The sequence below is a fragment of the Arthrobacter sp. ISL-5 genome, assembly GCF_018613835.1.
Taxonomy (GTDB): domain Bacteria; phylum Actinomycetota; class Actinomycetes; order Actinomycetales; family Micrococcaceae; genus Arthrobacter.
Window position 1 is genome coordinate 1 of the sequence record NZ_JAGGPM010000030.1, and the last position, 55,623, is coordinate 55,623.

General features: G+C 66.6%; 57 protein-coding genes and 1 pseudogene (1 of these 58 only partly in view). 33 read left to right on the forward strand and 25 right to left on the reverse strand.

All coding sequences use genetic code 11. The annotated features are described in order from the left end of the window. Positions 1-193: Na+/H+ antiporter NhaA (locus tag J7I89_RS16870; RefSeq protein ID WP_214972747.1), on the reverse strand; the 193-nt coding region annotated here is incomplete at its 3' end. Positions 194-433: 240 nt separating this feature from the next. Between J7I89_RS16870 and J7I89_RS16875 the strand changes: the two genes are divergently transcribed. The 3 genes from J7I89_RS16875 (at position 434) to J7I89_RS16885 (ending at position 2,480) form a co-directional block, all read left to right on the forward strand. Then, positions 434-1,036 (forward strand): wax ester/triacylglycerol synthase family O-acyltransferase, encoded by a 603-nt coding sequence (locus J7I89_RS16875; protein ID WP_214972748.1) that lies wholly within the window; start codon positions 434-436, stop codon positions 1,034-1,036. Positions 1,037-1,255: 219 nt separating this feature from the next. After that, a complete protein-coding gene (locus J7I89_RS16880; protein ID WP_214972749.1) occupies positions 1,256-1,525 on the forward strand; it encodes a WS/DGAT domain-containing protein in 270 nt (89 codons plus the stop codon). A gap of 76 nt (positions 1,526-1,601) precedes the next feature. Further along, positions 1,602-2,480 carry a universal stress protein gene (locus tag J7I89_RS16885; protein WP_214972750.1) on the forward strand — a complete coding sequence of 293 codons (879 nt, stop codon included), beginning with the start codon at positions 1,602-1,604 and terminating at the stop codon, positions 2,478-2,480. Positions 2,481-2,532: 52 nt separating this feature from the next. On the opposite strand, the gene J7I89_RS16890 is transcribed toward J7I89_RS16885, so the two are convergent. Both J7I89_RS16890 and J7I89_RS16895 read right to left on the reverse strand, forming a co-directional pair. Then, positions 2,533-3,357 carry a cation diffusion facilitator family transporter gene (locus J7I89_RS16890; RefSeq protein WP_214972763.1) on the reverse strand — a complete coding sequence of 275 codons (825 nt, stop codon included), beginning with the start codon at positions 3,355-3,357 and terminating at the stop codon, positions 2,533-2,535. Next, the gene (locus J7I89_RS16895) at positions 3,354-3,680 is read right to left on the reverse strand and encodes a helix-turn-helix transcriptional regulator (protein WP_214972765.1); all 327 of its coding nucleotides are present in this window, start codon (positions 3,678-3,680) and stop codon (positions 3,354-3,356) included. The genes J7I89_RS16890 and J7I89_RS16895 overlap by 4 nt, the downstream gene beginning before the upstream one ends. Positions 3,681-3,817: 137 nt before the next feature. Here J7I89_RS16895 and J7I89_RS16900 point away from each other — a divergent pair, with 137 nt between their 5' ends. After that, positions 3,818-4,915 (forward strand): LCP family protein, encoded by a 1,098-nt coding sequence (locus J7I89_RS16900; RefSeq protein WP_214972767.1) that lies wholly within the window; start codon positions 3,818-3,820, stop codon positions 4,913-4,915. Positions 4,916-4,927: 12 nt separating this feature from the next. Here J7I89_RS16900 and J7I89_RS16905 read toward each other — a convergent pair whose 3' ends face one another. The 5 genes from J7I89_RS16905 to J7I89_RS16925 form a co-directional block, all read right to left on the reverse strand. Next, a complete protein-coding gene (locus tag J7I89_RS16905; protein ID WP_214972769.1) occupies positions 4,928-5,362 on the reverse strand; it encodes a low molecular weight phosphatase family protein in 435 nt (144 codons plus the stop codon). Further along, positions 5,359-6,018 carry an arsenate reductase ArsC gene (locus J7I89_RS16910; RefSeq protein WP_214972771.1) on the reverse strand — a complete coding sequence of 220 codons (660 nt, stop codon included), beginning with the start codon at positions 6,016-6,018 and terminating at the stop codon, positions 5,359-5,361. Before J7I89_RS16910 ends, J7I89_RS16905 begins: the two co-directional genes overlap by 4 nt. Positions 6,019-6,051: 33 nt before the next feature. Beyond that, positions 6,052-7,461, reverse strand: coding sequence for an FAD-dependent oxidoreductase (locus J7I89_RS16915; protein WP_214972772.1), 1,410 nt, complete (start codon positions 7,459-7,461; stop codon positions 6,052-6,054). A gap of 216 nt (positions 7,462-7,677) precedes the next feature. Beyond that, complete coding sequence (locus J7I89_RS16920; RefSeq protein ID WP_214972773.1) at positions 7,678-8,100, reverse strand: arsenate reductase ArsC; 423 nt, start codon at positions 8,098-8,100, stop codon at positions 7,678-7,680. 201 nt (positions 8,101-8,301) lie between these two features. Continuing rightward, entirely contained in the window at positions 8,302-8,976 is a 675-nt protein-coding gene (locus J7I89_RS16925) for a helix-turn-helix domain-containing protein (RefSeq protein WP_214972774.1), read from the reverse strand. Between the two features lie 46 nt (positions 8,977-9,022). Between J7I89_RS16925 and J7I89_RS16930 the strand changes: the two genes are divergently transcribed. The 6 genes and pseudogenes from J7I89_RS16930 to J7I89_RS16950 all read left to right on the forward strand — a co-directional run bounded on the left by J7I89_RS16930 (position 9,023) and on the right by J7I89_RS16950 (position 15,193). Continuing rightward, entirely contained in the window at positions 9,023-9,763 is a 741-nt protein-coding gene (locus J7I89_RS16930) for an MIP/aquaporin family protein (RefSeq protein WP_214972775.1), read from the forward strand. Between the two features lie 79 nt (positions 9,764-9,842). Next, positions 9,843-10,193 carry a helix-turn-helix transcriptional regulator gene (locus J7I89_RS16935; protein ID WP_214972776.1) on the forward strand — a complete coding sequence of 117 codons (351 nt, stop codon included), beginning with the start codon at positions 9,843-9,845 and terminating at the stop codon, positions 10,191-10,193. Between the two features lie 204 nt (positions 10,194-10,397). Beyond that, the gene (gene trxB, locus J7I89_RS16940; protein WP_214972777.1) at positions 10,398-11,375 is read left to right on the forward strand and encodes a thioredoxin-disulfide reductase; all 978 of its coding nucleotides are present in this window, start codon (positions 10,398-10,400) and stop codon (positions 11,373-11,375) included. A 133-nt stretch (positions 11,376-11,508) separates the two neighbouring features. Next, positions 11,509-11,741: pseudogene (locus tag J7I89_RS25325) on the forward strand (low molecular weight phosphatase family protein); the annotation flags it as partial. Positions 11,742-12,069: 328 nt separating this feature from the next. Beyond that, positions 12,070-13,461, forward strand: coding sequence for a hypothetical protein (locus J7I89_RS25330; RefSeq protein ID WP_251045469.1), 1,392 nt, complete (start codon positions 12,070-12,072; stop codon positions 13,459-13,461). A 205-nt stretch (positions 13,462-13,666) separates the two neighbouring features. Further along, positions 13,667-15,193 (forward strand): FAD-dependent monooxygenase, encoded by a 1,527-nt coding sequence (locus J7I89_RS16950; protein WP_214972778.1) that lies wholly within the window; start codon positions 13,667-13,669, stop codon positions 15,191-15,193. 16 nt (positions 15,194-15,209) lie between these two features. Here the strand turns inward: J7I89_RS16950 and J7I89_RS16955 are convergent, their stop codons facing one another. Next, a complete protein-coding gene (locus J7I89_RS16955; protein WP_214972780.1) occupies positions 15,210-15,689 on the reverse strand; it encodes a hypothetical protein in 480 nt (159 codons plus the stop codon). Between the two features lie 197 nt (positions 15,690-15,886). On the opposite strand from J7I89_RS16955, the gene J7I89_RS16960 reads away from it, so the two are divergent. Both J7I89_RS16960 and J7I89_RS16965 read left to right on the forward strand, forming a co-directional pair. Then, positions 15,887-16,678 carry a histidine phosphatase family protein gene (locus tag J7I89_RS16960; RefSeq protein WP_214972919.1) on the forward strand — a complete coding sequence of 264 codons (792 nt, stop codon included), beginning with the start codon at positions 15,887-15,889 and terminating at the stop codon, positions 16,676-16,678. Beyond that, positions 16,656-17,684 (forward strand): ADP/ATP-dependent (S)-NAD(P)H-hydrate dehydratase, encoded by a 1,029-nt coding sequence (locus tag J7I89_RS16965; protein WP_251045470.1) that lies wholly within the window; start codon positions 16,656-16,658, stop codon positions 17,682-17,684. The genes J7I89_RS16960 and J7I89_RS16965 overlap by 23 nt, the downstream gene beginning before the upstream one ends. A 17-nt stretch (positions 17,685-17,701) precedes the next feature. On the opposite strand, the gene J7I89_RS16970 is transcribed toward J7I89_RS16965, so the two are convergent. Next, positions 17,702-18,964 carry an extracellular solute-binding protein gene (locus J7I89_RS16970; RefSeq protein WP_251045471.1) on the reverse strand — a complete coding sequence of 421 codons (1,263 nt, stop codon included), beginning with the start codon at positions 18,962-18,964 and terminating at the stop codon, positions 17,702-17,704. Between the two features lie 489 nt (positions 18,965-19,453). Between J7I89_RS16970 and J7I89_RS16975 the strand changes: the two genes are divergently transcribed. The 3 genes from J7I89_RS16975 (at position 19,454) to ctaD (ending at position 22,252) form a co-directional block, all read left to right on the forward strand. Next, positions 19,454-19,876 (forward strand): hypothetical protein, encoded by a 423-nt coding sequence (locus J7I89_RS16975; protein WP_214972783.1) that lies wholly within the window; start codon positions 19,454-19,456, stop codon positions 19,874-19,876. Positions 19,877-19,903: 27 nt separating this feature from the next. Beyond that, complete coding sequence (locus J7I89_RS16980) at positions 19,904-20,368, forward strand: DUF4383 domain-containing protein (protein ID WP_214972785.1); 465 nt, start codon at positions 19,904-19,906, stop codon at positions 20,366-20,368. 132 nt (positions 20,369-20,500) lie between these two features. Next, positions 20,501-22,252 (forward strand): cytochrome c oxidase subunit I, encoded by a 1,752-nt coding sequence (ctaD, locus tag J7I89_RS16985; protein WP_214972787.1) that lies wholly within the window; start codon positions 20,501-20,503, stop codon positions 22,250-22,252. A gap of 49 nt (positions 22,253-22,301) precedes the next feature. On the opposite strand, the gene J7I89_RS16990 is transcribed toward ctaD, so the two are convergent. Beyond that, a complete protein-coding gene (locus tag J7I89_RS16990; RefSeq protein WP_214972789.1) occupies positions 22,302-22,748 on the reverse strand; it encodes a MarR family winged helix-turn-helix transcriptional regulator in 447 nt (148 codons plus the stop codon). A 61-nt stretch (positions 22,749-22,809) separates the two neighbouring features. On the opposite strand from J7I89_RS16990, the gene J7I89_RS16995 reads away from it, so the two are divergent. After that, positions 22,810-23,178: a VOC family protein gene (locus tag J7I89_RS16995; protein WP_214972791.1), complete on the forward strand. Its 369-nt coding sequence runs from the start codon at positions 22,810-22,812 to the stop codon at positions 23,176-23,178. Then, a complete protein-coding gene (locus J7I89_RS17000) occupies positions 23,165-23,638 on the forward strand; it encodes an EVE domain-containing protein (RefSeq protein ID WP_251045472.1) in 474 nt (157 codons plus the stop codon). Before J7I89_RS16995 ends, J7I89_RS17000 begins: the two co-directional genes overlap by 14 nt. A 216-nt stretch (positions 23,639-23,854) precedes the next feature. On the opposite strand, the gene J7I89_RS17005 is transcribed toward J7I89_RS17000, so the two are convergent. Further along, positions 23,855-24,193: a hypothetical protein gene (locus tag J7I89_RS17005; protein WP_214972793.1), complete on the reverse strand. Its 339-nt coding sequence runs from the start codon at positions 24,191-24,193 to the stop codon at positions 23,855-23,857. Positions 24,194-24,793: 600 nt separating this feature from the next. Here J7I89_RS17005 and J7I89_RS17010 point away from each other — a divergent pair. Together J7I89_RS17010 and J7I89_RS17015 are read left to right on the forward strand one after the other, a co-directional pair. Then, positions 24,794-27,019 carry a S9 family peptidase gene (locus J7I89_RS17010; RefSeq protein WP_214972796.1) on the forward strand — a complete coding sequence of 742 codons (2,226 nt, stop codon included), beginning with the start codon at positions 24,794-24,796 and terminating at the stop codon, positions 27,017-27,019. 198 nt (positions 27,020-27,217) lie between these two features. Then, entirely contained in the window at positions 27,218-28,024 is an 807-nt protein-coding gene (locus J7I89_RS17015; RefSeq protein WP_214972797.1) for a class I SAM-dependent methyltransferase, read from the forward strand. Positions 28,025-28,166: 142 nt separating this feature from the next. Here the strand turns inward: J7I89_RS17015 and J7I89_RS17020 are convergent, their stop codons facing one another. After that, positions 28,167-28,538 carry an STAS/SEC14 domain-containing protein gene (locus tag J7I89_RS17020; protein WP_214972799.1) on the reverse strand — a complete coding sequence of 124 codons (372 nt, stop codon included), beginning with the start codon at positions 28,536-28,538 and terminating at the stop codon, positions 28,167-28,169. Positions 28,539-28,680: 142 nt separating this feature from the next. On the opposite strand from J7I89_RS17020, the gene J7I89_RS17025 reads away from it, so the two are divergent. Further along, a complete protein-coding gene (locus J7I89_RS17025; RefSeq protein ID WP_214972801.1) occupies positions 28,681-30,327 on the forward strand; it encodes an ATP-binding protein in 1,647 nt (548 codons plus the stop codon). Positions 30,328-30,480: 153 nt separating this feature from the next. On the opposite strand, the gene J7I89_RS17030 is transcribed toward J7I89_RS17025, so the two are convergent. Then, entirely contained in the window at positions 30,481-30,636 is a 156-nt protein-coding gene (locus J7I89_RS17030) for a hypothetical protein (RefSeq protein WP_214972809.1), read from the reverse strand. A 200-nt stretch (positions 30,637-30,836) separates the two neighbouring features. Here J7I89_RS17030 and J7I89_RS17035 point away from each other — a divergent pair, with 200 nt between their 5' ends. Genes J7I89_RS17035 through J7I89_RS17045 form a run of 3 tightly spaced genes read left to right on the forward strand, consistent with a single transcriptional unit; the run spans position 30,837 to position 33,852 of the window. Beyond that, the gene (locus J7I89_RS17035; RefSeq protein WP_214972811.1) at positions 30,837-31,892 is read left to right on the forward strand and encodes a tol-pal system YbgF family protein; all 1,056 of its coding nucleotides are present in this window, start codon (positions 30,837-30,839) and stop codon (positions 31,890-31,892) included. Beyond that, positions 31,893-32,327 (forward strand): hypothetical protein, encoded by a 435-nt coding sequence (locus J7I89_RS17040; RefSeq protein ID WP_214972813.1) that lies wholly within the window; start codon positions 31,893-31,895, stop codon positions 32,325-32,327. Further along, positions 32,317-33,852 (forward strand): bifunctional diguanylate cyclase/phosphodiesterase, encoded by a 1,536-nt coding sequence (locus J7I89_RS17045; protein ID WP_214972815.1) that lies wholly within the window; start codon positions 32,317-32,319, stop codon positions 33,850-33,852. Before J7I89_RS17040 ends, J7I89_RS17045 begins: the two co-directional genes overlap by 11 nt. Here J7I89_RS17045 and J7I89_RS17050 read toward each other — a convergent pair. The 3 genes from J7I89_RS17050 to pta all read right to left on the reverse strand — a co-directional run bounded on the left by J7I89_RS17050 (position 33,812) and on the right by pta (position 37,859). Beyond that, complete coding sequence (locus J7I89_RS17050) at positions 33,812-34,396, reverse strand: GNAT family N-acetyltransferase (RefSeq protein ID WP_214972816.1); 585 nt, start codon at positions 34,394-34,396, stop codon at positions 33,812-33,814. The genes J7I89_RS17045 and J7I89_RS17050 overlap by 41 nt on opposite strands. 152 nt (positions 34,397-34,548) lie before the next feature. After that, positions 34,549-35,703 carry an acetate kinase gene (locus J7I89_RS17055; protein WP_214972818.1) on the reverse strand — a complete coding sequence of 385 codons (1,155 nt, stop codon included), beginning with the start codon at positions 35,701-35,703 and terminating at the stop codon, positions 34,549-34,551. Positions 35,704-35,711: 8 nt separating this feature from the next. Further along, the gene (gene pta / locus J7I89_RS17060; RefSeq protein WP_214972820.1) at positions 35,712-37,859 is read right to left on the reverse strand and encodes a phosphate acetyltransferase; all 2,148 of its coding nucleotides are present in this window, start codon (positions 37,857-37,859) and stop codon (positions 35,712-35,714) included. A 310-nt stretch (positions 37,860-38,169) separates the two neighbouring features. Between pta and J7I89_RS25660 the strand changes: the two genes are divergently transcribed. The 5 genes from J7I89_RS25660 (at position 38,170) to J7I89_RS17085 (ending at position 42,650) form a co-directional block, all read left to right on the forward strand. After that, positions 38,170-39,177, forward strand: a complete 1,008-nt coding sequence (locus tag J7I89_RS25660) for a CPBP family intramembrane glutamic endopeptidase (protein ID WP_214972822.1) — start codon at positions 38,170-38,172, stop codon at positions 39,175-39,177. Between the two features lie 36 nt (positions 39,178-39,213). Then, entirely contained in the window at positions 39,214-39,675 is a 462-nt protein-coding gene (locus J7I89_RS17070) for a hotdog fold thioesterase (protein WP_214972824.1), read from the forward strand. Positions 39,676-39,684: 9 nt separating this feature from the next. Next, complete coding sequence (paaK, locus tag J7I89_RS17075) at positions 39,685-41,052, forward strand: phenylacetate--CoA ligase PaaK (RefSeq protein WP_214972826.1); 1,368 nt, start codon at positions 39,685-39,687, stop codon at positions 41,050-41,052. A gap of 92 nt (positions 41,053-41,144) precedes the next feature. Continuing rightward, positions 41,145-41,750: a TetR/AcrR family transcriptional regulator gene (locus tag J7I89_RS17080; protein ID WP_214972828.1), complete on the forward strand. Its 606-nt coding sequence runs from the start codon at positions 41,145-41,147 to the stop codon at positions 41,748-41,750. Between the two features lie 57 nt (positions 41,751-41,807). Continuing rightward, entirely contained in the window at positions 41,808-42,650 is an 843-nt protein-coding gene (locus tag J7I89_RS17085; protein WP_214972830.1) for a DUF427 domain-containing protein, read from the forward strand. A gap of 122 nt (positions 42,651-42,772) precedes the next feature. Here the strand turns inward: J7I89_RS17085 and J7I89_RS17090 are convergent, their stop codons facing one another. Then, entirely contained in the window at positions 42,773-43,180 is a 408-nt protein-coding gene (locus J7I89_RS17090) for a VOC family protein (RefSeq protein WP_214972836.1), read from the reverse strand. A gap of 254 nt (positions 43,181-43,434) precedes the next feature. Further along, on the reverse strand, positions 43,435-45,546 hold the full coding sequence (gene paaZ, locus J7I89_RS17095) for a phenylacetic acid degradation bifunctional protein PaaZ (protein WP_214972838.1): 2,112 nt from the start codon (positions 45,544-45,546) through the stop codon (positions 43,435-43,437). Positions 45,547-45,730: 184 nt separating this feature from the next. Here paaZ and J7I89_RS17100 point away from each other — a divergent pair, with 184 nt between their 5' ends. The 4 genes from J7I89_RS17100 to J7I89_RS17115 all read left to right on the forward strand — a co-directional run bounded on the left by J7I89_RS17100 (position 45,731) and on the right by J7I89_RS17115 (position 48,980). After that, positions 45,731-46,168, forward strand: a complete 438-nt coding sequence (locus J7I89_RS17100) for a PaaI family thioesterase (RefSeq protein ID WP_214972840.1) — start codon at positions 45,731-45,733, stop codon at positions 46,166-46,168. A 57-nt stretch (positions 46,169-46,225) separates the two neighbouring features. Further along, the gene (locus tag J7I89_RS17105) at positions 46,226-46,975 is read left to right on the forward strand and encodes an ABC transporter permease (RefSeq protein WP_214972842.1); all 750 of its coding nucleotides are present in this window, start codon (positions 46,226-46,228) and stop codon (positions 46,973-46,975) included. A gap of 245 nt (positions 46,976-47,220) precedes the next feature. After that, positions 47,221-48,564 carry a hypothetical protein gene (locus J7I89_RS17110; protein ID WP_214972844.1) on the forward strand — a complete coding sequence of 448 codons (1,344 nt, stop codon included), beginning with the start codon at positions 47,221-47,223 and terminating at the stop codon, positions 48,562-48,564. Between the two features lie 119 nt (positions 48,565-48,683). Next, positions 48,684-48,980 (forward strand): antibiotic biosynthesis monooxygenase family protein, encoded by a 297-nt coding sequence (locus tag J7I89_RS17115; protein WP_214972845.1) that lies wholly within the window; start codon positions 48,684-48,686, stop codon positions 48,978-48,980. Positions 48,981-48,997: 17 nt separating this feature from the next. Here the strand turns inward: J7I89_RS17115 and J7I89_RS17120 are convergent, their stop codons facing one another. After that, positions 48,998-51,298: a trypsin-like serine protease gene (locus J7I89_RS17120; RefSeq protein ID WP_308159949.1), complete on the reverse strand. Its 2,301-nt coding sequence runs from the start codon at positions 51,296-51,298 to the stop codon at positions 48,998-49,000. After that, positions 51,295-52,008: a tyrosine-protein phosphatase gene (locus J7I89_RS17125; protein WP_308159950.1), complete on the reverse strand. Its 714-nt coding sequence runs from the start codon at positions 52,006-52,008 to the stop codon at positions 51,295-51,297. Before J7I89_RS17125 ends, J7I89_RS17120 begins: the two co-directional genes overlap by 4 nt. A 267-nt stretch (positions 52,009-52,275) precedes the next feature. Here J7I89_RS17125 and J7I89_RS17130 point away from each other — a divergent pair, with 267 nt between their 5' ends. Continuing rightward, positions 52,276-53,130 (forward strand): GDSL-type esterase/lipase family protein, encoded by an 855-nt coding sequence (locus tag J7I89_RS17130; protein ID WP_214972848.1) that lies wholly within the window; start codon positions 52,276-52,278, stop codon positions 53,128-53,130. A gap of 143 nt (positions 53,131-53,273) precedes the next feature. Here the strand turns inward: J7I89_RS17130 and J7I89_RS17135 are convergent, their stop codons facing one another. The 4 genes from J7I89_RS17135 to J7I89_RS17150 form a co-directional block, all read right to left on the reverse strand. After that, complete coding sequence (locus J7I89_RS17135; RefSeq protein ID WP_214972849.1) at positions 53,274-53,882, reverse strand: GNAT family N-acetyltransferase; 609 nt, start codon at positions 53,880-53,882, stop codon at positions 53,274-53,276. A gap of 84 nt (positions 53,883-53,966) precedes the next feature. After that, entirely contained in the window at positions 53,967-54,419 is a 453-nt protein-coding gene (locus J7I89_RS17140; RefSeq protein ID WP_214972851.1) for a hypothetical protein, read from the reverse strand. 40 nt (positions 54,420-54,459) lie between these two features. Beyond that, positions 54,460-55,314, reverse strand: a complete 855-nt coding sequence (locus tag J7I89_RS17145; RefSeq protein WP_214972852.1) for a 3-hydroxyacyl-CoA dehydrogenase family protein — start codon at positions 55,312-55,314, stop codon at positions 54,460-54,462. Further along, a protein-coding gene (locus J7I89_RS17150) for an enoyl-CoA hydratase/isomerase family protein (RefSeq protein WP_214972853.1) crosses the window boundary here: on the reverse strand, positions 55,311-55,623 show its 3' portion. 524 nt of this gene lie beyond the right edge of the window; only the last 313 of its 837 coding nucleotides appear in the window; its start codon lies beyond the right edge, outside the window — the gene reads right to left on this strand; its stop codon occupies positions 55,311-55,313. Before J7I89_RS17150 ends, J7I89_RS17145 begins: the two co-directional genes overlap by 4 nt.

Below are 55,623 nucleotides of genomic sequence, written 5' to 3' on the forward strand. Positions count from 1 at the left end.
GGAAGTCGCGCAACGCGAAATACATGTCAGAAACCGGGGAATTTGCCCAGATCAGGGCAATAACCGCTGCGGCGACAAGCAGGATGCCGCCGACCGTTTCCTTCCGCAGGATCTCGCCGATGCGCAGCACTTCGCCGTAGCTTCCCCGTCCCAAAACGGAAGAACGCGGAGGAACAGACGGGTTTTCACTCATGAAGGTGTCCTAAACATGGGGTCAACAAAAAACATGCCGACCAGACTTCCCGGCTCACCTCCAGCCAGTCTACCCACACCCACACCGCCCCACGACCGGCAGACGGGACCCGGGCCGCACAGCCCTAAGTGGAGCCGAGTATGACCGTCACGCCGGGGCCAAAAACGCTCGACATACTCACCGTTCCCCCGCTCGCCAACGACCACTTCATGGTCATTAAATTGGATTAGGGAGCTGAACATGAAGGGCTTGCAGCTCCTCGATTCTTCCGGGCAGGTGCGCCTACAAGACATCCGTACACACGTCGAGCGCCGGACGCACCGGAGCCGGCGGCTTCGCCAGCTACTGGCGCGGCCCCGGCTGGGGCTGGGTCCTCAGTTCAACCGCGTCGCTCTCCTGATCCGCCTCCATCACGCAGCGGCCGACGGCCTGGCCGCACAGAGTCTGCTGACCGCCCTGTTTGACCCCGACGGCCAGACCTCCGTCGCGGAGGCAGTATCTATGGAAATCCAGCCCAGGCCAAGTGACTGGGAGCTCTTCACGGGCAACGCCCGCGATCACGGACGAGCCCTGGCCAGGGTCCTCACAACCCTGGCCCACCCTGCTCACCTGGCAGCATTCCTCGCAACGGGCGCGCAGCAAATGTCCCTGGCCCGGGCCGGCCGCGCTCCGGCGGTGTCGCTGAACGAACCAGTGGGTCCACGCCGTCGCCTCATCCTCGTCCGGAACGACCTCGCCTCCACCAAAGCCCTCGCCCACCGGTATGGTGCGAGGCTCACCGACCTTCTGCTGGCCGCCTACGCGGGCGGGTGCAGGGCGTACTGGAAACCCGAGGCGAGCTGACACCGCAGCTCGAGCTCAAGGTGTCCGTCGCAGCGTCCTTACGCGGCCCCGGCGAAACCACAAGCGAACCGCGTCGGCGTACGAATAGCGCCCATACCGGTCGGGGAACCAAACCCAGCGCGGCGGCTCAAAGGTATCGTCAGAGTGATGTCAGCCCAACGCCTCCAGCCGCCGTACCAACCCGGCAGCCGCCTCCTGCAGTGATGGATGGTCCGGGCGATGTTCCATCAGCGGCTGGTGAACCTTCTACTGAGTAACCTGCCCGGCCCGCCGGTACCCGTTTACTTCGCGGGAGCCAAAGTGCTGGCGATGTTCCAGATCGGTGTGGTGCAAGGCAATATCCCCCTTGGCATCAGCGTGCTTTCCTACTCAGGCCAGCTGAACAGTGTCATCGTCGCCGATGCAGATGCCATCCCCGATCTTGAGGTCTTCAGCCGCGGGCTTTCCGAGACGTTCGAACAACTTCAGACGGATGCCCCGGAGCCCTGAGTGCCGCAAAGTACTCTGAGAGGAAACGCAACCGGTGCAGGCACCCGAGCCTGAACCACCAGACAAGGGGGAAACCGTGCCGGAGTCCAAGACCATCGTGGTCGGCTATGACGGTTCGGCTCAAGCGGCACAAGCCGTCCGCTGGGCGGCAGAGCAGGCGGCCCTGCGCAACCGTCCCCTGCATCTGGTGCATTGCTCACTGTGGCCCCTGCTGACCCACGACCTCGGCCCGGTCCCCGGCGTGGCAGACAGCGGACTTGAACGGTCCGCGCAAGTCACCGTCGAAGAGGGCCTGGCACATGCGAAGCATGCCGCACCCGGGGTCGAAGTTCGAACCAGCCTTCTATACGGGTGGCCCAGTGTACATCTGCCCAAAATTTCCGCCGGCGAAGAAATGCTGGTCGTCGGAAGCCGCGGCATCGGTGGGTTTATGGGACTGCTCGTCGGGTCCGTGAGTCTGGAAATGGCAGCCACCGCAGCATGTCCGGTTGCGGTGATCAGATCCGACGAACACCCTGACGGGCCCGTCGTCGTCGCCATCGACAGCTCAGGCTCTACGGCAGCACTCGAAGATGCCTGCGCCGTCGCTGCCGTGACGGGAGCGAACCTCAACATCGTTCACGTACAACATGCCCCCGCCGGCTACAGATTGCTTCGGGACCCCGTCGATGCTCGGCCTGCAGCAGAGGCACTTCTGGACTCAGCCGTCAGTATTGCCCGCGACCTGGCGCCCGGAACCACCGTGGAAAGACATCTGCTCACCGATACCTCCATCCCCCGAGCGATCCTGAACGCGTCCCGGGGTGCCCGCCTCACAGTCGTGGGGACCAAGGGCCACGGACTCATAAAAGGCACCATCGGTTCCACCGCCCACGCAGTCCTTCACCATGCCCACGGTCCAGTGCTCATTTCCCGGCGTAACAGCACAGGGCATGACGCCCAGGAAATGCTGTAGGCCGTTCGGGCCTGGGACTGAATGCGGACGTTGCGTGCGACGGTGACGGCGCTCATCGATCAGCCGGTTTCGCTCCAAGGGTCACGGCGACCGGTGCGGGCCCGGTATTTGATCCACATTCGGCACAGCAGGAACCGCTTGGGTCCGTGTGCGCCAGGGTGACCGCCACGGTATCGGTCAGGGCCGTTGCGGCGGGTCCGGCCGGGACGCAGCAGTCATCCTCTTCTTCGGAGTGGTCGGCGCCGGTGTGCGGGATGGCGCAGCAGGCTTCGCCATGCCAGGCATTGATGCCTTCCCGCACCGCGATACCGGCGATGACCAGGGCGGCTCCCGCGTCGGCCCACCACCAGCCAAGGGCGCTGTTCAGGACCAAGCCAGCCAGCAGGACGGCGGAGAGGTAGGTGCACAGCAGCGTCTGTTTGGAATCGGCCACCGCTGTCCGGGAGCCGAGTTCCCGGCCTGCCCGGCGCTGCACCCAGGACAGGACCGGCATGATCGCCAGGCTCAGCGCCGCGATCACGATGCCCGGGGTGGAATGCTGGGCCTCTCCGCCTCCTGTGAGAGCACGGACAGCGTCCACGGTCACGAACGCGGCGAGGGCGAAGAAGGAGATGGCGATGATCCGCAGGGTCAGGTGCTCACGCCGCTCCGGGTCTTTGGCGGAGAACTGCCAGGACAACGCCAGAGCGGAAGTCACCTCAATGACCGAGTCAAGACCGAAGCCGATCAGCGCGGAGGAGTCGGCGACCCCTCCGGCCCAGAGCGCCACAATGGCCTCGATGAGGTTGTAGGTAATGGTCGCGGCCGCGAACAGCCGGATCCTGAGGCTCAGCACCGCACGGCGTTCCGGGCTTGGTGCGTGCAGCAGCGCCGTCATGCGAACCACTCCCCGTCCGGGGCGCAGCAGGCCGGATCCACTGCGAGGACCGCACCGATCAGGTCCTTGATCGCGTGGCCCAGCCGCGCGTCCACGAGTTCGTACCGGGACCGCCGCCCGTCCGGAACGGCAACCACCAGGCCGCAGCCGCGCAGGCACGTCAGGTGGTTGGACATGCTCTGCCGGGACACTCCCAGTGCGTCTGCCAGATCCGAGGGATAGGACGGGGCGTCTGAGAGAGCCAGAAGGATCCGGGCGCGGGTAGGGTCCGAGACCGCGTAGCCGAACCGGGCCAGCACTGGTGCCTGGGTGAGCGTTTCCATGCCACAAAAGTACAGCATCGGATGTATTCACGCAAAGGTGTATTCACACGAGGCGATGGGCCCTTCTGCCGGCCAACACGAAAAACCGGCCCGCCGCCGTCGTTCTTTCCGGAGAACTTTGGTGATACCTTCCGTTCATGGACTCCCGGCCTGATCCGGACAAAACGGGCAGCGCAGCCCCCTCCGGAGGACCCGCGAAGCGCAAGCCGACGGCCTTCAAGGTGCTGATTGCGGCGCTCATTGTGATCCCGCTGGTGGCCGCCGGGTTCATCTTCAACCTGGCGCGGATCTGGGACACCGAAACGGCCACGCTCGAAACCCAAAGCCCGTCGCCAACGGCCACAGCCACGCCCACGCCGACGCCGAAGCCCACCGTGAAGCCGTCCCCCAAGGCCACGCCGCTGAAGCCGCCGCCACCGCCGACGCTGCCCATGAACATCCTGGTCCTCGGCAGCGACCACCGCCGCGGTGACCCCCCGGCACCCAGCGGCCTGCCCGACCAGCGCGCGGATGCCATCATGCTGGTCCACCTCGCGCGGGACGGCAGGCACGTGTACGGCATCTCGCTCATGCGCGACACCTGGGTGCCCATCCCCGGCTACGGCGAAGCGAAAATCAACTCGTCCCTGATGCTCGGGGGCGTGCCGCTGGTGGTGAGGACCGTGGAATCGCTGTTTGGCCAGAAGATCCACCACGTCATTTCAATGGACTTCGAGGGCTTCAGGGGCATCACCGATGCGCTCGGCGGCGTGGACGTCAACGTCAGGGAGGCCTTCACCTCCACGCATGACACGCACCAGCACTTTCCTGCGGGCGTGAACAAGCTCAAGGGCCAGCGGGCACTCGAATTCGTCCGGGAGCGCTATGCGTTTGCCGACGGCGACTTCCAGCGGATCAGGAACCAGCAGACCATGGTGCGCGCCACGCTGGCCAAGCTCCTCTCCGCAAAGACCCTGTCCAATCCCGTGACCCTTTACAAGGTGGTCAGCACGGCATCCCGGTACATGAAAGTGGACAAGGGCCTCACGGCCGCCAAGCTCGCCAGCCTGGCATATAGCCTCCGCAACGTCCGCATGCAGGACGCCGTGTTCTTCAACCTGCCCACCGCCGGCTTCGGGTTCAGTACCGACGGGCAGTCCATCGTCCTGCCGGACTGGGGCGCCTTCGCCGCTGTCGGGGCGGCGCTGGGGAGAGACACCGTGGGCGCGTACGTCGCGCAGAACAGACCCGGCTGACGTCCGCGCGGGCTAGTTCCCGGTCAGTTCCGCGTAGAGCTTCTGGACCCGGGCCCTGATGTCGTCCCGGACCAGGCGCATCCGTTCCACGCCTTCGATGCCGCGTTCGGAGGGCTCATCCGTCTCCCAGACCTCAAAGCGGGCGCCTTCGTGCGGCTCGAGCTTCGCTTCGGTGCCCAGGACAATGACCGCATCCACGGCGTCCAGGACCTCGCCGGTGACGGGTTTGGGGTGCTCGCCGGCGATGTCGATGCCTAGTTCGGCCAGGGAATCCACGGCCTGGGGATTGAGGGACTTGCCCGGCTTGGTGCCTCCGGAATAGACGGTGACGGCCCCGCCGGCGAGTTGGTTCATCAGGCCAGCGGCGAGCTGGGATTTGCCGCCGTTCTTGCTGCAGACGAAGAGCACGGCAGGGGTCTTCGCTGCGCTGGTGGTGTCCTGGGTCATGAGAGTGTTGTTTCCTTTGTGAGTGAGTCGACCAGGGTTTTGACCCGGTCTTGGATCAGGTCCCGGATCTCCCGGACCGTTTCGAGGGGCTGGTCGGCCGGGTCCGGAACTTCCCAGTCCTCGTAGCGTTTGCCGGGATAGATGGGGCACGAGTCGCCGCATCCCATGGTGATCACCACGTCGGAGGCGCGTACGACGTCGTCCGTGAGCGGCTTGGGATAGTTCCGGGACAGGTCCAGGCCCATCTCGGACAATACTGCCACGACGGCGGGGTCGAGTTCGGACGCCGGCAGGGAGCCGGCGGAGCGGACATGGATCCTGCTTTTGGCCTCGACGGTGAGCAGGGCTGCGGCCATCTGGGACCGTCCGGCGTTCTGCACGCAGACGAACAAGACCTCGGGCACCCCGGAGGCGATCGCTCCCTTGGACTTGGCCAGGGCGTTCAGCCGGTCGCTGGCGAAGTGTTCGGTGGTGGCGGGCAGGTAGCTGGTGATCTTCGCCGTCCTCGCCAGGGCCGTGTAGGACTCGAGGACGTAGCGTTCGACAGTTTCGGCGGCAAAGATCCCGGCGAACCTGTCCGAGAGGCGGGCGCTGATGCGGTGCAGAAGCTCGGTGTTGTCCTGCAGGCCCAGGCTGGTGTCACGGTGTTCAGTCATGGCAGCACTCCATTGCTTGTACTGGCTCGATTTCTAGTTGATGCCGGAGCGGCCGTGGGTCAGGCCGGTGGGGAAGCCGACCAGCGCCGGTACCGGAGCAGAGCAGCAGCCGCTCTCGGCGGAGGCCGACGGCGGGAAGGCACCAGCCGCCGTCGGCATCCCAACGGCCGGCGCCGGGACGTCGCAGCTGGTGCCGGCGTCGGTGGAGCAGACGCCGGTCTCGGGGAGTTCGAGCTGGACGGTGTCCGCGGCTTCACGGTCGCCGGCGAGGGCGGCCACGACGGAGCGGACCTGCTCGTAGCCGGTGGCCAGCAGGAAGGTCGGTGCCCGGCCGTAGGACTTCATGCCCACGATGTAGAAGTCCTTGTCCGGGTGGGCCAGCAGCTTCGCGCCGTGCGGCGGGACGGTGCCGCAGGAGTGGAATTCGGGATCGATCAGCGGACCGAGCTCCACCGGCGCCTCGACGGCCGGATCCAGGTTGAGCCTGAGTTCGCGCAGGATGTCCAGATTGGGGCGGAAGCCGGTGCAGGGCACCACGACGTCGGCGTCCAGGGTGCGGCCGTCCACGGCTTCGACGGTCACGCCGGAATCGAGTGCTTTGAGGGATGCGATGCCGAAGCCGGTGTGCAGTTCGATTTTGCCGGCCTCCACGAGGCGCCGGACCCGGCCGCCGAGCTGGCCGCGCGCGGGCAGCCCGTCGGAGTCGCCGCCGCCGTAGACCTTCGCCGCGGAGTCGCCGCGGACTGCCCACAGGATCCTGGTGTCCGGCTCGTCTTTGGCGAGGTCGGCCAGGCTGATGAGGGTGTTGGCGGCGGAGTGTCCGGCACCGACCACCAGGACGCGGCGTCCGGCAAATGACCGGCGGTCCCGGCCGGTGACATCGGGCAGCGGCGCGGAGATCCTGTCCGCCGCAGCGTCCTCGCCGATGGCGGGCAGGCCCGACGTGCCCAGCGGGTTGCGGCGGGACCAGGTGCCGGAGGCGTCGATGACCGCTGCCACGGTGTGGTCGCGGGTTTCGCCGTCCTCATGCTCGACGCGGACCACGAACGGCGTGGTGTCCCGGTTCCGCACGTGGGTCTTGTCCAGGCCCTGCCGCGTCACGGCCACGGCGCGCGCGCCGGTCTGCAGCCGCGAGGCGATCTGCGGCAGCGCGGCCAGCGGCGCGAGGTAGCTGTCGATGAGTTCGCCGCCGTACGGCAGTGCTGTGGGCCGCGGGGATTCCCAGCTGGAACCTTCGAGCAGGCGGAGGGCGGCGGCGTCGAGGTTGAACCGCCACGGTGAGAACAGCCGGATGTGGCGCCACTGCTCAATGGCCGCGCCCGCCGCCGGGCCTGCCTCGAAGACCAGCGGCTCCAGGCCGCGTTCGAGCAGGTGCGCCGCGGCGGCAAGGCCCACCGGACCGGCGCCGATGACGGCAACAGGAAGGTTCTTCGCTGAATCCATACGTTCCTCATTTCCATCTGTGGGTTCGTGGCCCAACTAGGTAGCAGTAGGTGTCGTTTTGAGGGCCCAAAACGACACCTGCTGCTACCTAGTTGGGCGGAAAGGCGGGCGGGGGGTCAGCAGCAGTCCTGATCGTCGTCGCAGCAGCCCGAGTCGCCGCAGCATCCGGTGTTCATTCAGCTCACCTCCTCCCCTTCAGGGTTTAGGCGTGGTGGGTTACTTGGCGGCGGGGATCAGGGATTCGATAAGGCCCTCGATGCGCGTCTTGATCTCGTCGCGGATCGGGCGGACGGAGTCGACGCCCTTGCCGGCCGGATCCTCCAGGACCCAGTCCTCGTAGCGCTTGCCGGGGAAGTACGGGCACTCGTCGCCGCAGCCCATGGTGATCACCACGTCCGATTCCTTCACGGCCTCCGTGGTGAGGACCTTCGGGACCTCGGCGGACATGTCGATGCCGACCTCTGCCATCGCTTCCACGGCCGCGGGGTTGATCTTGTCTGCGGGCTGCGAGCCGGCGGAACGGACCTCGATATCGCCCTTGGAAAGGCTGGTCAGGAACGCGGCGGCCATCTGGGAGCGGCCGGCGTTGTGCACGCAGACGAAGAGGACGGAGGGCTTCTTGGCGGTTTCGGTGCTCACTGGTTTCTCCTGGATCGGTTAGGTGACGGGTGAATCGGTCTCGTCGAGGTCTTCCGCCCGCACTGCAGCGCTCATTGGAATATTGATAATGATCGATACAGCGAGTATCGGGCTATAGATTGATGATTGTCAATATTTACGTATGGTCGGGCTTATTACCCCTCTCGGCCGCAAAGGGGCGGCTGCCCTGCCCGGAAATCGTTAGGCGGCGTGCATCCGGGGTGCGAGGTCATGGATGCGGCGGGAGATGTCGATAAAGGCGTCCTCGAACGCTTCCTCGGTGTTATTCCGCAGCGGGTCCTGCACGGACCAGTGGACACCGCCCAGACTGGTGAGTTCCTCATGGGCGTTGTCGCACACGGTAACGACGAAGTCCCCGTCACCGGCGACCTGGTCCAGCCTCCGCGGGAGGCGGTTTACGAGGTCCAGTCCGTGCCGGCGGGCGACATCGATGGCACCCTGCGCGATGCGGTCCGCAGGGTGCGTCCCTGCCGACGTTGATGGGATTTCGCTGACCTGCTGCCAGAGTGCAGTGGCCAGCTGGGACCGGGCACTGTTGCGGGTGCAGACGAACAGCACACGCGTGGCGCCGTGCTCGACCCCTGGCGCGATGCCTTCCAACGCACCGGCGGCGAGGCGGATGTAGCTGCGGCGCCTGTCGGCTTCCGAGCGGTGGCGGGTTGCCAGGCCCGCTCCTTCCAGAGCGCGCAGATGATGGGACAGCAGGTTCGAGGGCATCCCCAGCTCGGCCTGCAGCTCCGTCGGGGAGAAGTCCCCCAGAGTCAGCAGGTCGACAATGCGCAGCCGCGCAGGATCGGCAAGGGCCGCATGCTTGGCGACCCGCGCTTGAAAAGCGGCTACTGGCTCAGTATTCATTGACTCAATTTTGACTGAGTTAATTTCATCGGTCAAGCTTGGTGCCATGACTTCTAACCAGCCGCAGTTGTGGCGCCGTGCCGTCGCCGAACTACTGGGCACCAGCCTGCTCGTGATGGTCGTCGTGGGCTCCGGGATCGCCGCCCAGCAGCTCTCCCCCAACGACGTCGGCCTGCAACTGCTCCAGAACAGCACCGCCACCGTGCTGGGGCTGACCGTGCTGATCCTCGTCTTCGGGCCCGTCAGCGGCGCGCACTTCAACCCCGTGGTGTCGCTCGCCGACTGGATCCTGGGCCGGCGCAGCGGCTCCGGACTGACCCTGCCGGAGCTCGGCACCTATGTCATTGCGCAGACCGTGGGTGCGATCAGTGGCAGTGTGGTCGCGAACACCATGTTTGAGGTGGGAATCTCCATCTCTGCCAAGGAGCGCGCCACTACGGGGCACCTGCTGGGCGAGGTCGTAGCGACCGCCGGGCTCATCCTGCTGATCTTCGCCCTGGCCGCCACCAAGCGGGGCGTCCTCGCCGCCCCGGCGGTGGGAGCTTACATCGGAGCCGCATACTGGTTCACGTCGTCAACGTCGTTCGCGAACCCGGCCGTCACAGTCGGCCGCATCTTCAGTGACACCTTCGCCGGCATCGCCCCGGCGTCCGTTCCCGGCTTCGTCGTAGCACAGCTGATCGGCGCGGCGGCAGGACTTGGGCTCCTCCTCATCCTGTTCCCCTCCGCGGACCGCGCCGACGACGACGTCGTGCTCCCGCACGACTCAGCAAAGACCAGCTCCTAGTCCTCGCCTCGGCCGGGGACCCGCCGTGGGATCCCGGTACCTACATTGATGGCTGTCAATATTGGCGCATAATGGGTACATGAACCTGCTGCCTATTCTCGAGCCGGCCACGGATGAAGCCTGCTGCGCGCCGGCAGCGGCGCCTGCCCTGGGCGCTGAGGAGGCAAAGCAAAAGGCCTTGGTCTTCAAGGCGCTGGCCGACCCTAACCGGCTCCGGTTGCTCTCCATCATCAAAGCCGCGTCATCCGGGGCGACCTGCGTCTGTGACCTGACCGAGCCGCTGGACCTGAGCCAGCCCACGGTGTCCCACCACCTGAAGATCCTGGTTGAAGCGGGGCTGCTGCACCGCGAAAAACGTGGCACGTGGGCCTACTTCTCCCTGGCCCCCGGCGCCCTGGACGACGCCGCCGGCATCCTGGCAAACCTGTGACGTCCGCGGCGGCGACCCTTGATCGAAGTCCCCGCGCTTGTTGCACTTGTTATGCGGCTGTTTGGGCGCGCAAACGCCATCACCGCGACGCCCAGTAACTGCCATGCCCAGTGACCCGAATGTCCAACCAGTAACCAGTCTGAGGAAACGGAGCCAGCCGTGAGTTCCAAGAACGCGAAGCCTACGAACGTAAACCACAAAAACGTGAGCACCGAGCAGCTGATCATCATCGGATCAGGCCCCGCCGGCTACACCGCCGCGATCTACGCCGCCCGCGCAGGCCTTGAACCGCTGGTGCTGGCCGGGTCCGTCACCGCCGGCGGCGCGCTCATGAACACCACCGACGTCGAAAACTTTCCCGGCTTCCCCGAGGGCATCCAGGGTCCCGAGCTCATGGACGGCCTGCAGCAGCAGGCGGAGCGGTTCGGCGCCAAGGTGGTGTTCGACGACGTCACTGAAGTGACGCTGTCCGGGCACCTCAAGCGCGTGGTCACCGGCGGCGGCGACGTCCACCAGGCACCGGCCGTCATCCTCGCCACCGGCTCCGCGTACAAGGAGCTCGGTTTGCCGGAGGAGAAGAAGTTCAGCGGCCACGGCGTCTCCTGGTGCGCCACGTGCGACGGCTTCTTCTTCCGCGATCAGGACATCATCGTCGTCGGCGGCGGGGATTCTGCAATGGAGGAGGCCACCTTCCTGACCCGCTTCGGGAAGTCCGTGACCGTCGTCGTCCGCAAGGGAGAACTCCGGGCCTCGCGGATCATGGCCCAGCGCGCCAAGGACAACCCCAAGATCAGTTTCGCGTGGAACTCGGCCGTCACCGAGATCCACGGCAACGGCAAGGTCACCGGCGTCACGCTCAAGGACACCCACACCGGCGAGACCCGCCTGCAGTCCGCCACCGGCATCTTCGTGGCCATCGGGCACGTGCCGCGCACCGAGCTGGTGGCCGGACAGCTGGAGCTGGACGCGGAGGGCTACATCAAGGTGGACTCCCCCACCACGGTCACCAGCCGCTCGGGGGTCTTCGCGTGCGGCGACGCCGTGGACCACCGCTACCGCCAGGCCATCACCGCCGCAGGCACGGGCTGCGCGGCGGCTTTGGACGCCGAACGTTACCTGGCCGCGCTGGAGGACGCGGACAGCATCGCGACGGCGCTGGTGGAGGAGCCGACCCACGCCTGAGACGACACCCCGCCCCGCCCAACTAGGTAGCAGCAGACGTCGTTTTGAGCCCTGAGAACGACGCGTGCTGCGACCTAGTTGGGCCGCGAACCGTCACACCCGCGGATGAAACGAGAGCGCCTGTTGCGGCACGCCGGAACCGGTGCCAGTCGGCTTCCCCACCGACAAGGTGCTGGACTCCGTCGACGTCGTGGTTGTCCTTGGCACCGAAGCGACACTCGAGCCCGCGACGGGACCTGTTTCGAAGCATGGGAAACGGACGAGCCCTCCGAGCGCGGCATCGAAGGCATGGAGCGCATGCGCCTGGTCCGGGATGACATCGAGGCGCGGGTCCCGACCCTGTTTGCGGAGCTCACCGGGCGCTAGGCCCGCCAACGCGCCCAACTAGGTAGCAGCTGAGACGGTTCTCAGCCCTGAAAACGACGCGTGCTGCGACCTAGTTGGGATGGTGCGCCAGTTGGGATGGTGCGCCAGTTGGGTGGGTGCGCCAGCTGAGTGATCCGAGTAGTCGGTGCGGCTGCGAGTAGTGTCCGGGGTGTCCTGCGCCCGAAAAACGAGTACCCACCACGGTTACCGTGCCGCTGCGGCGGGACTAGCGTGCACCTACGGGGGTCGCCCGGGGTCCGGCAGGCTGACGGTAGGCGGCCCCATTTTCAGCCTCATTGCTTTTGGGTACTCACATTGGAGCAGATTGATGAACCGGCTAATCAGGCTGGGGGCTGTGGGAGCCCTCATCCTGCCACTCATCGGGGCGTTCGGGGCGGCGCCGGCTCAAGCCGCGACCTGCCAGCCCGGAACCCCGGCCCCGTCTGGCCCCTACCCCGGCACCGCCGTGGTGGCCAACAACTTCGAATCCGGCAACCTCGCCGGATTCACCGTTACCACCGGCGGCCCCGGAACAGCCACGGTGGACTCCCCCCTGGCCCACTCCGGGAGCTGCGCGGCCCACCTGCACTCGACGGCGGATGCCGGCTCCGTGGCCAACATCTCGGCGGCGCTGCCCGCAGGCACCGCCGACGTGTACGCCGACGGCTGGTTCAACGTCACCAAGGCGGGCGCCGCCGGAAGCAACGTGGCCTATCTCCGCCTGTTCTCCGGCAGCAGCCGGATCGCCGACGTGTACCGCGACAACGGCACCGGACGGCCCTACCTGCGGACAACGCTGCCCGACGGCTCGACCGTCTCCACACGCTTGCTCTCCACGAGCATTCCACTGAACACCTGGCACCGCGTGGTGCTCCACATGGCCCTGAACGGCGCCGCCTCCACAGTCGAAGTGTGGATTGACGGGGCCACGGTCTACTCCAGCGACCAGGTCAGCACCGGCGCCACCTCGCTGAGCGCCGTCCAGCTCGGATCCGAAAGCCGCCGCCAGGTGGCGGACACGTACATTGACGACCTCCTGATCCACACGCCAACCGAAACCCCGCCGCCTCCAAGCGAAACCTGCCAATCGGCGACCCCCGCACCCACGAACTCGCAACCGGGCACCACCGCTGTGGCTACGAATTTCGAATCCAACACCCTCGCTCCGTTCGTCCCGACCACCGGCGGAACAGGCACCGCAGGCGTGTCCGCTGTCCTGTCGCATTCGGGCGGCTGCTCCGCTCACCTTCATGTCACCACCGACTCCGGCTCGCTCGCCTACCTCACGGCTCCCCTGCCCGCCGGCAGCCCGGCCGCTTCCGCCGACGGCTGGTTCAACATCACCCAGGCCGGAGTGGACGGCAACAACGTCCCGTATTTCCGGTTCTTCTCCGGCAGCACCCGGGTCGCGGACATCTACCGGTACAACAACAACGGCCAGCTCTGGCTGCGCGTGACCTCACCCGGAGGGTCATTCGTCTACACCAAGCTGATTTCGGCCACCATCCCGCTGAGCTCCTGGCACCACGTGGAAATGCGCGTCGTACCCAACGGCGCAGCAACCACCATCCAGGTGTGGTTTGACGGCACCGCGGTCTACTCCAGCAACACCGTCAACTCCCCGGCCACCTCGCTCTCGCGGGTCCAGCTGGGCGCCGAACACACCCGTCAGATGGGCGACAGCTTCATCGACGACGTCATCATCAAGAGCGGGTCCTGACCGCTCCAAGCGATAAGAACGCGTTAAACCACGACGGCGGGACCGCGCCGGGCGCTCGAAAAGCGCAAGGTGCGGTCCCGCCGTCGTCGTGCTTGAAACATTCCCTCTATTTCCAATGTATGCCCCGCAAGGGGGCTTGCGGCAAGCCCCGGACCGGGGCGCATACTCGCCGAAGGCCGGAACCTAGGGAATGGGGAGTAGCGAGATGCGCGTCTTGGAGCATGCGGTGGTCATCGCCGGAGGGGGCCCCACAGGGCTGATGTTGGCGGGCGAGCTGGCGCTGGCGGGCGTCGACGTCGCCATTGTCGAGCGGCGCGCCAGCCAGGAACTCGCCGGATCGCGCGCAGGCGGCCTGCACTCACGCACCATCGAGGTCCTCGATCAGCGCGGAATCGCCGATCGGTTCCTCTCGGAGGGACAGGTTGTGCAGGTCGCGGGGTTCGCGTCCACCCGTCTGGACATCAGCGACTTCCCCACCCGGCACCCATATGCGCTCGGGCTGTGGCAGAACCACATCGAGCGCATACTGGCCGGCTGGGTCGCCGAACTGGCGGTGCCGATCCACTACGGCACTGAGGTCACCGGTATCGCGCAGGACCCCGCCGGCGTCGACGTCGAGCTGTCCGACGGCCGGTCGCTACGGGCGCAGTATCTCGCCGGGTGCGACGGCGGCCGCAGCCTGATCCGCAAGGCGGCCGGCATTGAGTTCCCCGGCTGGGATCCGACGACCAGCAGCCTGATCGCCCAGGTCGAGATGACTGAGGAGCCGGAATTGGGCATCCGCCACACTCCCTCGGGTATGCACGCCCTCGGCAAGGTCGAGTACAAGATCAAAGACGGCGAGGTCGTCTACAAGCCCGGTGGGACGGTCGGGGTCATGCTGACCGAGTCGCACGTCGGCACGAGCGAGCCCACCCTGCGCGATATCAGCGAGGGCCTCATCGCCGTATACGGGACCGACTACGGGATCCACAGCCCCACCTGGATCTCCAGGTTCACCGACATGACCCGGCAGGCCGCAGCCTACCGCGAGGGGCGGATCCTGCTGGCCGGCGACGCTGCCCACGTGCATTCCCCGGTCGGCGGACAGGGCCTCAACACCGGCGTGCAGGATGCGGTGAATCTGGGTTGGAAGCTGGCCCAGGTGGTCCACCGGACAGCGCCGGAAAGCCTGCTGGACACCTACCACGCCGAGCGCCACCCGGTCGCCGCCCGCGTGCTGCGCAACACGATGGCGCAAGTCGCGCTCATGCGCCCCGCCGACGCGCGGCTCGAGGCCTTGCGTGAAACGGTGTCCGAACTCCTCACCATGGAGGAACCGCGCAAGCGCTTCGCCGCGATGCAGTCCGGTCTGGACATCCATTACGACGTCGGCCATTACGACGGCGGCGACGGTCACCCGCTGCTGGGGCGCCGCATGCCCGACCTCGACCTCGTCACCGCCGACGGGCCGCTGCGGATGTTCACCCTGCTGCACGATGCTCGGCCCGTCCTTCTCAACCTCGGTGAGCCCGGCGGCTTCGACACCACTCCTCGGCCGGATCGGGTCAAGTTGGTCGACGCCCAATACGGCGGCCCGTGGGAGCTTCCGGCACTCGGGGAGGTCGCGGCTCCCGCCGCCGTGCTGATTCGGCCCGACGGACATGTTGCCTGGGTGGGGGACCTAACCCAGCGGGGGCTCGCTGACGCGCTCGCCACCTGGTTCGGACCGCCGACGCGGCGGCAACAGTGAAAAGCCGGTGCTGCCCCTACCTGTACCAGCCCACCGCACGGTCGTAACTGCATTCAAGCGCGCCCGAGCCTGGCGCAGCGCCTCCCCCAGTCGGAAAGTAGATGGCGCCGAAGTCCGCGCCCGCGGCTTCAATCCGCCCTCGCGCCCAGATCTGGGCAGCCTCCAGGTCTGCCTCCGGGACCGGCTCGCGGGTGCTGTGGTCCCCGCCGAAATGGATATCCAGCTGATACTCCCCCGGCTGCGACGTCCCGGGGTGACGGGCCGGATCATGCTCATCACGCCGGCTGATCGCGACCTCGGCGGAGGCATGGAGGATGGACGGCTTGCTGGCGGCGCCGCCGTGTTCCTGCTGTTTCATCCGCATGCCCGACACCACGCTCTCCACGGTGTCTTCCTCTGTCACTACGTAAGCAGAGCCACTGACGTCGGTCTCTGAGCCGCCGACGCTTTTCAGGTGTTGCCCGAACTGTTCCGAGCTGGATTGTGTGGATTCCATGCGCCCTCCTTGAGGGTCTTAGCGGCGATTGCCGACGCCTCCCACCCTAGACCTGTTACAGGCCGCCACTGCGGTGTTGGAGTGGGCGGGTTATTTTGCTGACAGTGCGGGTACGGCGCTAGTAACGTGGAGGATTCGCACGCCTAAGGCAACGGGGAGTGGAAATCGTGGGCAATGACGGAGCAGTCAACGGCAAAGTGGTCAATGATGGCGCGGTCAATGACCGAACGGTTCCTGCCGGCCGGACTGCTGGGGCGGTGGAGCTCATCCTGGTCCGGCACGGCGAGAGCCAGGGCAACGTGGCTGCCACGGCCGCCCAGGATTCCGGAGCCGACGTGATCGACGTCCCCGCCCGCGACGCCGACGTCGAGCTGTCCTCCACAGGGCGGGAACAGGTCCAGGCCCTGGGCCGCGCACTGGCGGAGGCCCCCGAAGACCTGCGTCCCGACGTCGTGATTTCCTCCCCCTACATGCGCGCCTACCAGACCGCCGAAATCGCCGTCGAGACGGCCGGCTGGCCCGTTGCCGTCCGCACCGACGAGCGGCTCCGCGACCGCGAACTGGGCATCCTGGACATGATCACCCGCCTCGGCGTGGAAAACCGGCTGCCGGAAGAAGCAGAACGACGGCGGTGGCTGGGTAAGTTCTATTACCGGCCGCCGGGCGGGGAATCCTGGGCGGACGTCGCGCTGCGGCTGCGGTCCGTACTCGGCGAACTGAACGCGCTCGGCAGCGGCCACCGCGTGATGCTGGTCTGCCACGACGCCGTGGTGCTGCTGTTCCGCTACGTCCTGGAAGGCATGTCCGAGCACGAGCTCCTGGACCTCGCGGCGAGCACCACGGTCCTCAACGCCTCCGTCACCCGGTATGTGCGGCCGGACGGCGTGGGGCCGTGGACGCTGGAGAGCTTCAACGTGGCCGATCACCTCACGCAGCAGGGCGTCCAGGTGACCGAGCATGCGGGGGATGCCAGTGTCCACCCGCGCTGAGTCCGCCTCCCCCGAACAGATCACGCCGTCGCTGCTCCGCGACTGGCCGCTCCCCTCCGCCGGTGCGGACAAGTATTCCCGCGGCGCGGTGCTGGTGATCGGCGGGGCCAGACGCACTCCGGGGGCCGCGCTGCTGGCGGGAACGGCTGCGCTGCGCGTAGGGGCGGGCCGGCTCACCCTGGCCGTGGCCGAGTCCGTGGCCGTGCAGCTGGCCGTCACGCTTCCCGAGGCCGGAGTGATCGGGCTGCCCGAATCCGACGGCGGATCGGTAGGTGCATCCGGGCTGAAGGCCTTGACCGAGGACCTGGACGCGGCCGACGCGGTACTGATCGGGCCGGGCCTGGACGACATCGACGAGACCGAGGCGCTGCTGCGTGAACTCCTTCGGCGGGAAGCTGAGCGGGATTCAGGGCCTCGCGCCGGCCGCGGCGCCGGGGGCGGCTCCGGCCGCGGCTCCGGGGGCGGCAAGGCCGGCGGCGCCGGCCGTGGCGCCGGGGGCGGCTCCGGAGGCGGCGCCAGCGGTGCCACGGTGATCCTCGACGCCTATGCGCTGGGCTGCCTGCCCAAGCTGCTGGACGAGCTGGAGCCCTGGGCGGGACGCCTGATCCTCACACCCAACCCCAACGAAGCCGGGATCCTGCTGGGGCGGGACGCTGACAACCTTGCTGCCGACGTCGTCGAAATAGCAGAAAAGTACAGCGCAGTGGTGAGCTGCCAGGGCCTGATCGCGCGACCGCCGGGCGGGGACGCGCCGGAGGGTGCGGAACGCTGGGAGATCACCACGGGGTACGGCGGCCTGGGAACATCCGGCAGCGGCGACATCCTGGCCGGTGCCATCGCCGGACTCCGCGCCCGGGGCAGCACCGACGCGCAAGCCGCCTGCTGGGGAACCCACCTTCACGCCGCCGCGGCGGACCGGCTCGCCAGCAGGATGGGCAGCCTCGGCTTCCTGGCACGGGAACTGGCCGACGAGCTGCCGCCGCTCATGATGGAGCTGAACACGTAGGTTTTTGACTGAGCCGGTCACCTCATGGAGGAGCCCACGGAGCCCAGAATCGAGCGGAGCGACACTGCGGCCTTGTGCGCTGCCGCCTTGGGGTCGGCGCGGCCGGCCGTGACGTCGCTGACGGCCTTGGCGATGGGCAGTTCCGACAGCGCCGCGCCGGCAAGATCGCCTTGGCCCTGGATAATGCCCCAGTGCCTGACGTCCTCGGGCCCCCGCAGCAGGACAGAGAGCACATCCTGCGAGTAGAACTTGCCCAGCGGTTCCTGTTTGCCCACTCCCGCCGGCATTTTCGTCCACGCATCGCTGTATTCCGCCGGCTTGCCGGCGCTGCCGGCACGGACAGGAAGGCGCTCCTCCGGGGCGATGGCCAGCCAGTCAGCGTAACCGTCGCTCATGACGTACTCCACGAACCGGCGGGCAGGCTCCGTGTCCGAGTCTTTGGTGATGGTCCAGGACGTGATCTCGCCGAACTGCGCTGGCTGCTTCCCGTCAGGACCAAGAAGGCCGGCGACCACTCCAGTGTTCCTGGCCAGGAAGCCGGGATCCGATGTGCATTCCGTGCAGCTGGGTTTGGCGTCTATACGCAGGCCGGCCAATTCGTCCAGCATCAGTGTGGGCCAGATGGCCATCGCCGCCTTGCCGGAGATATACGCGTTCCGGACCGTGTCTATGTCCTGGAGCCCGGGCACGGAATAGTTCTTCAGTATGTCGCGGTAGAACCCGAGCGCAGCCACGCATTGGGGACTCTCGAACGTGATGCCGTCCTTGCCGTTGACCATTTCGCAGCCGTTACCCTGCGCGATGTGCTCGAACGACTGCTGCGTGAATGCCTGGCCGGATTTGTTGGCTGCGACGAAGCCCGCCATTTGGGGAGTGTCAAGCTTCTTTGCGGCCGCCATGATGTCGGCGTACGTCTTGGGCGCGGCCAGCCCGGCCTGGGCGAACAGGTCCTTCCGGTAGTACAGGAGGTGCTGCCAGGAGGAGTCCGGAACGGACAGCTGACGGCTGCCTTCCCGGGTCAGATCCAGCGCACGCGGGGACCACGTGTGCTCGCCCAGGGCGAGAATGACGCTGGCATTGAGTTCGGTATTCACCAGGCCTCTGGCAGCCAGGGTTCGGACCTGGCCCAGCGAAATGGAACCGATCACGTCAGGGAGGTCTCCCGAAGCCTCCGACGAGCCCACGATCTGGCTGAACCTGTGTGCCGGTACGCCCACGAGGTCCACAGTCACACCTGTGGCTGCGGTGAACCGTTCGACGATCGCACGGGACTTGGCCATGCGGTCCGGAAGCGTTTCTGTGGTCCAGACGGTAATGACGTGGGGTTCCGCCTCGCTGGGGGGGTTTGGCTGCTGGCCGTTGTTTGTGCAACCAGCCACTAAAGCTGCTGCCAGGGAAACCATGGAAACGAATCCGGCCTTGGCCCGGTGCCTGGCTCCATTCACTTGGTTGCTCCTGCCTGGACGTGCCCGCAGAACAGGTGCAGCAAAGCCGCAAACCTGAGACTTCACTACAACCCGGAAACCTATCTGTCAAGAGTATCGAAATGTGGACAGACTGTCAGTAGCCCGGCGGGGGCGGCCGCAAGCGCGTTGCCTTTTGCAAGAGGGCTGCCCATGGTCCCCGGACAGGCCGCTCCGGCCCGGGATTTCCGGGCTTCTGCACCGAACCGGCGGCTCTTGTCTGCCGGACGGGCGGGGGTTATTTTAAGCGTGAGATTGACCTCAAAAATGTCAGGGCGAAGATGCCCAAATAACAGGAGCCCGTCGATGTCGACCATCTCCAACGCCCACCTTCCCGGCGAGGCGCACCGCCCGTCCGGTCATCGGCTATGGTGCCCCGAATGCCGGACGGACGAATACCTGATCATCGAATCCATCGAGGCCATGCATCCGCCGGAGGTGGGCCTGGTGGATGTGTCCTACACGTGCGTTGAATGCGATTTCTTCTACGCCCACCCGGCGAGCGTCCACGACGTTGCCGCCGTCCTGAACCGCCACGGCCAGGTGATGGGCGTCCTGCAGTTCGGCGGTGAATACTTCCACTGCGCAACACCCATGCTCTCGGTCAGTTCCGGAACCAGCAGTATCTACGGCCATGAGCTGGCCCGGCACCACACCATCCACGACGTCCATCTACCCACACGGCTGTTGCGATGCGGCTGCGGGTTCCAGATGGAAGTGCCGGACTGATCCGGTCAACAATAAGGAGAGAGCAAAATGGCTACTACCCATCCCACAGCTGGTGCAAGATCCCGCATGCAGCTGGCGTCCCAGGTTGTCGGGGCAGTATTCCTGCTCGTTGGCATCCTTGGCTTCATCCCCGGAATAACCACCAACTACGCTTCGCTGGGCTTTGCGGGGCACTTGTCTGAAGCAATGCTTCTGGGCGTCTTCCAGGTTTCCATCCTGCACAATATCGTCCACATGCTCTTCGGCGTGGCCGGCATCCTCATGGGCCGCACGGCCATGCAGGCAAAGAACTTCCTCCTTTACGGCGGAATCGTCTACCTGGTCCTGTGGGTATACGGCCTGCTGATCGGCCACGAGACGCCCGCCAACTTTGTTCCCGTCAACACCGCGGACAACTGGCTCCATTTCCTGTTGGGCGTCGGCATGATCGCATTGGCGCTGCTGCTGTCCCGCCAAAGCACCACCGTCCGCGGGGCAGTGCCCGGGCACTGATTGATTGCCCTTTTGCCGGGGTGCCGCCCGGGGCTATCCTGACTTCGTCGGTTCTTCGAACCGCTCACGGTCCGGCCGGCACCCCAGCCCTGACGAGGGGCGTTGAAGCGCGATGCCGGGGAGTGGCAGACGATGACCGCATATCAGCACACAACAGGATTGACCGATACCACAGCTCCCCGCGTGGTGCCCCGCAAAAAGGGCAGCATGGTGGTCAAGTGGATCACGTCCACCGACCACAAAACCATCGGGTACATGTACCTGATCGCCTCGTTTATCTTCTTCCTCCTCGGCGGCGTGATGGCCCTGCTGATCCGCGCCGAGCTGTTCGAACCCGGCATGCAAGTCCTGCAGACCAAGGAACAGTACAACCAGCTGTTCACCATGCACGGCACGGTCATGCTGCTCATGTTCGCCACCCCGCTGTTCGCCGGCTTCACCAACGTCATCATGCCGCTGCAGCTCGGCGCACCGGACGTCGCCTTCCCGCGGCTGAATGCCCTGGCGTTCTGGTTCTTCCTGTTCGGCTCCACCATCGCGATGGCCGGCTTCATCACTCCACAGGGTGCGGCGTCGTTCGGCTGGTTCGCCTATGCTCCCCTGCACAACACCACCTTCACCCCGGGCGTCGGCGGTGACCTGTGGGTCTTTGGGCTGGCACTGTCCGGCTTCGGCACCATCGTGGGCGCCGTCAACTTCATCACCACCATCATCTGCATGCGCGCCCCGGGCATGACCATGTGGCGGGTGCCCATCTTCACGTGGAATGCCCTGGCGACGTCGATCCTGGTCATCATGGCCTTCCCGCCGCTGGCCGCCGCGCTGTTCGCCATCGGGGCCGACCGCCGCTTCGGCGCCCACATCTATGATCCGGAAAACGGCGGCGCCGTGCTCTGGCAGCACCTGTTCTGGTTCTTCGGCCACCCTGAGGTCTACATCATTGCGCTGCCGTTCTTCGGCATCGTTTCGGAGATTTTCCCGGTCTTCAGCCGCAAGCCGATCTTCGGCTACAAAGGCCTGGTCTACGCCACCATCGCGATCGCCGCGCTCTCCGTGACCGTGTGGGCGCACCACATGTACGTCACCGGTTCGGTGCTGCTGCCGTTCTTCGCGTTCATGACCATGCTCATCGCGGTGCCCACGGGCGTGAAGTTCTTCAACTGGATCGGCACCATGTGGGGCGGTTCGCTGACGTTTGAGACCCCCATGCTGTGGAGCCTGGGGTTCCTGGTCACGTTCCTCTTCGGCGGCCTGACCGGCATCATCCTGTCCTCCCCGCCGCTGGACTTCCACGTGTCCGACTCGTACTTCGTGGTGGCGCACTTCCACTACGTGGTGTTCGGCACCGTGGTGTTCGCGATGTTCGCCGGGTTCTACTTCTGGTGGCCGAAGTGGACGGGCAAGATGCTTAACGAGCGCCTCGGCAAGATCCACTTCTGGATGCTGTTCCTCGGCTTCCACGGCACGTTCCTGATCCAGCACTGGCTCGGCGTTGAAGGCATGCCCCGCCGCTACGCGGACTACATGCCGCAGGACAACTTCACCTGGATGAACCAGTTCTCCAGCCTCGGCTCGTACCTGCTGGGAGCGTCCCTCATCCCGTTCTTCTGGAACACCTACATCACCTCCCGCCGTGCCGAGCGGGTTGAAGTGGACGATCCGTGGGGCTTCGGGGCTTCCCTGGAATGGGCAACGTCCTGCCCGCCGCCGCGCCACAACTTCACGTCCATCCCGCGCATCCGTTCGGAACGCCCGGCCCTTGACCTGCACCACCCGGAGCTGCGCGTGCGCGAGCACGAGACGACGCACAGTCCTGCCGCCGAGGTGCTGGGCCCACCGGACATCGGCTCGCGCAACGTGAAGAACCCGAATCCGGAGAAGTAACCACGCGCTGACCAGCTGTACTTTGCGAATTTTGGCGCCAGCAGCCTGGTCAGGATCCGGACAGGGACCTGACGCACGATGCGAGCAAATCCCGCAATTGCCGTTGTTGGCTGGTGTTGAGCCCCCGCCGCATTTGGGTCTCCACCGAGCTGACAGCGGCGCTGGCGGCTTGCAGCCGCTCTCGACCCAGCGGGGTGAGCTGGACGGGGAGGACCCGGCCAGTAGATGGCTGTTCCGGCCGGACGACGAGTCCATCCCGTTCGAGCGCCTGCAGGAGGACGTTCATCGACTGCCGGGATACGAAGGCACCGCGGGCCAGATCGGAGTTGGACAGACCAGGCCGCTCAGCGAGGAGCTCAAGGCACGCGTACTGCGGGACCGTCATCCCCAGTGGGCGCAGCGCACCGTCCATCGCTGAGCGGAGCACACTGTGCGTCTGCTTGAGGAGATAGCCCAGCGAGGTGTCCAGGTCTAGTCCAGTGCCGTCTTGACTCATGTCAATATTCTGACATACCTTGATCCATGTCAATGTACTGACATAACGAGGAGGCAATGCCATGGCCGCTATTGGGCCTGATTTCATTTCCCTGCAGGTGCGCGACCTGGAACGCTCGGCGGCGTTTTACGAGCAGCAACTGGGGCTGGCGCGATCCAAGGCCGGCCCGCCGCACGCCGTCGTCTTCGATACCCAGCCCGTTCCTTTCGCGGTGCGCGAACCGCTGCCAGGAACCAACCTCGAGGCTATCCCCCAGCCAGGAGAAGGCATTGCACTCTGGCTCCGCGCCACCGACGCCCAGCAGCTTCACGACGCTCTGGCCGGCGTCGGCACGCCGATCACCTCGGCACCGGTCGATGGGCCATTCGGGCGCACCTTCACCTTCGCCGATCCGGACGGCTACAGAATCACGATCCATGACGGCGTCTGAACAGGACGGTCTCGATGCGCTCGGGGAGGCGGCTCACGGAGGCGGAGTGAGCGCGTGGCTGGCAGTCGTATCTGCTGAGAACGTGCGACGCGCCGTCGCCCTGGGGATCGCACAGATCGGTCACGGAAAGCGGGCAAACTTGTCGCGCATGCATGCCGGCGACACGCTCATTTTCTACTCCCCGGTCCAACGACTCGGCGACCGGATCCCGCTGCGGCACTTCACTGCCCTGGGTGAAATCGCGGACGACGGGATCTGGCAGGCCGATGAAGGCGACTTCAAGCCGTTCCGGCGACGCGTTAACTACGCTGACGCCGCACCCGTGGAGCTAGGGTCGGTCCGTGACCAGCTGCACCTCACGGCCGGGCGGAACTCGGGATACCAGCTCCGACGGGGCTGCGTGCCGCTGGATGCGCACGACGTCAACGTACTTCGATTCGCCATGGCCCGGTCACGATAAAGGCGGAAAGGCCCGGCGATGCCGGGCTTTTCCTGTTTTCCCTAATCTGAATTCAGGCCACCACGCTAATAATCCCGGACACGGCCCCAGGGCTTACTTCCTGCAAGGCCTGTGTCCTGGAAAAGGTTTTCGTTACGGAAGGCCGGCTTTAGCTGAGCCGCCCGCTGCTGAGTATGAGCAGCCGGGCGTCAGCGGCCGGCGATCAGCCGGCGCGTATCAAGCAGCCGCGGCTGCCGGAACCCTGCCCGCACTGGTTCGAGGGCCGGCGTCGGCCGGTGCCAGAACGCGGACGTTGCATTCTGACTGCAACGGGTCGATTGACCGCGGCAGGTGGTGGGTTTCGGAACATTCCCGGAGCTGTTCAAGAGCCGAGGGTTCGACCCGCGCGTGGGAGATGTCCACAACGAGCTGAAGACCCTGCCTGAGGTGGTTGGCGCGCTTCATGACGACGTAGAGAGCTTGGATGCTTTGGGCGGTTACGTGGCCCTGGGCGGCGACCTGAGCCTCACCGCATTCGAGGTCCAAACGGACCAAAACCTTGAGCTTCTGGTTCAAGAAAACTTCTCCCCTCATGCACGGCCGCGACGCTGCGACCGGAAACAAGCCTAACCCGCATGTGACGAAGATAACAAAAAAAATACCGAATATTGCATCACGTTCCTGTTTCGACCTTCCCATGGCACGGCAACGCGGGCGCACGCAAGCGCCTAAATCGTTCGGATCTGGCTTGCGTGCCCCCGCGTTGTGGGCTGATGTTGACTGGGGTGGCGGCGAGGCGGCCCGGGCTCGTTAGTCTCGGGTCGGGCCCGTTAGTCTCTGGTCGGGTCAGGCCGGAGCGGCGCCGGCCCGGGGTCCGGCACCGGGAGCGGGCCCGGAGGTTCCGGAGCCGGGAAGGGGTTCGGCGGCGCGGGCCGCGAGGGATCCGGCGGCATGGGATCGGGGCCGGGTTCCGGCGGGAACGGGTCGGGTTCGTGCACTGGCGGAATTGTCATGGCTGCCCCTCGGCTGCTGGATTGGTTCCGGTTTGCGGACGCGAGTTCAGGATACGCCCGGGCCGGGAGCGGGGACAGACTTCGCCTAGCCAGTCGCGATTCCGGCTCTCCCCCGGTAGCGAACGGCCGCCCAAATGTCGGTGCGGCTCTATATATTGAGGGAATGACCCAGACTCCGCTGCAGCACTCCGCCACCACCCCCGCCGCTGCCGTTCCCCTGCCGCCCGTCGCCAAGAAGGTGCCTGCCGAGCGCACGCACCACGGGGACACCTTCGTGGACCACTACGAATGGCTCCGGGACAAGGAATCCGAGGAGGTCGTGGCACACCTGAAGGCCGAGAACGCCTACCAGGAAGCCGTCACTGCGCACCAGGAACCCCTGCGCGAAGCCATCTTCCAGGAGATCAAGGGCCGCACCCAGGAGACGGACCTGTCTGTTCCCAACCGCAAGGACGGCTGGTGGTATTTCAGCCGCTCCGTGGAGGGCAAGGAATACGGGATCCGGTGCCGCGTCCGCGCCCAGGACACCGGCAACCCGGTGGCCGACTGGACTCCCCCGGCGGTGGAGGCCGGCATCGAAATTCCCGGCGAAGAAGTCCTGCTGGACGGCAACGTGGAAGCCGAAGGAAAGCCGTTCTTCTCGGTGGGCGGCACGGCCGTGACCGTGGACGGGAACCTGTACGCCTACGCCGTGGACAACTCCGGGGACGAACGCTTCACCCTGCGCATCAAGGACCTCCGCACCGGCGAGCTGCTGCCGGACGTCATTGAGAACGTCTTCTACGGGGTTTCCTTCTCCCCCGACGGCACCCGGATCTTCTACACCGTGGTGGATGACTCCTGGCGGCCGTACCAGGTCAAGGCCCACGTGCTGGGCACGCCGGTCGCCGACGATCCGGTGATCTACCAGGAGGACGACGTCGCCATGTGGCTGGGGTTTGAGCTCTCCTCCGACCGGCGTCACCTCGTGCTGGGCATCGGCTGCTCGGAGTACAGCGAAACGCGACTGCTGCGCTTTGACGACCCCGAGGGCCGCCTCACCACCGTGGTTTCCCGCGACGAACGCGTCCTGTACGAGGCCGAGCCGTTCCTGCTCGACGGCCAGGAACGCATCGTCATCACGCACAACCGCAACGCCGTCAACTCGATGGTCTCGCTGGTTGACCCGGCCGAGCTCACCAAGCCGCTGGCTGAGCAGCACTGGACCACCGTCGTCGAGCACTCCGACGACGTCCGCGTCAACGGTGCGGGCGTCACGTCCACACACATGGTTGTTTCGGTCCGCAAGGACACCATCGAGCGGGTTCAGGTGATGTCGCTGGCCGGGCTGGGCACGCCCGCCCAGGAGCCGCCCGTCGAGCCGGCGTTCGACGAGGAACTGTACACGTCGGGCGTTGGCGGCTCGGACTATGAGGCACCCGTGATCCGGCTGGGCTACACGTCCTACTTCACGCCGTCGCGCGTCTATGACTTCGTGCTCCCCACCGCGGAGCAACCGGCCGGGGAGCTGCTGCTCCGCAAGGAAAGCCCGGTGCTGGGCGGCTACGACTCCGCCGATTACGTCGCAACCCGCGAATGGGCCGAGGCCGCCGACGGCACCAAGGTCCCGCTCTCGGTGCTGCGCCACAAGTCCCTGGCCCGGGATTCCACCGCGGCCGGGCTCATCTACGGCTACGGCTCGTACGAGCTGAGCATGGACCCGGGATTCGGCGTCGCCCGGCTCTCGATGCTGGACCGCGGGATCGTGTTCGTCATTGCGCACATCCGCGGCGGCGGTGAACTCGGCCGGCACTGGTACGAGGACGGCAAGAAGCTCACCAAGAAGAACACGTTCACGGACTTCATCGCGGCCACGGACTGGCTGGCGGCGTCCGGCTGGGCGGCGCCGGACCGGATCGCGGCCATCGGCGGATCCGCGGGCGGCCTCCTCATGGGCGCCGTGGCCAACCTCGCACCGGAGAAGTACGCGGCCGTCCTGGCGCAGGTGCCCTTCGTGGACCCGCTGAACACCATTCTGGATCCGGAGCTGCCGCTGTCCGCGCTTGAGTGGGAGGAATGGGGCAACCCCATCACCGATCCCGAGGTGTACCAGTACATGAAGTCGTACACGCCGTACGAGAATGTCCGCGAGGTGGCCTACCCCAAGATCGCCGCCGTGACGTCCTTCAATGACACCCGCGTCCTTTACGTCGAGCCCGCCAAGTGGGTGCAGGTCCTGCGGTCCAAGACCACGGGCGCCGAGCCGATCGTCATGAAGATCGAGATGGACGGCGGCCACGGCGGCGCCTCGGGCCGGTACGTGCAGTGGCACGAACGAGCCTGGGACTACGCCTTCATTGCCGACTCCCTCGGCGCCACGGAACTGCTGCCCGGCGCCGGGCTGAAGTAGGGCCTGGCCTCAGGGCACCCGCCATAGCGTATGGAGGGTCGCCATTCACCAAAAATGGCCGCATAAGGGGTTACCCAGGCGGCCATTTTTGGTGAACCGGCGGAACTCCGGGCGTAATCTATCGGCTCAGGGGCCCCACCAGCCCCACGGCCCGGTGCTGGGCGCGGAAACGGGCCCGCCACCGCATATATTTGGACGATGCTCTCGGCGCTGAAGAAATACCTGTTGGTCCCCAAACTGGTGAAGCTGTCTTCCGCGGCGCCCAAGGATCCGCGGGAGGCCTGGGACCAGTTCTGGGGCAACGTCCGGGCCACCGGCGCCCGCGGCGACGTGCTGTGGGACTCCGGCGACGACCACGAAATGCTGGGCTACCTGGAACAGCTGAAGCGGCAACTGAACCCGGACCTGCCCATCGTCGACGTCGGGTGCGGCAACGGCACGTTCAGCCGCAGACTGGTTGCGCACTTCCCGCATGTATTGGGTGTGGACGTCTCCCCCAATGCCATCGCCCGTGCGCACTCCGAATCCGTCGGGCTGGAGCGGGTGTCATACCTGGCGGCGGACATGACCGCTCCCGGGGCATCGCAGGCCGTGGCCGACGCCTTGGCCACCGCCGGCGTCGCTGGAGAAGCGAACATCTTCATCCGCGGTGTCCTGCATGTGCTGAAGCGCCCGGCGCAGGCTGCCCTTGCCGAACAACTCCACCCCCTGGTGGGAAAACGCGGACGGGTGTTCCTCGCCGAGACGAACTTCCGGGGCAACGCCATCGAGTACGTGAGCCACCTTGGAGCTACTTTGCACTCCATCCCCGCGCCGCTGGAGAAGGCAATCCGCGGCCTGCCCATGCCCGGCCGCTTCGGCCCCGTGCAGCGCAAGCGGGCGTTTCCGGAGCTGCGGTGGGACGTGGTGGAGGACGGACCGGCCACCATCGAAACCCGCCCGCTGACGTCCGCCAGCCGGACTGAGCTGATCCCGGGCTACTTCTCCGTGCTGCAGCCCCGCTGACGGCATTTACCATCCATTGCTCCGCAAGTGCCCTTTTCAGTCCCCAAAACGGCACTTACGGAGCAACCGATGGAGAAAATGGGCGACGGATCCCTCGGCGGGTCCTGAGCCTTGCTGCCCCGAGCCTAGCCGGCCCTCAGCCCTACTCCCTGAGCCAGGCGAGGGCGTCGCGCTCCACGGTGAAAAATTTCGTCGGACACGGCACGTTGGTAATGCCCAGAAAGAAGTTGGCAATGACCCTGTCGACGGGTGAGGAACCGAGCAACGCAATCCGCGACGCCTGGCACGGCCGGCCCCACACCGCCCGCGCGGCGCGGCTCACGTCCGCGGTGGTTGCCATGTCCACGAGCATGGGATGGCGGCTCTCCCCGGAGAGGATATTGACCCGCTCCATGGCGGCCTCGGCGTCCGCCTCTGAAATGAACGCTCCCCGGGCCCACGTCAGGCGCAGGAGCCCCTCGGGGTCCAGTACCAGGTCAAACAGCGTGTTCCGGCCGCTGACATCGGCATTCACAATCGAGACCTCCCCGGTGGCTATGAGACAACTATCAAGCTACAGGCCCACACGTTCGCGGCCAATGCGGTCCACGGACTGATAATGTGAGTCGAAAATCACGGGTAGCCGCACATGGGCTCGCGCACAATAGGGGGGCACAGTGGTTCAGGCATCGCCGGAACATCTTCCCGCGGCGCGCGACGCAATTCTCGCCATTCCCGAGGGGGAGCGCCTGCAGGCGACCGCTTCTGTCCTCGCGGAAGCCGGTTTCAGCGTCCGCACAGCGTCCGACGCCGGCGCCCTCGCCGCTGAGCTGGAACGCAACCGCGCCGCCGTCGTGCTTCTGGATACGGCACTGGCTGACGGGCACATGTGGGAGGGCACGCCGGTGCTCCTCATCGTGGACCTCGCCGGAGACTTTGACCTGGCGCGGCTGGAGCCGTGGGGCATCGCCGACTACGTCTCCCACGAAGCCGACGCGAAGGAACTGGTCCACCGCGTCGAAACCCTGATCGGCCGGTCCCGGGAGCGCCGCCGGATCCGCGCCCAGGCGGAGTTCCTGCGCGAGAGCCTCCGCAACGTCTCCGCCGCCATCCGCGGCACCAACAGCCCCCAGCAGATGGCCGGGCACCTCGTCCGGGGCTTCGGAGAATCGCTGGGGACGGACCAGGTCTGGTTCACCACGTTCCAGGACACGCGCGTGCCCCGGATCAGCGCCCAGTGGTGCAAGCCCGGACTTCCCGCGCTTCCCGACAACCTGGGAGCCTATGAGGACGCGGCCCGCGACCTGGCCACCTCGCTCTGGTCCGCTGCCGAGGCCCTTGCTGTGGTGGATCACGAGACCGATCAGGCATCTCCGCTTGCCGAAGTGCTGCAGAACTGGTGCGGGCTGTCCTCCGTCCGGGCATCGATCGCGGTTCCCGTGGGCGACGGCGACTCGGCACTGGGCATCATCTGGATCACGCAGCTGAACGCGCCGCGCGAATGGACCCGGGCCGAGATCGCCCTGATCCAGCACGTGGCGGGAAACCTCGCCCACAGCCTCATCCAGGGCCACCTGATCAGCGCGCAGGTGCAGGTGCTGCAGCAGCTCCGGGAACTGGACAAGGCCAAGACGGACTTCCTGGCCACCGTCAACCACGAGCTCCGGACTCCACTGACGTCCATCACCGCCTATCTGGACATGATCCGCGACGGCGCCGGCGGCCCCGTGCCTCCGGGCATCGAGTCCATGATGGACGTCATCTCGCGGAACTCGGACCGGCTCCGGCGCCTCATCGAGGACATGCTCACGGTGTCACAGCAGGACGGCACCGGGAACCTGAGCCTCAAGCAGGTGGAGCTGGGCCAGGTGCTGAGGATCGTGGTGGCGGCCCTCCGCCCGCTCGCTGAATCGCGGAACGTCACCATCACCGGCGCCGATTCCCACGAGGACCTGAAGATCCAGGCCGACGAAGCCCAGCTCGAGCAGGTCTTCACGAACATCGTGGCGAACGCCATCAAATTCACGCCCGACGGCGGCCGCATCAGTATCAGCTTCATGCCCGAGACGTCCGGGGAAGCCAGCCCGTCCGCCGTCGTCAGGATCGCGGACACCGGCGTGGGCATTCCCGAGCAGGAAATTCACCAGGTGTTCACCCGGTTCTACCGGGCCTCCAATGCCTCGAACGCGGCCGTGCCGGGCAGCGGGCTGGGGCTGGCGATCGCCCACGACATCGTGCACCGCCACGGCGGTTCACTGGACCTGACGTCCACCCTGGGCTCGGGGACCACCGTCACCGTTCACCTGCCGCTGACCGGACCTTAAACGGACGCGGCGCCGAACCAACGGCACCCGCCCGGCAGCGTCTAAAGCGGAAGCGGCGCCGAACCAACGGCACGCGCCATCTCCCGACAATGCAAGCTGCCCCGGACCGATGGGTCCGGGGCAGTTTCAAAATCGCGGTTGAGACCAACGAATCTAGTGAGGCCACCAGCCGATCTGCGCGTAGCTGACCGTTTCTGATGACGAGGACGAGGTGTCGTCCTTGTCCTTGGGTGCGGCGTTCGCAGGAGCAGCGAAACCGGCCACAGCCAGGATGCCCGTCATGAGGAGTGTTGCGGCTACTTTCTTCATCCGCTGTTCCTTTCGTTGTGAGGTGAATTACTTATTACGGGCACAGTATACGTTCAAAATCTCAAGTTTTAGTCAAGTCAATTACCGTCATTTCCGCCGAATTTCCACCAAAACTCCGGAAGGTTCGGCAAACCCCGTAACAAGCGCCATTCCGCCCTGGAACGTGAGCGTTCTGCGCCCCGGCGTGGATAATTGTCAGCATGCCTATGCCGCGCGACTTGTCCCCGTTCGTGATTGCAGAATTGGCTGCCCGCGAAAGCTGGAAGCGACGCGACTACAGTGCAGGCTTCACCCAGGCCGGGGAAGCCGCAGAGATGGCTCGGGACGCCGACGACGACCTGGGCTGGTGGAAAATGGTGCTGCTCCAGGCGGAATGCCTGCGTGACCAGGGGTCAGTTGAGGAATGCGTGGAGTTTGCCCGGCTCCTCGCCGAACATCCGGTGGCCGCCTCCTCTGCAGACCTTGGGGCCCGGGCCAATGTCCTGCTGGCCGTGTCCCTGCAGGGCGTGGGACGGCTCCCGGAAGCTGTGCAGGCGGCGGCCGCCGCCGCCCGCCTCGTGGCCGGAGACTTCGAAAACGTCTACCTGCACATCCAGGCCCAGCAGGCCCTCATCGCGGCCCTCGCTGAAAGCGGCAGGCTTGAGGAAGCATGGCGGGAGTGCCTGGACCTCGAATCGCTCCTCACTGACCATGTGGACGAGGACACGGCCGGCAAGGCCTACTGGGTGATGGGCAACGTCGCGTTCCTGAGCAACCGGGTCAACGAGGGCAGCCAGTACCACGACCTCGCGGCGGGCCAGTTGTCACCGTCTAAGGACGTGGACCTCTGGGCACGCTTCAACCGGGCCTCGGCGGAAATGCGCCTGCACGCCCAACTCGGCAATGCCGCGACCCTTCGCTGCATCGAACGGGCCGAGCTGGCCACCGAAGTTGTGGGCGGCAGCGAACGCGACATGCTGGAAATGGCCCTGGTCCGCGCCCACTGGTACTACCTCACGGGCGACATGGATTCGGCCATCAACCTCCTGGAGCCGCTCCGCAGCAAGTTCTCCGTCCTCGCAACGCAGACCGCCGCCGAAGCCTCCTTCGTCCTGGGCAAAGCGCTCATGGCCCAAGGATTAAACGCCGAGGCTCTACAGATACTGGAAGAGGCGGCTACGCTGTTCGATACGGCGGCTGCACCGGATCGGAGCGCAACAGTGCGGACGTTCGTGGCTTCGGCCGAGAACCATCAGCAGTTTCTCCAAGGGGGGTAAGTGTCCGAAACAACAATGGCTCCCGGTCCTGCGCCGGAATCGCTCCTAATGCCGGCGGCCGGCCGACTGCCAGCACCCGTCGTTTCCTGTACGGCGCTGCCGGATCTCGCCGTCAAAGCCGTGCTGCCCCGCGGTGCGGACCTGAGTGAAGCTGCCGCCGCCCAGTTGCGCCGGCAACTCGGTGAGCTTGCCGGCGACCGGAGGGTCGCCGTCGTACTTGAACTGACCGGCGTGGGGTCGGTGAGCGGCGCCGCGCGGGCCGCCTACGCAGCCATCCCCTCGGTGTCCGCGTGGGCGATTGTGGGCGAGAGCCCCGTGGACAGGCTGCTCGGGCATTTCCTCCTGGGCGGGGAGTTCAGCTCGGTCCCGGCGCGGTACTTCACGTCGGATGGCGAAGCCCTTGACTGGTTGAGACGCCTGGACAATGTTCACTGACGGCGACCCCCGGCTGGGGCGGCTCCTCGACGGCATTGTCCGGCTCGCCTCGGGGGAGCTCCATTCGCGCATTGAAATTTCCGACGCCCGGGATGAGCTGGACGCGGTCATCATGGGCACCAACCTGCTCGCCGAAGACCTCCAGATCATCTACCAGGAGCTGGAGCAGCGCGTTGAATCCCGCACGCAGATGCTCAAGGCGGCCCACCTGGAGCTGCAGCAAATGGCCCTCACCGATTCCCTGACGGGCCTTTTCAACCGTTCCGCGCTGGTCAGCGCCCTCAACGACGCCCAGTCCGAGGCCGCCGACGGCGGGCTGCCGCCAGCGCTGCTGCTGCTCGACCTTGACGCGTTCAAGAGCATCAACGATTCCCTGGGACATTCCATGGGCGACCAGGTGCTGGCCGCTGTGGGGGCACGCATCCGGTCGTGCGTGCGCGACGCCGACATGGTGGCCCGCCTGGGCGGCGACGAATTCGCCATCCTGCTGCCCTCCACCACACCGGCGAAGGCCGCGGCAGTGGGCAACCGGATCCTGGATTCCCTGAACGGATCCATCGATGTGGACGGCAAGATGATCCGCTGCGGAGCCAGCCTGGGACTGCGCATTGCGGACCCCGGCGAGACCTCCGAGGAACTGCTCATGGAGGCCGACATCGCGATGTACGCCTCCAAGGCTGACGGCCGCAACAAGCTGCGCGTGTTCGAACCCGCCATGCTGCACGCCCGGCAGCTCCGCAACCAGCTGGTGGGCGAACTGCGCGAGGCCATCTCCGGCTCGCAGCTGGTGCTGTTCTACCAGCCGATCATCGAGCTGGCCACCGGCCGGATCGAGGGCGTCGAGGCCCTGGTGCGCTGGCAGCATCCCACCCGCGGGCTGATCATGCCGGACGAGTTCATCCCCGTCGCCGAGGAAACCGGCCTCATTTCCGAGCTGGGCAAATGGGTGCTCAAGGCCGCGGTGGAGCAGCTCCGGCGTTGGAGGACGGGCCCGGAAACCAAGAGGCACGACTTCTCCATGCGGATCAACATCTCGGCCGCGGACCTCCAGCGACTCGAGTTCATCGAGGACGTCCGCGACGCCCTCACGTCCGCGGACCTGGAACCGGCGCTGCTGGTCCTGGAGCTGACCGAAAGCGCCATCATCCAGGGCAATGAGCTTGACCGGTACACGCTGGCCAGCCTCCGCAAGCTCGGGGTGGGCCTGGAGATCGACGACTTCGGCACCGGCTATTCGTCCATCAGCTACCTGCGGCAGCTCCCGGTGGACCGCGTCAAGGTGGACCGGACCCTGCTCACGGCGCTGGGCAGCGACCCCGCCCAGCCGGCCCTGATTGCGGCCATCCACCAGCTCATCCGGGCCTGCGGGCTCGAGGCAGTGTGGGAAGGCGTGGAGACCGCGGAGCAGGCAGAACACCTGCGAAGCACCGGCTGCGTCAGTGGCCAGGGCTACTACTACAGCCGGCCGCTGCCGGAAGCCGAATTCACGGCGCGCCTGGCTCGGCAGGACGTCTGGCCCGGCTGATCCGCCACTCCTCGGCGAGCATGGCGTAGATCAGTTCCGTGGACCACGCACCCTTGTAGTGCCAGTTCTCCAGGAGCGTGGCCTCAAGCCGCATCCCCAGCCGCTCGCAGATCCTGGCCGAACCGGTGTTGAGCGCGTCCAGCTTGGCATCGATCCGGTGGAAGCCCAGTTCGCCGAAGCCGAGGTCCAGCAGCGCCCGGGCGGCTTCAGTGGCGTACCCCTTGCCGCGGGCCTCCGGCGCCATGATCCAGCCGATCTCGGCCTGCCCCTCGCCGGGCAGCCACTTGAGCACCACTTCACCGAGCAGCCCTTCGTGGTTCTTGGCTTCTACGGCCAGGCAGATCCAGTCGCCCTCCTTCTCGAAGACGAAATTGGCGTACCGGCCCACCGTCTCCATGGACTGCGTGTAGGTCTTGGCCTCCCGCAGCAGGAAGCGCGCCGTTTCCGTAAGGGACTGGTAGGCGTGGAACGCGTCCAGGTCCGAGGCCTCGAACCGGCGCAGCCGCAGCCGCTCAGTGTGGATGGGCAGGGGGATGTCGGGCATGGTTCGAGGGTACGCCGCGGCCGGCCCGCCAATCACCAAAAACGGCCGCCCGACTTCCCCGCCAGGCGGCCATTTTTGGCGATTCGGCGCGGGGTGCGGGCGCGGGTTCGGGCCGGGTTCGGGGTCCGGGTCCGGGGCGCGTTTGGGACGGGTTAACCCCCGACGACGGCGGCCGTCGCCTCCGCGATGGCGCGCTCCTCGTCCGTGGGGACCACGAGAACCGGAATGGCGGAGGACGCGGAGGAAATCACCCGGGGTTCCTTGGACCGCTGACCGTTCAGGCCGGCGTCGAGCTCGATGCCCAGCGCACCGAGCCGCTCCCCCACCAGGGAACGGAACTGGTGCGAGTTCTCGCCGATCCCCGCCGTGAACACCAGCGCCTTCGCCCCGCCCACGGCCACGTGGTAGCCGCCGATGTACTTGGCCAGCCGGTAGGACGTGACGGCGAGCGCCATGGCAGCCTTGGCATCGCCGGCCTCGGAGGCCTCCACCACCGAGCGCATGTCGTTGTTGCCGGCCAGGCCCTTGAGCCCTGATTCGCGGTTCAGCATGGTGTCCAGGTCCTCCGCGTTCCACCCCACGCGGGCCAGGAACACGAGGATGGACGGGTCGAGATCGCCGGAGCGGGTGCCCATGACCAGGCCCTCCAGCGGCGTGAAGCCCATGGAGGTGTCCACGGACCTGCCGCCCCGGATCGCCGTGACCGAGGCGCCGTTCCCCAGGTGGGCGATCACGCCGTCGAACTCCTCCGCCGGGATATCCAGCAGGGCCGCGGCCTTGTGCGTGACGTATTCGTGCGAGGTGCCGTGGAAGCCGTAGCGGCGGATCCCGTGGTTGGTGTAGAGCTCGTCCGGCACGGCGTAGCGCCAGGCGTGCTCGGGCAGGGTGCGGTGGAAGGCGGTGTCGAACACGGCCACCTGCGGCATGTCCGGCCACTTCTTGGCGATGGCGCGGATGCCCAGCACGTTGGCGGGGTTGTGGAGCGGGGCCAGCGGGTTGAGGCGCTCGATGGCGCGGGTGATCTCGTTGTCGATCAGCACGGGCTCGCCGAACCGCTCGCCGCCGTGGACCACGCGGTGCCCCACGGCGTCCAGCTCCCGGTCGCCCAGCACCTCGTGGATGGCGGCGTCCACCTGCTCGAGGGCCTCGGCATGGTCCGCCGGGCCCACCACTTCGCCGTCGCCCTGGCCTCCGTTGGACATGCCGATCCTCTCGATCAGCCCCTCCGTGAGGATGCTGCCGGCCGCGACGTCGCGCACCTGGTACTTGAGCGAGGACGAGCCGGAGTTGATGACGAGCACGAGCATGGGGCCTCCTAAGCCTTGGCTTCTGCGGACGGGACGGATGCTGCTGCGGGTTCTTCCTTGGACTGGGGCGCCGTGGACTCCGGCGCCGTCGACTGCGCCTGGACGGCGGTGATGGCCACCGTGTTCACGATGTCCTCCACCGTGCAGCCGCGGGAGAGGTCGTTGACCGGCTTGCGGAGTCCCTGCAGGACGGGCCCGACGGCGACCGCACCGGAGGTCTGCTGCACCGCCTTGTACGTGTTGTTGCCGGTGTTCAGGTCCGGGAAGATGAACACGGTGGCCTGGCCGGCGACGGACGAGCCCGGCATCTTGGATGCGGCAATTGCGGCGTCCACGGCGGCGTCGTACTGGATGGGGCCCTCCACGGGCAGCTCCTGCCGCCGATTCTTCACCAGCTCGGTGGCCACCCGCACCTTCTCCACGGCCTCGCCCGAACCGGAACCGCCGCTGGAGTAGGACAGCATGGCCACCCGGGGGTCCACGCCGAACTGGGCCGCGGTTTCCGCTGAGGCCAGCGCAATGTCGGCCAGCTGTTCCTCGTTCGGGTCCGGATTCACGGCGCAGTCGCCATAGACCAGCACGCGGTCCGGCATGAGCATGAAAAACACCGACGATACGATCTTCACGCCCTCGCGGGTCTTCACGAACTCCAGCGCCGGGCGGATGGTGTGGGCCGTGGTGTGCGCGGCTCCGGACACCATGCCGTCCACCACACCCAGCTGAACCATCATGGTGCCGAAGTAGCTGCCATCCAGCATGACTTCCAGCGCCCGGGCGAGGTCCACTCCCTTGTGCGCCCGCAGCTCCGCGTACTTCTCCGCGAATTCCTGGCGCAGCTCCGACGTGGCAGGATCCACGATGTTGATGCCGGACAGGTCGATGCCCCGGCTGGCTGCGAGCTCCCTGACGTCGGTTTCGCGGCCGAGCAGCGTGAGGTCACAGACGTCGCGGCGGTAGAGGATCTCGGCGGCCCGGAGGATGCGGACGTCAGTGCCCTCCGGCAGCACGATGTGGCGGCGCTGGGACCGGGCCCGCTCGATGAGGTCGTGCAGGAACCGCAGCGGCGTCATGCGCTCCGCCCGGGGCAGGTGCAGGCGTTCGAGGATCTCGGCCTCGTCCACGCGCCGCGACCACAGGCCAAGGGCGGACGCCACCTTCCGGCGGTGCCCGCTCCAGATCTCGCTGCGGACCTCTGAAACCCGGCGGGCCGTGGTGTAGGTGTCGTCGGTCGTGTCGAACACCGGGAACGGGGCGGACGCCAGCAGGGGGTAGATGTTGGCGTCCGGGGCCAGGCCGCCGGTGAGGATCAGCGCGGACGGCACGGGGAACTCCGGGGAGAACGACGACGCCAGGCAGGCCACCATCACGTCGGCCCGGTCGCCCGGGACGATCACCAGCGCGCCGTCGTGGAGCACGTTCAGGAAGTTGCCCACGTTCATGGCGGCCACTTTGACGTCCCGGACGTCGCGCTCCATGTCCGCGCGGCCGGCAATCTGGCGGATGCCCAGGGCGGCGCCCACCTCGCCCGTGGTGGGCCGGGCAATGTCCTCGAGCTCCGGGAAAATGTACACTGGACGGCCGGAGGCGCCGGGCTTCACAGCGGCAGCGATCGCGTCCACGTCCTTCTGATCGGCGCGGTTCACCATGATGGCCAGCAGCGTGCACTTCTCCGCCGCCAGCTCCTTCCGTGCGACGTCGACGGCGGCGGCCGTCTCCGCGACGCTGCGCCCCTTCGCGCCCACCACGGCCACTACGGGGGCGGCCAGGTTGTTGGCGAGGCGGGCGTTGAGGTCGAATTCGACGGCGGCCTCGTGGCCGGTGAGGTCAGTCCCCTCCACGATGATCACATCGCAGTGCCGGCCCATCTCGGCGAAGATCTCCACGCAGCGGGCGTCGATGTCCTCGCGCTTGCCCTCTGCGAGCAGGCTGCGGACCTCTGTGAAGGTGAGGCCGCCGCGGCAGCGCTGGTCCTCGAGGTCGAAGCGGGACTTCATGAGTGCCACCATGGGGTCCGCCCCGGCGTCGTCTCCATGGACCACGGGTTTGAAGAAGCCGATCCGGTCCGCATGCCGGTGGAGCGTGTCCGCGAGGCCCAGCGCTATGAGCGACTTGCCCGAACCCGGCGTGGTCGCACTGACATATATCCCTTTGGCCATGATCAGTCCTCTGGTTGGAAGGTCCTGCGCGGAGCGTGCTGCGGCGGCGTGCTTTGAGGAGGTGCTCCTTAGGGAGTACCCCCCTCAAAGCACGCCGCCGCACCGGAGCCCGCCGCTCCTCCATACTTTCACTTGTTCGCCGACTTTCGGGAGCAGACAATGGTGTTGATTCCCACGTCAGCGGCTCAGCGCTCCATCGGGCACGCGGCGGGCCAGCGCCTCGAGCCCCTCCATAACCGGCGATTCCGAACGACGGCACTGCTGATGAGCTCTCCTGGGTCCCCCGTAACGTCCCGCGCCGAGGCCGGCCATGGCTCACCATCTGCCGGCTGAACGCCACGGCCCTCCGCCGCAGGGCCAGCCCCCTCGGCAGGCCCGCCCTGCCCGGCGCGGGTGGCGCGACTGGCGCGGGTGGCGCGACTGGCGCCGGTGGCCCGCCAAGCATGACTGGCCCAGCTGGCCCGTGTGGCAAAACCGGCGCGCCTGGCCAGCCCGGCAGAGACTCGCGCTGTTTTTCGGGCTTGCCTTTGTCATTTCGTGGTGGGTGTGGCCGCTGACCCTGCTCAATCCGGACAGCTCTCCGATGGTCCCGTTCGGGCCTGCACTTGCGGCGGTAACGGTGGCGTTCCTGTGCGGCGGCAAGGAGGGCCTGCTCCGGCTGGTGCGGCAGCTCGTGCGGTGGCGCGTCCCGGTCCACTGGTACATCGTGGCCCTCGCGTTGCCGTGCCTGCTGGTCCTGGCCGCCGCTGCGCTCACGGTGGCCGGGGGCGCCCCGGCGCCGGACCTGGGCCCGAACCCCGGCTGGTTCATGCTGATCGGCACGTTCGCCTCAACCCTGGTGATCGTGGGCCTGTTTGAAGAGCTGGGCTGGCGCGGCTACGCCCTGCCCCTGATGCAACAGAACCACACCGCGCTCGCCGCAGCACTCCTCCTCGGCGTCGTGTGGGCGCTCTGGCACCTGCCGGAGCTCGTATCGGACCCCACCGGGCAACGGCCGCCAGTTCCCTTCCTGCTCATGCTGATCGCCCAATCCGTGCTGCTGGCCTGGATCTACAACAGCACTGGTTCCACAAAGAGCACCGCCACCGAAGAGCGCTCCTCCGGCACCGGAAGCGTGCCCCTCTGCATGCTGTTCCACGCCTCGTTCAACACGTCCGGGGCCCTTCTTTTCCCGGCACTGGCCGGCCCGCATTACCTCACGCTGTGGTGGACCCTGGCACTGCTCCACGTGCTTGCCGCGCTCGTGGCAATTGCCTACGCGGGACCCGGACGACTGGCCCGCACCCTTGACACGAAGGCCCCCAATGGGATTACCTAATGAACATTCGGTAAATAAAGCTGGAGGCAATGACGCGTGGCTGAAACGACAATTCCCGGTGCAACCCACCAGATCCTTGAGAATGACTATGCCTCTGAGTGGATGGGCATCGAAGTCCTCAAGCTGGACGACGGACACGCCACCATCCGCATGACCCTTAGGCAGGAAATGCTCAACGGCTTCGGCATGGCCCACGGCGGAATGATCTTCGCCTTCGGTGATACCGCCTTCGCCCTCGCCTGCAATCCCGCCAGCCCGCCACCCGGCGCAGCCGGGACCGAGACCGACAGCATCACTGTTGCGTCCGGCGTCGACATCAACTTCCTCAAGCCGGCCTACCAGGGTCAGGTGATCACCGCCGTCGCCGACCGCCGCTCAAGCGCTGGCCGCAGCGGCCTGTACGACATCCAAATCTTCGCCGCCGGCCCCGGCACCCAACTGCCGGGCGAGCTCATAGCCGAGTTCCGCGGACGCAGCCGCACCATCCCCAAGAAGTAGGAACACATCATGACCCTCCACGCCACTGATCCCAACGCCGCATCCGCCACGGCCGCGCACGCCACCGACGCCGTGCTGGACCCCGAGGAGACCATGTCCCGGGACGAGCTCGAGGCGCTCCAGCTCAGCCGGCTGCAGCACACCGTTGCCTACGCCTACGACCGCGTGCCGCTGTACAAGCGCAAGTTCGACGACGCCGGCATCCACCCGTCGGACCTCCGGGAACTCGCCGACCTCGGCAACTTCCCGTTCACCACCAAGGAAGACCTGCGCCACGAATACCCGTTCGGCATGTTCGCGGTGCCGCAGAGCGAGGTGGCGCGGATCCACGCCAGCTCGGGCACCACCGGCCGGCCCACCGTCGTCGGCTACACCAAGCAGGACCTGGCCGACTGGGCCAAGCTCGTGGCGCGCTGCCTCCGCGCCTCCGGCGTCCGCCCCGGCATGAAGGTCCACAACGCCTACGGCTACGGCCTCTTCACCGGCGGGCTGGGTGCCCACGCCGGCGCCGAAGCACTGGGCTGCACGGTGATCCCCATGTCCGGCGGCCAGACCGAGCGCCAGATCCAGATGATCCAGGACTTCGAGCCGGACGTCATCCTGGCCACGCCCACCTACCTGCTCACCATCGCCGACGCCATGGCGCACATGGGCATCGACCCCACCTCCACGTCGCTGAAGTACGCGGTGCTCGGCGCCGAGCCGTGGACGCAGGAAATGCGCCACGAGCTTGAGGTCACCATGAACATCAAGGCCTGCGACATCTACGGCCTCTCGGAGGTCATGGGCCCGGGCGTTGCCGGCGAATGCGTGGAAACACAGGACGGCAGCCACATCTGGGAAGACCACTTCCGCCCGGAAATCATCGACCCGTTCAACCCCGCGCCGGGCAAGGAAAACGTTCTGGCCGACGGCGAGCACGGCGAACTCGTCTTCACCTCGCTCACCAAGGAAGCCCTGCCGATCATCCGGTACCGCACCAAGGACCTCACGCGCCTGCTCCCCGGCACCGCCCGCCCGGCCCACCGCCGGATGGGCCGCATCACCGGCCGCAGTGACGACATGATCATCCTCCGCGGCGTGAACCTTTTCCCGTCCCAGATCGAGGAAATCGCCCTGCGCATCCCCGAGCTCAGCCCGCACTTCCAGCTCGTGCTCACCCGCCCCGAGGGCCAGCGGATGGACCAGCTGACGGTTAAGATCGAACGCCGGGACAACGTCACCGCTGAAGACAGCACGACGGCGGCCCGCACCCTGCGCGAGCAGATCAAGATCCACGTGGGTTCTTCGTGCACGGTGGATGTGGTGGAGCCCGGGTCGCTCGAGCGTTCCAGCGGCAAGCTGCGCCGGATCTACGACCTCCGGCCGAAAGGCTAGCCTGTGCCGCGCGTGGCCGTCCGTGCCCGGTTCCGGCCGGCCGCGGACGTGCCTGCGCACGTTGACCGAACGTTCATGAGAAAATAGCCGGTATGCCCAGTACAGCAGCTCCCACGAAACGCGGCCGCCCCGGATACGACCAGCAATCCGTGCTGCTGATCGCCGTCGACGTCTTCAACCGCCACGGCTACGATGCCACCTCGATGGGTATCCTCGCCGAGAACCTGGGCATCTCGAAATCGGCAATCTACCACCACGTGCCGTCCAAGGGCGATCTCCTGAAGCTCGCCCTGGACCACGCGCTGGGCGGCCTCGAGGCCATCCTGGACCAGCCGGGTGCCACCTCCGGGGCGGCAGATGCGCGGCTTGAGTTCGTGCTGCGCCAGACCATTGCCGTCCTGGTGGAGCGGCTGCCGTTCGTCACGCTGCTGCTGCGGCTCCGGGGAAATACGGACATCGAGCGCAATGCCATGGAACGCCGGCGAGCCTTCGACCACAAGGTGGCAGGGCTGATTTCAGCCGCCCGGGACGAGGGGTCGCTGCGGCAGGACATCGACCCCCGCACCGTGACCCGCCTGCTGTTCGGCACCATCAACTCGATCGTGGAGTGGTACAAGCCAGGCGGCTCGCTCTCACCGGAAAAGCTCGCCGACGACGTCATCACCATCGCGTTCGACGGCCTCCACGCGCAGTCCTGACGCCGCGCCACGAATTGGCCGTTGACGCCGGCTCACTGCCGCGCCCACGCTAAATGCATGGCTACGAAGGTATCCGAACTCCTGTTCGGCGCGTTTCCGGACCTGCGCTACGAACCCACCGCCAAAAGGGTCCGCGCCAGCCTCGACGCAAGTCCCGTCGTCGATACCCAAAGGGCGCTCATCGTGTGGGAACCGAAACGGGTCACCCCGGTGTACGCCGTCCCCGACGAGGACCTGCTGGCCAGGCTCCAGCTCGGGGCCCACAGCGGGACCGGCGACGGCCGGGGATCGGACGAGCTCCCCATCCGCATCAGGGGGGACGCCCCGCCCGGGCTCGACCCGAGGACAGGCTTCCGGCGGCACACCACCCCGGGCGAGGAGCTGGACGTCGTGGCCGCGGGTTTCGTCGCGCCGCACGCCGCGTTCCGCCCTGCCGACCCCGATCTGGACGGCTACGTGATCCTGGATTTCTGGGCTTTCGACTGGCTGGAGGAGCATGAGGAAATCATCGGCCACCCCCGCGATCCCTTCCACCGCGTGGACATCCGGAGCACGCTGAGGCGCGTGGAGGTGACGCTCGACGGCGTGAAGCTCGCCGATACCGTGGGGGCCCAGCTGCTGTACGAGACACTGCTGCCGGTCCGCTACTACATCCCGCCCGCGGACGTCCGGCTGGACCTGCTGGAGGCCAGCCAGCACCGGACCGTCTGCCCCTACAAGGGTGAGGCGAAGTACTGGAGCTTCCCGGAATCGGCCCGCGGCAAGAACATCGCGTGGGCCTACGATTCCCGGTACATGGACGCCCAGCAGATCCACGGGCTGGTCAGTTTCTTCAACGAGCGCGCGGACATAACCGTGGACGGCGAACCGCAGGGGCATCCGGTCACGCCCTGGTCCTAACGCCGAACCTTCCCGCGAATAAACCCGAACCCTCTCTCACATCCCGCGACCCAAAACCAAACCCTCCCTCACAAGGTGAGGAAGGGTTTGGAAAGGAACTGCTGCGGGAGCAAGGGGATCCGTTAGAGCTGGTATTCGGCCTGCTGCCCCAGCGTTTCGTGGACGCAGAGAATGTTGTTTTCCGTGTCCATGAACCAGGCGCACTTCTCGGCGTCGGTTGTACAGATGTGGTTCTCGGTCTTGAGATCCGGGCGGTCATAGTCCTGGAACCGGACGCCCTTGGACTCCATGTCCTGGACCGTCCGCTCGATGTCGCGAACCTCAAAACTCAACGTGGTGTGCTCAGAGTGCTTGCCGTCCCTGACAGGCATCAGCTGCAGCATGGGGCCGCCTTCACTGCCGAACAATTCGCTTCCGTCGTCTGCCACGCCACGATGAGGGAGTCCAAGTGTTTCCGCGTAAAAACGACGGGCGCGCTCTTTGTCATCCACGGGCAGGACAGTTGTGGCTGTGTTTAGTACTAGGGTCATTTCGCCACCTCCTACGGGGGACATTTTACGCCCGGTCACCCGCGAAAGATCAGGCTAAATTTGCTCCCAGGCACCGCTCAAACACGCCCAAACCCCTCTCTCACTTGCTACCGGAAAATCCCCGACGCTCTCTCACATCCCGCGCCCCAAACCCCAACGCTCTCTCACTGGGTGAGAGAGCGTTGGGGTGAACCCCGCAGAAAGTGAGAGAGCGATGGGGGGGAACCCCGCAGGAAGTGAGAGAGCGTCGTGGCCTACTTCTCCACGAGGGTCAGGACGTCGTAGGTGGCCACGATCTCGTCGTTCTGGTTGGTCAGCACGGCGTCCCAGGCAACCTCACCGTATTCGTCGGTCTCGCGCGGGGTGATCTTCTTGGCCGTGAGCGTCACGCGGATCGAGTCCCCCGCGGCCACCGGAGTGATGAAGCGCAGGTTCTCGAGGCCGGAGTTGGCCAGGACGGGACCCGGGGCGGGCTCCACGAACAGGCCCGCGGCCCAGCTGAGGAGCAGGTAGCCATGCGCCACGATGCCCGGGAAGAACGGGTTGGCCTCCGCGGCTTCCTGGTTGGTGTGCGCGTAGAAGGTGTCGCCCGTGGAATTGGCGAACGCGGTGATGTCCTCCAGGGTGACCTGGCGCAGCTCGGAGCGGACGGCGTCGCCGATGCGCAGCGTCTCCAGCGACTTCCGGAACGGGTGGGCGCCCTCCGTCTCCACGGTGAAGTTCCGGTCCGCGCCGGTGTGCCACACGCCCGTGACGGCGGTCAGCATGTTGGGCGAGCCCTGGATCGCCGTGCGCTGCATGTGGTGCATCACCGAACGGATGCCGCCCAACTCCTCGCCGCCGCCGGCCCGGCCCGGTCCGCCGTGGACCAGGTGCGGAACCGGGGACCCGTGACCGGTGGAGCTGCGGGCGTCTTCGCGGTTGAGCATCAGCACCCGGCCGTGGTGGGCCGCGATGCCCGTGACGAGTTCCTGCGCGACGGCGGGATCGTTGGTGCAGACCGACGCGACGAGCGAGCCGCCGCCGCGGGCGGCGAGGCGGACGGCGTCGGGAATGTCCTTGTACCCGATCACCGAGGACACCGGGCCGAACGCCTCCAGCGAGTGGACCTGTTCAGTCTCGGCGTCCGCCCAGCTCAGCAGCACCGGGGACATGAAGGCGCCGCCGTCGACGACGCCCGTTGCGCCGTCCGCACTGGTGACCGACGGCGAATCCAGCGTTCCGTACGCAAGCTCGCCGCCGGCGTCGAGCATGGACTGCACCGCGGCGCGGACGTCGGCCAGCTGCTCGAGCGAGGCGAGGGCGCCCATGGTGACCCCCTCGGCGCGCGGATCGCCGAGCACCACACGCTGCTCAACCCGGGCGCCAATCGCGGAGATGACCGCCGGCACCAGCTCCTGCGGCACGATGGCGCGGCGGATGGAGGTGCACTTCTGGCCGGCCTTGACGGTCAGCTCAGTGACGACCGACTTGATGAAGGCGTCGAACTCCGGGGTGCCTTCGACGGCGTCCGGGCCGAGGATGGCGGCGTTGAGCGAATCGGTCTCGGACGTGAAGCGCACGCCGCCCTGGACGACGTTGGGGTGCGACTTGAGCGACTGCGCGGTGGACGCCGAGCCCGTGAACGCCACGAGGTCGCGGTAGTCCAGCACGTCCAGGAGCCCGCGGACCGAGCCGGAGATGAGCTGCAGGGATCCCTTGGGCAGGATGTTGGACTCGATGATCGCCTTCACCACGGCCGCGGCGACGTAGCCGGTGGGAGTGGCGGGCTTGACGATGGTGGGAACGCCGGCGATGAACGCGGGCGCGAGCTTTTCCAGCATGCCCCAGACCGGGAAGTTGAAGGCGTTGATCTGCACGGCGACGCCGGGGATGCGGGTGTAGATGTGCTCGCCGACGAACGAGCCGTCCTTCGACAGCACCTCCATGGGCCCGTCCACCACAACCTGAGAGTTGGGGAGCTCGCGCCGCCCCTTGGAACCGAAGGTGAACAGCACGCCGATGCCGCCGTCGATGTCGATCATCGAGTCGATCTTGGTGGCGCCGGTCTGCGCGGAGAACGCGTAAAAGTGCTCACGGCGGGCGTTCAGGTACTGCGCCAGCTCCTTGAGCTTGAGGGCGCGCTGGTGGAACGTGAGCTTGCCGAGTTCCGTCTGGCCGGTGGTGCGGCCGTAATCCACGACGGCGGCCAGGTCCAGGCCTTCGCTGCTCACTTTCGCGAGGATCTCCCCGGTGCTCGCATCACGCACGGGTACGGCGGAAGCCACCGAACCGGCGTCGGGGGTCCACCAGGAGTCCTGCACAAAACTGGGCACGGTCTCAACTGTGTCCAGGGAGGGCTTGGGAGCGGTAGCGGTTGTGGTCATCGTTGACGGGTCCTTCCAACGCGGAACAAAGAAATCCGGGCGATCCGGCAAACCGGCCAGCGCATTACTGACCGTCCGTTCGGTAATATGTCTACAGTACATGAATGTGCCTTGCTGCACACTAGGAGCGGAGCACAGCGGCCGGGCAACCTGCCGCGTTCCCACACTGTTCTGAGGAGACCCTATGACGCCCGAGCCCCGCGACGCCGAGCTGAAAACCAAGCAGCCTGAGCTGTGGAAGATCACCCTGGGGGAACTCGACGAGAAGATGGGCGTGAAAATCGTCGAAGAATCCGTCGAGCGCGTGGTGGCCACCATGCCCGTGGAAGGTAACCGGCAGTCCTTCGGCCTGCTTCACGGCGGCGCATCCCTGGCGGTGGGCGAAGCCGTGGGGTCATGGGCGGCGGTGATCCACGCGAGCACGCTGGGCAAGACGGCCGTGGGCGTGGACGTCTCGGCCACGCACCACAGGTCGGCGCGCAACGGCCTCATCACCATCACAGCCACCCCCATCTACCTGGGCGGGACGCTCACCACCCACGAGGTGCTGATCACCGACGACGACGGCCAGCGGCTCTGCACGCTACGGATCACCAACCTGCTGCTGGACCGGAAAAACTAAGCCTCCACGGTTCTGTGATTCGCGCGGTTCCGCAGTTCGCGCGGATAGGCTGACCACGTGACCGAGTTTGGCGTCCTGGCCCCGACCCTCTTTGCGGTTGGCCTCCTGATGGCCGTGTCGGCTGCGGTCCTCGCAAGCTCCCGCGTGCCGCACGCTGCCGCGCCGGCATTCGCCATCCTCCGCGGAGCGGCGCAGCTCGCCGCGGTCAGCCTGATCCTGGGAGCAGTAATCGTCAGCGCCGGCTGGGTGGCTGTGGCGCTGGCAGTCATGTTTGGTGTGGCGACCATGACGGCCACCCGCCGTCTGGGCTGGGACTGGCGGCATTTGGCGATGGTTGCCGGTTCGATGGCTGCGGGCATCGCGGTTTCCCTGGTCATCGTTTTCGCCACGGGTGCAATCGACTTCACGCCGCGCTATGGGCTGGCGTTGGGCGGCATAGTGATCGGAAACTCCATGGCCATCGCGGCGCTGGCCGGCCGCAGGTTCAACGAGGCAGTGATCGAACGGTGGGACGAGGTCGAAGGATGGCTGGCGCTGGGCGCCTCTGCCCGGCAGGCCACCCGCGGGATGGCACGCGGCGCCGTGTACGCGGCGCTCATACCGTCGACTGACCAGACGAAGACGACCGGCCTGGTCACGCTGCCGGGGGCGTTCGTCGGCGCAATCTTCGGCGGCCTCTCGCCGCTGGAGGCGGGGCGTTTCCAGATCGTGGTGCTGGCTTCCATCATGGCCGCCGGGTCAGTGACCGCCGTGTTGCTCATCAGCATGCTGGCTCCGGTCCGCGTGCGGCCTCGCCGGCTGTTTTGATGATTCCTCATGCGGTAGCGCGGGCATCCTTGATGGGTCAACGCGGACCGTTGACTTTGCCCCCGGACGCTTTATACGCTGGCTCATCCGGATAGAAGGCAGGCGGACGCCGGCCTTGCATCCGGCCGCGTCTTCAACTCAGGCCGCCGCGCGGATCACGTACCGGGCGGAGGCTACTCCCGGACGGCGGCCAGCGACGGTGCTGCGCCGAAGTCCGTAATGTCCGCGTCATCGCAGGTGCAATCATGAGCACGAATTCCACAAGGGCGGCCACAGTGCTGGCGGCTGTCCTCTTAGTGGGTGTCCTGTTAGTGGGTGTCCTGCTGGCAGGCCTGTCCACGCTGCCGTCATCAACCAGTGGAAGCCACTACTACCTCAGCGCGGCGGGCAGCGACAGCAACTCCGGGACGACCCCCGAGTCGCCGTGGCAATCACTGGCGAAGATAACTGAAACCGCGCTCGGACCCGGTGACTCCGTCAGTTTCCGCCGGGGTGACGAGTGGATCGGCACCGTAGTGCTGGACCACAGCGGGACGGCGGCGTCAGCGATCACGCTCAACAGCTACGGAACCGGAAACCTGCCGACCGTCACGGGAGGTGAGGGCGGAAACTGCTTCCGGCTCAACGGCAGCTTCATAGTGGTGGACGGATTGCGCGCCACGTCCTGCGGCTACTCGGGCTTCAGCGTTTACGGCGACAACAACATGGTGAAGAATTCCGAGGCCTCCGGCAACACCGCGGGCATCAGAGTGGGTGACGGTTCCGATTTCGGCAACTATGCCAACAACATCCTGACCGACAACAACGTCATGAATGTGAACACCCCAGGCTCGAACTGCGGAACGCCCCAGGCTGCGAATTGCAGCGACGATTCAGGCGCATTCGGCGTGCTCATCAACGGCAGCGACAATGAGTTCTCCGGCAACACGGTCACCGGTTCCACTGCCTTTTCCTACGACTTCAGCCGCGACGGCGCTGCTTTTGAAATCTACAACGGCAACCGCAACAGAATCCACCACAATACTGCGATCGACAACAACGTGTTCTCCGAGATCGGCCGCTCGGACGGAACCGCGGACGGCAATGCATTCCGCTACAACCTCGTGCGCGCATCGTGCGGCGCGAACTGCGCCGAGGCTTCGGGCCTGATTGTTCGCGGGCCGGATTCGAAGTACGGCCCGACCAACAACACGATCTTTGAATTCAACACGGTCTGGGTTGATGGCGTCCATTCCCGGGGAGTGGTCTGTCACGCAATGTGCCCTGCGTCGACCGTGATCAGGGGCAACATCCTGGTCGCTGTGACCAACGCCCTCTGGCTGGACGGTTCCGGCTGGACCGAGCAGGCCAACGTCATCAACGGGCCAAGCAACGTCACCCTGGACCCCACCTCCACCACCGCTCCCGCGTTGTTCGTGAACGCCCCCACGAACCTTCACCTGACCAGTGGCAGCCCGGCCATCGACCGTGTAGGCAGCAGTCCATTCGGAGTGGACCTGGACCGACTGCCGGTGCCGCAGAACGGGCATTGCGCCGGGACCGGAAAGGCCGACTCCGGCGCCTACGAATACGATTCCCCGAACTGTTAGTCCCCGTGCCCGTGGCCGGGAACCGCAGGACCCCGAACGGTTCGTTTGAGACCTTCCGCGCGCCCCGGCACCGGAAGATAATCAAGGTAACTGCGATTGCGCCCTGGAGGTGGTGGAACATGTCAGTTGACACGTTGGGGATCTGGCTCGTCAAACCGGGCCATGAGGATGATTTCGTGCAGGCATGGCGGGACATGGCCGCACGAACACGGAAGGAATTTCCGGACGGCAAGGCTGTGCTGATGCACGACCGGGATGTACCCAACCGCTTCATCAGCACCGAGCACTGGGACTCAGTGGACCAGATTGAGCGGTGGCGGGCATCGACGGCGTACACCGAAGGCGTTCAGTCGAACCGCGACATCGTTCAGCACTTCGAACCGCACACATTGGATGAGACCGCCGCAGTCGGCTGAGCAGCGGCTACAAACGACTAACGCCTGCCGCGACGCCTGAGGGCAACCAGCAGCACGCCGCCGAGCACCAGCGCGGCACCCGCGACCCCGCCAGCGACCAGCAGGCCGGATGCGCCTGTGTCCGCCAGCCCCGCCGTGACAGCGCCGTCCCCGATTGCGGCACGGGCGAGCCTGTCGTCAGGCATCGCCGCGACAACGGACGGCTCCGGCGCTGGCGTGAGCACGGCGGACTGGTCCCCGTGCGCCGCTGCCGGCTTGGACGGGACAGCAGGCTGGACCGCTCCGGGCGGTTTTGACGGCGTGCCCGGTTCCGGCGCGGCAGGCTTGGGAACAGTACTGAACGTGCTGAGGCCGGAGCGGCTGAAGCCGTTGATGGCCTGTGCCGTGAACTCCGTGGCTGACGCGGGCGCGGTGAAGGACCAGTTGCCCTGCGCGTCCACGGCTACGTCCAGCGGTTCGCGGCCCGGCAGGGTGATCCGGACTTGTGTACCGGCCGGCACATCAGTGGCGGGAGCTGCGGCGCCCCGGCCCTCTATGCGCTGGCCCGCCACGATCGGCCCAGCCGGCAGGGGTCCCGTGAGCACAGGTTTATTCAAGAACAGCCTGAGCTGAACGCCCGGGAGGACCGCGAGCGACTGCTCCAGCGTGGCCGCAACGGCGAAGTTCTCTGCGGACGACCTTGCGTTGCCGGCCGAGTGCGTTCCAACGGCGTAGTTTCCGCTGATCCAGGGACCGCCGGAATCGCCGCCGCTGGATTGCACGGACGTGGACAGGAACCCACGGAAAGACCGGAGGTCGTCGGGATCGCCGGAGCTTCCGCCGACGACGTAGATCCCCACCTCGTCCACGGTTCCGCACGACCAGCCCTCGGTCCGCCCCGAGCGGCAGACGGCCTGGCCTTCCAGCGGAGGCGCTGTGCCCACGATTGGGACGGAACCGGCGCCGAGGTCAGCGGGATCCTCCCACCTGGTGGCGGCAGGGAGCAGGTCCAGGCCGGAACGGATGGACTCAATGGCAGCGATATCGGTACCCGGCGCTCCGGGGTTGGCAGGATCCGTGATCCTTGCGTTGCCGGGCCCGCCGAACTGGCTGAAACCGAAGGTCCCAAGCTCTCCCGTGACGCCGCTCTCCGCCAGGTATCCGCCGGCCGGTTCACCCGCGGGCAGGGTCACCTCGGCCAGCCGTGCGGCGCCGTCGTCCGCGCAGTGGCCTGCCGTGAGCACGAGGGGCTTGCCGTCCGGGCTGAAGGCACTGAATCCCGCGGAACAGACAATCCCGCCGTCGATCCGATACCCCTGGCCGCCGAGGAAGTCCTCCTCGCTGGCGATGGGACCGCCCTTTTCCAGCACGACGTTGGCGTACCGGGCCACGAACTCCGACGGCGACATGCGGGGCTCGCCGGACACACCGGACACACCGGCAGCCGCGGGCTCACCGGTAGGGGCGGCCTGGCCGGCCGCCGACATGCGGTCTTCCTTCGCGGCGGCTCCGGCATCGGTTTCGGCGCCGGCAGCAATATCGGTCTCGGGCGCATTGACGCCGCCGGTGCGGATGATGAATTTGCCGTCCGCGGCGGCCACGGCCTGAAGCCCGGCTGGCCCAACATCCCGCACGTATGCCTGATAGAGCTGCTCCGCGCTGGTGGCCTGGAGCGACCTGGCCGCGTCGGTCCCCTGCGCCGAAGCACTCTGCCCCGAAGCAACCTGCCCCGAAGCTGCCTGCGAAGCCGTAGCCTGGGCGGACAATGCCTCCGCCGCGTTCGCCGGCCGCGTTGATTCCGGTGCAGTAGTCCCAAGATCTGTGCCCGGCGGGACGAGCACAAACTCGTTCCGGCCGGCAGCATCGGCTGCGTTGAGGGCGCCAATCGTCGTCTCGAATTCGGTGCCGGTGCCTTCGACGAGGATCTTGCCTCGGTGCAGGCGCATCGCCACGAAGCCCGGCAGCTCGCGGAGAGTGACCGCGGCATCGGCCGCGCGCTTGCCCTGGGCACCTGCGGCGTTGAACTCCGCCAGCGTCATCCCCAGATCCCGCTGAACCACCTCCGCGAGCCCTTCCTCGGCTACATTTCCGCCCGTGGGCCAAGCGACCGGCGCGGCCTGGTCAGCGGACCCCGCAGCCCCGGAATCCTCAGACGCCAGGGACGAAACGGACGCCGGGGACGAAACGGACGGTGAAGCGGAGCCCCCGGCGGCTGCCGGCGTCGTGCTTTCCGCAGCGGAAGCCGGCACCGAAGCGAAAACAGCACCGAGCGCCAACGCTGCCGCCGCCCCCAGGGCAAGCGTGCGCCGGGCTGCGGCGCCGTAGGCGGAAGAAGTCACAGGGCAACCCTAGCGCCGAGGGCAGACAAAATGGCTCCGAGCTCCGGTTCAGATACGCCATGCCGCAACAGGAAGTCCCGAGTGTTGAGCCCCCGTACGAAGTCCAGGACGACGGCGCCGCGGCGCTGAAGGAGCGGCGCGAACGTTTCCTCGTCGAGGTGCCGTTCGTGCGGGTGCGGCGGCCAAAGCGTCCGGTGACGCTCGTTGATGGCGCGCATTCCGGTCTGGTATCCGGCCACGATGTCGTGATCGCTGGCGCCGGCCAGGTCCTGCAGCATGGCCGCGATCATGCCGCTGCGGTCCCGTCCGGCCGAACAGTGGATCACCACTCCGCCGGGCGCGGCGGCCACGGCCTTGAACACAGCGGCCAGTTTGTCCGGGAAGATGCGGGCGTTGGCGGCGTAGTGGGCAGGATCGTTCAGGTACGGATCGCACAGGGTTTTGAACTCGCGGTTGTCCGGGTCCTCGGTGGGGGTGAAGACGACGTCGAACGCGGCGAGCGCGTCGCCCACGTCAGGATCGGTGGGACGGGGCTGCCGTTCAGCGGCATTGCGCAGGTCGATAATGGTGCGGACGCCGTCGTCGTAGGCCTCTTTCCAGCCGGTCTCGGTGACCCATTCGCGCCGCCCCATCCGGAAAACGGAGCCTGCGACGCGCCAGGCGTTCACCGCCCCGTCCCAGCCCACAGGTGCCTGATCCGTCGCGTTCACGCTGCCAGCTAACCACACCCGGCGCTGCGACGGCACCGGGCGGGTCCAAGTAGTAGACGTCCAGGCCATCCAAAAGCGAGTACCGGCTGGCCGGTTCAGGGCCTCCCTGCCGGCGTACCCTAGGGCAATGAGCGCCGAACCGCGCCCGTCAGATTCCATGCCTGCCGCTGGGCAGGCATTCGTCGTCGCTTGCCGATTTTCCCGCAGCATTCCCTGCGCCTGTGTCCATGGTTTTCCCTGAATGAGGGGGTTTCATTGTGTTAACGAATGCTTCAGCGTCGTACCGCCCGTCTTACCGGTGTCCTAGCCGCCCTGGCGCTCACGGCAGGTTTTGCCGCCGCTCCAGCCACTGCTGACCCGGAGCCGATCTATATCGGGTTGGGCGACTCGTACGCGGCCGGCACCGGCGGCGGGCTATACCGGCCAAATTCGTTCCCCGCTCCCACCGACTGCCGACAAACGGTCTCGGCCTACTCCACGCAGCTGTCCGGCGCCAACTGGGGCTGTTTTGGCTACACCACGGAGGGTGTCTCAGCGGTGGTGACCGGCGCCTCACTCGATTCGGCCACATCACCATTCCTGGCGAACGCGTCCGTCATCACGGTGACGGTGGGCGGAAACGACATCGACACCGGAGCAGTGGCGGCCAACTGTGTCCCCTCCACAGCCACCGCCGGGTGCAGGGCCGCGCTGTTCAATTCGCTCGCGGTGAAACTCCCCAAGCTGCCCGCGAAGATCAAGGCCATGGTGGCGCTGATCAAACAGAAGGCTCCTCGCGCCAAGGTGGTGCTCACGGGATACCCCCGGCTGTTCACCGCCAACGATTTCATGACGGCTGAACAGAAGACCGCGGCCAAGACCATGAACTCCGCAGCCGACCTGCTGAATGCGACCATCGCACTCTCGGCACTGGCTACCCGGACGAAATACGTCAGTGTCACCAACCAGTTCATCAACCACGGGGTGGGGTCTGCCGATCCCTGGATTGTGGGGCTTCAGCCGGTGTGCCAGCTCACGGCCACCTGCGCGCCGGGAGCGCAGCCCCTGGACACGTTCCACCCGACCGCCACCGGCTACACCAGCGGCTACAAGGCTGCCGTGGCATCGGCATTGGCGCCCTAGTCCAGGCTGGCCCTGTCAGGGTTACTGAGGCTCCTGCCGCACTGGCCCGGTTTTGAGTCCCCCGGCCGCGGACCTGGCCCGGTTTTTACGCCTGCGGGGCTGAAAACCGGGCCAGTCCGGCCGGCCGCTCCAACAGGCCAGGGCTAGCGCTGCTTGGCAAGCCTGAATTCAAGGCCGTTACGGACCATGGGCCACTCATGTTCGAGGATTGAGAACACCACGGTGTCCCTGAGCACGCCGTCCGCAGTCCGGGAATGACTGCGGAGCACGCCGTCCTGCTTGGCGCCCAGCCGGGCGATTGCCTCACGGGACTGGTGGTTCAGCCAGTGCGTGCGGAATTCGACGGCGGGGCAGCCCAGGGTTTCAAAGGCATGGCGCAGGAGCAGCAGCTTGGAATCCGGGTTGCTGCCACTGCCATGCGATGACGCCCCGTTCCAGGTTGAGCCGATCTCAAGACGGGGCGTGACAGCGTCGATATTCATGTACGTGGTCATGCCGATCACCCGGCCGGGGCCGCCAGTTGCCGGATCCAAGAGCCGCGTCGTGAACGGCAGCATGGAACCCTGCTCCTGGAGCGCCAGCCGGCGGTCAATCTCGGCCGCCATCTGGTGGGGTGCAGGCACGGACGTGTACCAGAGCTTCCAGAGATCGCCGTCCCGGGCGGCATCCACGAGTCCATCATGGTGACTGTGGTCCAGCGGCTCGAGGGTGACATATGTGCCCGTCAGGGTGATTGGTTGGATCGCGTTCACCCGCACCATCCTCGCACTAGCCGAGCGGCAGCGTTGCATGAGCCCCGCAGCGGCGGTTTCCCGGGCTCCGGCAACCCGCTTCGGCTAGCTCCAGCGCTCCCAGTAATCGTCCGCGGCCTCGAGGAACCGCCGCTGGCCCGTCCTTTCGCCAACGATGGGGAAACCCTCGAGTCCGGGCAACGGTCCGTTGCCCGGGTCCGACGCGATGATGGCAACCGCCACCCACAGCGGAGGGGCCACGACGCGCGCGAGCAGTAGCGCGAGTCCGTACTTCACGCCCGGAAGCCGGTTCTTCCAGGTCAGGAAGCGGAACCCTGACACGGCAGACCCCGGAGTGTGTCCCTTCGCGTGCATCGCCCAGAAAAGTAGCAGAAGCGCCACCCAGGAAGTCGCGGCGAGGAGCATGGCACCCGGACCATTCCGCTCTGCCCCAAGCGTCACCGCGAGCACGGGCACGGCCCAGAAAGCCACTGCATCGATCAGGCCGGCAAACAGATGCGAGGGCCAGGACACGGCATTGCTCTCGGACGCTGACATCCCCTGAGTCTAGATGCACCCAGCCAGTCAGCCCCGCCGGTCAGTCCGCCCAGTCGAAGAAGCCCTTGCCTGTCTTCCGGCCCAGTTCACCGCGGGCCACTTTGTCCTTCAGGATCTGCGGCGGCGCGAAGCGCTCCCCCAGCGTCGAGTGCAGGTATTCGGCGATGCCGAGCCGCACATCCAGGCCCACGATGTCGGTGGTACGAAGCGGACCGGTGGGGTGCTTGTAGCCGAGCACCATGGCGGCGTCGATATCCTCCGCGGATGCCACGCCTTCCTCCAACATGCGCATGGCCTCGAGCGCAATCGCCACGCCCAGGCGTGAAGAGGCAAACCCCGGAGCGTCATTGACGACGACGGCGGTCTTGCCCAGCGCTTCCGTCCAGGCTTTCGCCGTGGTCGCCAAGGCGGGCGACGTCTCCTTGGCCAGCACCACTTCGATCAGGGTTGACGCCGGCACCGGATTGAAGAAATGCAGCCCCACAAAGTTCGCGGGCCGCTGCAGCTGGGCCGCGAGATCGGTCACCGACAGAGACGACGTGTTGGAGGCAAGAAAGGCGCTTGGAGCCAACTGCTCCTCCACAGCCTTCAGCGCGCTGATCTTTAGCTCAAAGTCTTCCGGGACCGCCTCCACCACCAGGCCGCACCCGGCAAATGACGCGTAGTCGGTCGACGTGCTGAACCGCGACAGGACGTCCTCGGCCGACCCGCCGAGCACCCCGCGGGCTGCGGACTTCGCAACGGCATCGGCCACGCGCGTGCGGGCGCCGGCGGCAGCGTCGTCGTCGCGCTCCACCACCACCACGTTGGCGCCCTTGATGAGGAAAGCGTGGGCGATTCCTGCGCCCATCCGGCCGCCGCCGAGAACTCCGACGTGCTGGGGAATGGCGGTCATGGCTGGGTCCTGTCTGTGCTGTCTTGTTCTGAGTTTTTTCCCGAGGCCTTCTTGCTGGAGGCCTTCTTGTCGAGGAACGCCTGCATGCGGTCGGACTTGGCCTGCGACTCGAAGAGGATGCCCTGCGCCAGCTGGTCGATCAGCGGGTGCGCTTCCGCCGGCGCGTGGAACACGGACTTGGTAATCCGCACGGCCAGCGGATCCTGCCGGGCGATGCGGTCCGCGAGTTTGTGGGCACCTTCCATCAGCACCGGGGCCTCGTGGATTTCGGTGATCAGGTTGACCCTCAGCGCCTCTTCCGCGCGCAGG

Bases quoted from the DNA above. Each gene is read 5' to 3' on its own strand.
- J7I89_RS16875 (WP_214972748.1), top strand. From the start codon at position 434: ATGAAGGGCTTGCAGCTCCTCGATTCTTCCGGGCAGGTGCGCCTACAA.
- J7I89_RS16880 (WP_214972749.1), top strand. From the start codon at position 1,256: ATGTTCCATCAGCGGCTGGTGAACCTTCTACTGAGTAACCTGCCCGGC.
- J7I89_RS16890 (WP_214972763.1), bottom strand. From the start codon at position 3,357: ATGACGGCGCTGCTGCACGCACCAAGCCCGGAACGCCGTGCGGTGCTG.
- J7I89_RS16895 (WP_214972765.1), bottom strand. From the start codon at position 3,680: ATGGAAACGCTCACCCAGGCACCAGTGCTGGCCCGGTTCGGCTACGCG.
- J7I89_RS16900 (WP_214972767.1), top strand. From the start codon at position 3,818: ATGGACTCCCGGCCTGATCCGGACAAAACGGGCAGCGCAGCCCCCTCC.
- J7I89_RS16905 (WP_214972769.1), bottom strand. From the start codon at position 5,362: ATGACCCAGGACACCACCAGCGCAGCGAAGACCCCTGCCGTGCTCTTC.
- J7I89_RS16910 (WP_214972771.1), bottom strand. From the start codon at position 6,018: ATGACTGAACACCGTGACACCAGCCTGGGCCTGCAGGACAACACCGAG.
- J7I89_RS16915 (WP_214972772.1), bottom strand. From the start codon at position 7,461: ATGGATTCAGCGAAGAACCTTCCTGTTGCCGTCATCGGCGCCGGTCCG.
- J7I89_RS16925 (WP_214972774.1), bottom strand. From the start codon at position 8,976: ATGAATACTGAGCCAGTAGCCGCTTTTCAAGCGCGGGTCGCCAAGCAT.
- J7I89_RS16930 (WP_214972775.1), top strand. From the start codon at position 9,023: ATGACTTCTAACCAGCCGCAGTTGTGGCGCCGTGCCGTCGCCGAACTA.
- J7I89_RS16935 (WP_214972776.1), top strand. From the start codon at position 9,843: ATGAACCTGCTGCCTATTCTCGAGCCGGCCACGGATGAAGCCTGCTGC.
- J7I89_RS25330 (WP_251045469.1), top strand. From the start codon at position 12,070: ATGAACCGGCTAATCAGGCTGGGGGCTGTGGGAGCCCTCATCCTGCCA.
- J7I89_RS16950 (WP_214972778.1), top strand. From the start codon at position 13,667: ATGCGCGTCTTGGAGCATGCGGTGGTCATCGCCGGAGGGGGCCCCACA.
- J7I89_RS16955 (WP_214972780.1), bottom strand. From the start codon at position 15,689: ATGGAATCCACACAATCCAGCTCGGAACAGTTCGGGCAACACCTGAAA.
- J7I89_RS16965 (WP_251045470.1), top strand. From the start codon at position 16,656: ATGCCAGTGTCCACCCGCGCTGAGTCCGCCTCCCCCGAACAGATCACG.
- J7I89_RS16970 (WP_251045471.1), bottom strand. From the start codon at position 18,964: ATGGCCAAGTCCCGTGCGATCGTCGAACGGTTCACCGCAGCCACAGGT.
- J7I89_RS16975 (WP_214972783.1), top strand. From the start codon at position 19,454: ATGTCGACCATCTCCAACGCCCACCTTCCCGGCGAGGCGCACCGCCCG.
- J7I89_RS16980 (WP_214972785.1), top strand. From the start codon at position 19,904: ATGGCTACTACCCATCCCACAGCTGGTGCAAGATCCCGCATGCAGCTG.
- ctaD (WP_214972787.1), top strand. From the start codon at position 20,501: ATGACCGCATATCAGCACACAACAGGATTGACCGATACCACAGCTCCC.
- J7I89_RS16990 (WP_214972789.1), bottom strand. From the start codon at position 22,748: ATGAGTCAAGACGGCACTGGACTAGACCTGGACACCTCGCTGGGCTAT.
- J7I89_RS16995 (WP_214972791.1), top strand. From the start codon at position 22,810: ATGGCCGCTATTGGGCCTGATTTCATTTCCCTGCAGGTGCGCGACCTG.
- J7I89_RS17000 (WP_251045472.1), top strand. From the start codon at position 23,165: ATGACGGCGTCTGAACAGGACGGTCTCGATGCGCTCGGGGAGGCGGCT.
- J7I89_RS17010 (WP_214972796.1), top strand. From the start codon at position 24,794: ATGACCCAGACTCCGCTGCAGCACTCCGCCACCACCCCCGCCGCTGCC.
- J7I89_RS17015 (WP_214972797.1), top strand. From the start codon at position 27,218: ATGCTCTCGGCGCTGAAGAAATACCTGTTGGTCCCCAAACTGGTGAAG.
- J7I89_RS17030 (WP_214972809.1), bottom strand. From the start codon at position 30,636: ATGAAGAAAGTAGCCGCAACACTCCTCATGACGGGCATCCTGGCTGTG.
- J7I89_RS17035 (WP_214972811.1), top strand. From the start codon at position 30,837: ATGCCTATGCCGCGCGACTTGTCCCCGTTCGTGATTGCAGAATTGGCT.
- J7I89_RS17045 (WP_214972815.1), top strand. From the start codon at position 32,317: ATGTTCACTGACGGCGACCCCCGGCTGGGGCGGCTCCTCGACGGCATT.
- J7I89_RS17050 (WP_214972816.1), bottom strand. From the start codon at position 34,396: ATGCCCGACATCCCCCTGCCCATCCACACTGAGCGGCTGCGGCTGCGC.
- J7I89_RS17055 (WP_214972818.1), bottom strand. From the start codon at position 35,703: ATGCTCGTGCTCGTCATCAACTCCGGCTCGTCCTCGCTCAAGTACCAG.
- pta (WP_214972820.1), bottom strand. From the start codon at position 37,859: ATGGCCAAAGGGATATATGTCAGTGCGACCACGCCGGGTTCGGGCAAG.
- J7I89_RS25660 (WP_214972822.1), top strand. From the start codon at position 38,170: ATGGCTCACCATCTGCCGGCTGAACGCCACGGCCCTCCGCCGCAGGGC.
- paaK (WP_214972826.1), top strand. From the start codon at position 39,685: ATGACCCTCCACGCCACTGATCCCAACGCCGCATCCGCCACGGCCGCG.
- J7I89_RS17080 (WP_214972828.1), top strand. From the start codon at position 41,145: ATGCCCAGTACAGCAGCTCCCACGAAACGCGGCCGCCCCGGATACGAC.
- J7I89_RS17085 (WP_214972830.1), top strand. From the start codon at position 41,808: ATGGCTACGAAGGTATCCGAACTCCTGTTCGGCGCGTTTCCGGACCTG.
- J7I89_RS17090 (WP_214972836.1), bottom strand. From the start codon at position 43,180: ATGACCCTAGTACTAAACACAGCCACAACTGTCCTGCCCGTGGATGAC.
- paaZ (WP_214972838.1), bottom strand. From the start codon at position 45,546: ATGACCACAACCGCTACCGCTCCCAAGCCCTCCCTGGACACAGTTGAG.
- J7I89_RS17100 (WP_214972840.1), top strand. From the start codon at position 45,731: ATGACGCCCGAGCCCCGCGACGCCGAGCTGAAAACCAAGCAGCCTGAG.
- J7I89_RS17110 (WP_214972844.1), top strand. From the start codon at position 47,221: ATGAGCACGAATTCCACAAGGGCGGCCACAGTGCTGGCGGCTGTCCTC.
- J7I89_RS17115 (WP_214972845.1), top strand. From the start codon at position 48,684: ATGTCAGTTGACACGTTGGGGATCTGGCTCGTCAAACCGGGCCATGAG.
- J7I89_RS17130 (WP_214972848.1), top strand. From the start codon at position 52,276: ATGCTTCAGCGTCGTACCGCCCGTCTTACCGGTGTCCTAGCCGCCCTG.
- J7I89_RS17140 (WP_214972851.1), bottom strand. From the start codon at position 54,419: ATGTCAGCGTCCGAGAGCAATGCCGTGTCCTGGCCCTCGCATCTGTTT.
- J7I89_RS17145 (WP_214972852.1), bottom strand. From the start codon at position 55,314: ATGACCGCCATTCCCCAGCACGTCGGAGTTCTCGGCGGCGGCCGGATG.